General features: G+C 56.9%; 54 protein-coding genes and 3 pseudogenes (2 of these 57 cut by a window edge). 24 read left to right on the top strand and 33 right to left on the bottom strand.

The genetic code is table 11. The features are described from left to right. A protein-coding gene (locus tag D460_RS0127485) for an amidase (RefSeq protein WP_018901826.1) crosses the window boundary here: on the bottom strand, positions 1 to 383 show its start. Its footprint begins 1,027 nt before the window's first position; only the first 383 of its 1,410 coding nucleotides appear in the window; the start codon lies at positions 381 to 383; its stop codon lies beyond the left edge, outside the window. A 108-nt stretch (positions 384 to 491) separates the two neighbouring features. Here D460_RS0127485 and D460_RS0127480 point away from each other — a divergent pair, with 108 nt between their 5' ends. Next, positions 492 to 1,055 (top strand): TetR/AcrR family transcriptional regulator, encoded by a 564-nt coding sequence (locus tag D460_RS0127480; protein ID WP_026283610.1) that lies wholly within the window; start codon positions 492 to 494, stop codon positions 1,053 to 1,055. 206 nt (positions 1,056 to 1,261) lie between these two features. Here the strand turns inward: D460_RS0127480 and D460_RS0127475 are convergent, their stop codons facing one another. From D460_RS0127475 to D460_RS36675, 3 genes are all read right to left on the bottom strand, one after another. After that, positions 1,262 to 2,293, bottom strand: a complete 1,032-nt coding sequence (locus D460_RS0127475) for a hypothetical protein (protein WP_018901824.1) — start codon at positions 2,291 to 2,293, stop codon at positions 1,262 to 1,264. After that, positions 2,283 to 3,947, bottom strand: a complete 1,665-nt coding sequence (locus tag D460_RS0127470) for an N-6 DNA methylase (RefSeq protein WP_018901823.1) — start codon at positions 3,945 to 3,947, stop codon at positions 2,283 to 2,285. The genes D460_RS0127475 and D460_RS0127470 overlap by 11 nt, the downstream gene beginning before the upstream one ends. Before the next feature lie 188 nt (positions 3,948 to 4,135). Then, a complete protein-coding gene (locus D460_RS36675; RefSeq protein WP_018901822.1) occupies positions 4,136 to 4,300 on the bottom strand; it encodes a hypothetical protein in 165 nt (54 codons plus the stop codon). Between the two features lie 385 nt (positions 4,301 to 4,685). On the opposite strand from D460_RS36675, the gene D460_RS0127455 reads away from it, so the two are divergent. Both D460_RS0127455 and D460_RS0127450 read left to right on the top strand, forming a co-directional pair. Then, on the top strand, positions 4,686 to 5,273 hold the full coding sequence (locus tag D460_RS0127455) for a helix-turn-helix transcriptional regulator (RefSeq protein ID WP_026283609.1): 588 nt from the start codon (positions 4,686 to 4,688) through the stop codon (positions 5,271 to 5,273). Further along, positions 5,266 to 6,501, top strand: a complete 1,236-nt coding sequence (locus tag D460_RS0127450; protein ID WP_018901819.1) for a type II toxin-antitoxin system HipA family toxin — start codon at positions 5,266 to 5,268, stop codon at positions 6,499 to 6,501. The genes D460_RS0127455 and D460_RS0127450 overlap by 8 nt, the downstream gene beginning before the upstream one ends. Positions 6,502 to 6,585: 84 nt before the next feature. Here the strand turns inward: D460_RS0127450 and D460_RS0127445 are convergent, their stop codons facing one another. The 5 genes from D460_RS0127445 to D460_RS35515 form a co-directional block, all read right to left on the bottom strand. After that, positions 6,586 to 7,011, bottom strand: coding sequence for a hypothetical protein (locus tag D460_RS0127445; RefSeq protein WP_018901818.1), 426 nt, complete (start codon positions 7,009 to 7,011; stop codon positions 6,586 to 6,588). A 460-nt stretch (positions 7,012 to 7,471) separates the two neighbouring features. Continuing rightward, positions 7,472 to 7,681: a hypothetical protein gene (locus D460_RS36195; protein ID WP_155947870.1), complete on the bottom strand. Its 210-nt coding sequence runs from the start codon at positions 7,679 to 7,681 to the stop codon at positions 7,472 to 7,474. Between the two features lie 43 nt (positions 7,682 to 7,724). Next, positions 7,725 to 10,001, bottom strand: a complete 2,277-nt coding sequence (locus D460_RS0127435) for an FdhF/YdeP family oxidoreductase (protein WP_026283608.1) — start codon at positions 9,999 to 10,001, stop codon at positions 7,725 to 7,727. A 73-nt stretch (positions 10,002 to 10,074) separates the two neighbouring features. Further along, positions 10,075 to 11,151, bottom strand: coding sequence for a catalase family protein (locus D460_RS0127430; RefSeq protein WP_018901816.1), 1,077 nt, complete (start codon positions 11,149 to 11,151; stop codon positions 10,075 to 10,077). A gap of 65 nt (positions 11,152 to 11,216) precedes the next feature. Beyond that, on the bottom strand, positions 11,217 to 11,372 hold the full coding sequence (locus D460_RS35515) for a DUF2256 domain-containing protein (protein ID WP_081619992.1): 156 nt from the start codon (positions 11,370 to 11,372) through the stop codon (positions 11,217 to 11,219). A 154-nt stretch (positions 11,373 to 11,526) separates the two neighbouring features. Here D460_RS35515 and D460_RS0127425 point away from each other — a divergent pair, with 154 nt between their 5' ends. Then, positions 11,527 to 12,975: an HWE histidine kinase domain-containing protein gene (locus tag D460_RS0127425; RefSeq protein WP_018901815.1), complete on the top strand. Its 1,449-nt coding sequence runs from the start codon at positions 11,527 to 11,529 to the stop codon at positions 12,973 to 12,975. Between the two features lie 95 nt (positions 12,976 to 13,070). After that, a complete protein-coding gene (locus tag D460_RS0127420; protein WP_018901814.1) occupies positions 13,071 to 13,889 on the top strand; it encodes an alpha/beta hydrolase in 819 nt (272 codons plus the stop codon). Positions 13,890 to 13,958: 69 nt separating this feature from the next. Here D460_RS0127420 and D460_RS34000 read toward each other — a convergent pair whose 3' ends face one another. Then, a complete protein-coding gene (locus tag D460_RS34000; protein WP_018901813.1) occupies positions 13,959 to 14,279 on the bottom strand; it encodes a hypothetical protein in 321 nt (106 codons plus the stop codon). A 230-nt stretch (positions 14,280 to 14,509) separates the two neighbouring features. Between D460_RS34000 and D460_RS35510 the strand changes: the two are divergent. Beyond that, positions 14,510 to 14,914, top strand: a pseudogene (locus tag D460_RS35510) (IS21 family transposase); the annotation flags it as partial. A gap of 547 nt (positions 14,915 to 15,461) precedes the next feature. Here the strand turns inward: D460_RS35510 and D460_RS33995 are convergent. Next, positions 15,462 to 17,027, bottom strand: coding sequence for a catalase (locus D460_RS33995; RefSeq protein ID WP_018901812.1), 1,566 nt, complete (start codon positions 17,025 to 17,027; stop codon positions 15,462 to 15,464). 370 nt (positions 17,028 to 17,397) lie between these two features. On the opposite strand from D460_RS33995, the gene D460_RS0127405 reads away from it, so the two are divergent. The 5 genes from D460_RS0127405 (at position 17,398) to D460_RS0127385 (ending at position 21,225) form a co-directional block, all read left to right on the top strand. Beyond that, positions 17,398 to 18,078, top strand: coding sequence for a permease (locus tag D460_RS0127405; protein WP_245267821.1), 681 nt, complete (start codon positions 17,398 to 17,400; stop codon positions 18,076 to 18,078). 323 nt (positions 18,079 to 18,401) lie between these two features. Then, complete coding sequence (locus D460_RS0127400) at positions 18,402 to 18,668, top strand: PepSY domain-containing protein (RefSeq protein ID WP_018901810.1); 267 nt, start codon at positions 18,402 to 18,404, stop codon at positions 18,666 to 18,668. A 3-nt stretch (positions 18,669 to 18,671) separates the two neighbouring features. Continuing rightward, positions 18,672 to 19,238: a cytochrome b/b6 domain-containing protein gene (locus D460_RS0127395; protein WP_018901809.1), complete on the top strand. Its 567-nt coding sequence runs from the start codon at positions 18,672 to 18,674 to the stop codon at positions 19,236 to 19,238. Then, positions 19,235 to 19,912, top strand: a complete 678-nt coding sequence (locus tag D460_RS0127390; protein ID WP_018901808.1) for a response regulator transcription factor — start codon at positions 19,235 to 19,237, stop codon at positions 19,910 to 19,912. Before D460_RS0127395 ends, D460_RS0127390 begins: the two co-directional genes overlap by 4 nt. Then, positions 19,909 to 21,225 carry an ATP-binding protein gene (locus tag D460_RS0127385; RefSeq protein WP_018901807.1) on the top strand — a complete coding sequence of 439 codons (1,317 nt, stop codon included), beginning with the start codon at positions 19,909 to 19,911 and terminating at the stop codon, positions 21,223 to 21,225. Before D460_RS0127390 ends, D460_RS0127385 begins: the two co-directional genes overlap by 4 nt. Positions 21,226 to 21,286: 61 nt before the next feature. Here the strand turns inward: D460_RS0127385 and D460_RS35505 are convergent, their stop codons facing one another. The 4 genes and pseudogenes from D460_RS35505 to D460_RS0127370 form a co-directional block, all read right to left on the bottom strand. Further along, positions 21,287 to 21,472, bottom strand: a complete 186-nt coding sequence (locus D460_RS35505; RefSeq protein WP_026283607.1) for a hypothetical protein — start codon at positions 21,470 to 21,472, stop codon at positions 21,287 to 21,289. 209 nt (positions 21,473 to 21,681) lie between these two features. Further along, positions 21,682 to 22,374 (bottom strand): VIT family protein, encoded by a 693-nt coding sequence (locus D460_RS0127375; protein WP_018901806.1) that lies wholly within the window; start codon positions 22,372 to 22,374, stop codon positions 21,682 to 21,684. 83 nt (positions 22,375 to 22,457) lie between these two features. Next, positions 22,458 to 22,673 (bottom strand): annotated as a pseudogene (locus D460_RS37210) (two-component sensor histidine kinase); the annotation flags it as partial. Between the two features lie 385 nt (positions 22,674 to 23,058). Continuing rightward, positions 23,059 to 24,090, bottom strand: a complete 1,032-nt coding sequence (locus D460_RS0127370; protein WP_018901804.1) for a porin — start codon at positions 24,088 to 24,090, stop codon at positions 23,059 to 23,061. 705 nt (positions 24,091 to 24,795) lie between these two features. Between D460_RS0127370 and D460_RS0127365 the strand changes: the two genes are divergently transcribed. The 3 genes from D460_RS0127365 (at position 24,796) to D460_RS0127350 (ending at position 28,371) form a co-directional block, all read left to right on the top strand. Beyond that, entirely contained in the window at positions 24,796 to 25,566 is a 771-nt protein-coding gene (locus tag D460_RS0127365; RefSeq protein WP_018901803.1) for a hypothetical protein, read from the top strand. Positions 25,567 to 26,454: 888 nt separating this feature from the next. Further along, positions 26,455 to 26,817 carry a hypothetical protein gene (locus tag D460_RS35500; protein WP_018901802.1) on the top strand — a complete coding sequence of 121 codons (363 nt, stop codon included), beginning with the start codon at positions 26,455 to 26,457 and terminating at the stop codon, positions 26,815 to 26,817. A 726-nt stretch (positions 26,818 to 27,543) separates the two neighbouring features. After that, the gene (locus D460_RS0127350; protein ID WP_245267818.1) at positions 27,544 to 28,371 is read left to right on the top strand and encodes a MipA/OmpV family protein; all 828 of its coding nucleotides are present in this window, start codon (positions 27,544 to 27,546) and stop codon (positions 28,369 to 28,371) included. On the opposite strand, the gene D460_RS0127345 is transcribed toward D460_RS0127350, so the two are convergent. The 10 genes from D460_RS0127345 to D460_RS0127300 form a co-directional block, all read right to left on the bottom strand. Then, positions 28,368 to 28,733: an EamA family transporter gene (locus tag D460_RS0127345; protein WP_018901800.1), complete on the bottom strand. Its 366-nt coding sequence runs from the start codon at positions 28,731 to 28,733 to the stop codon at positions 28,368 to 28,370. The genes D460_RS0127350 and D460_RS0127345 overlap by 4 nt on opposite strands. Then, positions 28,730 to 29,902, bottom strand: a complete 1,173-nt coding sequence (locus D460_RS0127340) for a peptidogalycan biosysnthesis protein (RefSeq protein WP_155947869.1) — start codon at positions 29,900 to 29,902, stop codon at positions 28,730 to 28,732. Before D460_RS0127340 ends, D460_RS0127345 begins: the two co-directional genes overlap by 4 nt. Continuing rightward, positions 29,883 to 30,698: an alpha/beta fold hydrolase gene (locus D460_RS0127335; protein WP_018901798.1), complete on the bottom strand. Its 816-nt coding sequence runs from the start codon at positions 30,696 to 30,698 to the stop codon at positions 29,883 to 29,885. The genes D460_RS0127340 and D460_RS0127335 overlap by 20 nt, the downstream gene beginning before the upstream one ends. Then, positions 30,688 to 31,563, bottom strand: coding sequence for a fatty acid desaturase (locus tag D460_RS0127330; RefSeq protein ID WP_018901797.1), 876 nt, complete (start codon positions 31,561 to 31,563; stop codon positions 30,688 to 30,690). The genes D460_RS0127335 and D460_RS0127330 overlap by 11 nt, the downstream gene beginning before the upstream one ends. Further along, positions 31,560 to 31,907, bottom strand: a complete 348-nt coding sequence (locus D460_RS0127325) for a permease (RefSeq protein ID WP_018901796.1) — start codon at positions 31,905 to 31,907, stop codon at positions 31,560 to 31,562. The genes D460_RS0127330 and D460_RS0127325 overlap by 4 nt, the downstream gene beginning before the upstream one ends. After that, a complete protein-coding gene (locus D460_RS0127320; protein WP_018901795.1) occupies positions 31,907 to 32,860 on the bottom strand; it encodes an arginase family protein in 954 nt (317 codons plus the stop codon). Before D460_RS0127320 ends, D460_RS0127325 begins: the two co-directional genes overlap by 1 nt. 4 nt (positions 32,861 to 32,864) lie before the next feature. After that, complete coding sequence (locus D460_RS0127315; protein WP_018901794.1) at positions 32,865 to 34,277, bottom strand: aminotransferase class III-fold pyridoxal phosphate-dependent enzyme; 1,413 nt, start codon at positions 34,275 to 34,277, stop codon at positions 32,865 to 32,867. 12 nt (positions 34,278 to 34,289) lie between these two features. Next, on the bottom strand, positions 34,290 to 34,973 hold the full coding sequence (locus tag D460_RS0127310; protein WP_018901793.1) for an MtnX-like HAD-IB family phosphatase: 684 nt from the start codon (positions 34,971 to 34,973) through the stop codon (positions 34,290 to 34,292). 111 nt (positions 34,974 to 35,084) lie between these two features. After that, entirely contained in the window at positions 35,085 to 36,455 is a 1,371-nt protein-coding gene (locus tag D460_RS0127305) for an ATP-binding protein (RefSeq protein WP_018901792.1), read from the bottom strand. A 2-nt stretch (positions 36,456 to 36,457) separates the two neighbouring features. Then, positions 36,458 to 37,114, bottom strand: coding sequence for a response regulator transcription factor (locus D460_RS0127300; protein WP_026283605.1), 657 nt, complete (start codon positions 37,112 to 37,114; stop codon positions 36,458 to 36,460). Positions 37,115 to 38,132: 1,018 nt separating this feature from the next. Between D460_RS0127300 and proP the strand changes: the two genes are divergently transcribed. Further along, complete coding sequence (proP, locus tag D460_RS0127290) at positions 38,133 to 39,650, top strand: glycine betaine/L-proline transporter ProP (RefSeq protein ID WP_018901789.1); 1,518 nt, start codon at positions 38,133 to 38,135, stop codon at positions 39,648 to 39,650. Positions 39,651 to 40,020: 370 nt separating this feature from the next. Here the strand turns inward: proP and D460_RS37205 are convergent, their stop codons facing one another. Beyond that, entirely contained in the window at positions 40,021 to 40,353 is a 333-nt protein-coding gene (locus D460_RS37205; protein ID WP_348625660.1) for a CrpP-related protein, read from the bottom strand. Positions 40,354 to 40,535: 182 nt separating this feature from the next. Between D460_RS37205 and D460_RS35490 the strand changes: the two genes are divergently transcribed. The 3 genes from D460_RS35490 to D460_RS0127265 all read left to right on the top strand — a co-directional run bounded on the left by D460_RS35490 (position 40,536) and on the right by D460_RS0127265 (position 45,117). Beyond that, positions 40,536 to 41,576 carry a FecR domain-containing protein gene (locus D460_RS35490; RefSeq protein ID WP_037112243.1) on the top strand — a complete coding sequence of 347 codons (1,041 nt, stop codon included), beginning with the start codon at positions 40,536 to 40,538 and terminating at the stop codon, positions 41,574 to 41,576. Beyond that, positions 41,573 to 44,341, top strand: coding sequence for an EAL domain-containing protein (locus tag D460_RS0127275; protein WP_018901787.1), 2,769 nt, complete (start codon positions 41,573 to 41,575; stop codon positions 44,339 to 44,341). Before D460_RS35490 ends, D460_RS0127275 begins: the two co-directional genes overlap by 4 nt. A 458-nt stretch (positions 44,342 to 44,799) precedes the next feature. Beyond that, positions 44,800 to 45,117 carry a hypothetical protein gene (locus D460_RS0127265; protein WP_018901785.1) on the top strand — a complete coding sequence of 106 codons (318 nt, stop codon included), beginning with the start codon at positions 44,800 to 44,802 and terminating at the stop codon, positions 45,115 to 45,117. Between the two features lie 813 nt (positions 45,118 to 45,930). On the opposite strand, the gene D460_RS33975 is transcribed toward D460_RS0127265, so the two are convergent. Further along, on the bottom strand, positions 45,931 to 47,829 hold the full coding sequence (locus D460_RS33975) for a diguanylate cyclase (RefSeq protein ID WP_018901784.1): 1,899 nt from the start codon (positions 47,827 to 47,829) through the stop codon (positions 45,931 to 45,933). Between the two features lie 209 nt (positions 47,830 to 48,038). On the opposite strand from D460_RS33975, the gene D460_RS0127245 reads away from it, so the two are divergent. From D460_RS0127245 to D460_RS35485, 3 genes are all read left to right on the top strand, one after another. Further along, positions 48,039 to 49,835 carry a glycoside hydrolase family 15 protein gene (locus D460_RS0127245; RefSeq protein ID WP_018901783.1) on the top strand — a complete coding sequence of 599 codons (1,797 nt, stop codon included), beginning with the start codon at positions 48,039 to 48,041 and terminating at the stop codon, positions 49,833 to 49,835. Positions 49,836 to 49,990: 155 nt separating this feature from the next. Continuing rightward, entirely contained in the window at positions 49,991 to 50,683 is a 693-nt protein-coding gene (locus D460_RS0127240) for an ROK family protein (protein WP_018901782.1), read from the top strand. Between the two features lie 52 nt (positions 50,684 to 50,735). Continuing rightward, a complete protein-coding gene (locus D460_RS35485; protein WP_081619991.1) occupies positions 50,736 to 51,194 on the top strand; it encodes a GNAT family N-acetyltransferase in 459 nt (152 codons plus the stop codon). Between the two features lie 194 nt (positions 51,195 to 51,388). Here D460_RS35485 and D460_RS36935 read toward each other — a convergent pair whose 3' ends face one another. Next, positions 51,389 to 52,138: a nuclear transport factor 2 family protein gene (locus tag D460_RS36935; RefSeq protein ID WP_245267814.1), complete on the bottom strand. Its 750-nt coding sequence runs from the start codon at positions 52,136 to 52,138 to the stop codon at positions 51,389 to 51,391. A gap of 12 nt (positions 52,139 to 52,150) precedes the next feature. Next, positions 52,151 to 52,894 (bottom strand): SDR family oxidoreductase, encoded by a 744-nt coding sequence (locus D460_RS0127220; protein WP_018901780.1) that lies wholly within the window; start codon positions 52,892 to 52,894, stop codon positions 52,151 to 52,153. Between the two features lie 138 nt (positions 52,895 to 53,032). On the opposite strand from D460_RS0127220, the gene D460_RS0127215 reads away from it, so the two are divergent. Continuing rightward, a complete protein-coding gene (locus tag D460_RS0127215) occupies positions 53,033 to 53,914 on the top strand; it encodes an AraC family transcriptional regulator (protein WP_018901779.1) in 882 nt (293 codons plus the stop codon). 235 nt (positions 53,915 to 54,149) lie between these two features. Here the strand turns inward: D460_RS0127215 and D460_RS0127210 are convergent, their stop codons facing one another. The 3 genes and pseudogenes from D460_RS0127210 to D460_RS33960 form a co-directional block, all read right to left on the bottom strand. Continuing rightward, on the bottom strand, positions 54,150 to 54,359 hold the full coding sequence (locus D460_RS0127210; RefSeq protein ID WP_018901778.1) for a hypothetical protein: 210 nt from the start codon (positions 54,357 to 54,359) through the stop codon (positions 54,150 to 54,152). 111 nt (positions 54,360 to 54,470) lie between these two features. Continuing rightward, on the bottom strand, positions 54,471 to 54,719 hold the full coding sequence (locus tag D460_RS33965) for a hypothetical protein (protein WP_245267820.1): 249 nt from the start codon (positions 54,717 to 54,719) through the stop codon (positions 54,471 to 54,473). A 229-nt stretch (positions 54,720 to 54,948) separates the two neighbouring features. Next, positions 54,949 to 55,556, bottom strand: a pseudogene (locus D460_RS33960) (NAD(P)H-dependent oxidoreductase); the annotation flags it as partial. Positions 55,557 to 55,814: 258 nt separating this feature from the next. On the opposite strand from D460_RS33960, the gene D460_RS37200 reads away from it, so the two are divergent. Beyond that, a complete protein-coding gene (locus D460_RS37200; protein ID WP_018901774.1) occupies positions 55,815 to 56,015 on the top strand; it encodes a winged helix-turn-helix transcriptional regulator in 201 nt (66 codons plus the stop codon). A gap of 160 nt (positions 56,016 to 56,175) precedes the next feature. Here the strand turns inward: D460_RS37200 and D460_RS0127185 are convergent, their stop codons facing one another. Next, positions 56,176 to 57,063, bottom strand: coding sequence for an AraC family transcriptional regulator (locus D460_RS0127185; RefSeq protein WP_018901773.1), 888 nt, complete (start codon positions 57,061 to 57,063; stop codon positions 56,176 to 56,178). Between the two features lie 95 nt (positions 57,064 to 57,158). Between D460_RS0127185 and D460_RS0127180 the strand changes: the two genes are divergently transcribed. Then, a protein-coding gene (locus tag D460_RS0127180) for an SDR family oxidoreductase (protein WP_018901772.1) crosses the window boundary here: on the top strand, positions 57,159 to 57,671 show its 5' portion. It continues 225 nt past the right edge of the window; only the first 513 of its 738 coding nucleotides appear in the window; it begins with the start codon at positions 57,159 to 57,161; the stop codon falls past the right edge of the window.

The following is a 57,671-nucleotide window of genomic DNA, read 5'->3' as shown; positions in this document are numbered from 1 at the left end:
AACTCCGGCAGGTTCGTCTTGGCCAGCAGAATGCCGCCCGCCTTCTTCAGGCGCGCGACGCTGGTCGCGTCGCGGTCGGGCAAACGGCCTTTGAAGATCGGTGAGCCGCGCTGCGTCATCACGCCTTCTGTGTCGATGGAATCCTTGACAGTGAACGGCACGCCATGAAGCGGTCCGAGTTCTTCACCGGCCAAAACTGCCGCTTCTGCTCTCCGGGCGGCTTTCAGCGCGCCCTCCGCCACGGTGACGATCGCATTGACCTTGGGATCGACCGCTTCGATCCGATCGAGATGGGCCTGTACGACCTCGACGGGCGATATCGCCTTGCGGCGGATGAGTTCAGCGAGCCTGGTGGCATCGGCATAGATCAGTTCGTTGCTCATGGCGCTCTCTCTAACTAACAGTTGGTAGGTAGATAAGAGCTAGGCCTTTACAATCTCGTCGTCAACCCCTATCTAACATTTGTTAGGTAAAGCGGAAGGGGCATCGACATGAGCGGAAGTGCAAGGGAAGCCATTCTCGCGGCGGGACGTCTGAGCGCCCAGTCGCACGGATATGGTGGCCTAAACATGCGCGAGCTCGCAACAGAGGTCGGCATCAAGGCCGCCAGCATCTACCACCACTTTCCGAGCAAGGCGGATCTCGCTGCAGCCATCGCCGAGCGCTACTGGCAGGACACGAAGGCGTGGCTGGAAGAAGTTGCGAGGGACGAGGGCGATCCTAAAACCAGTCTGCGAAAGTATCCGCAGACGTTCCGGACGTCGCTGGAGAATGGCAACCGCCTTTGTCTCGGCAGCTTCCTCGGGGCGGAGTACGACGACCTGCCCGAACAAGTCCGTCAGCAGGTGCAGACCTTCGCCGACGTCAATATCGCCTGGCTCGCGGAGCAGCTGCTCGATGCCGGCCTGACGGATAAGAAGGGAAGCGAAGCGCGAGCGAGATCAATCTTTGCCGCGATCGCGGGAGCGCAGCTCCTGGCCCGCAGCAGGTCCGACATCTCGCTCTTCGACGTTATGATCGATAGCTACCAGACGGCAGGATTGCTGCCAGGTTGAGAGTATTCCACTTGAACGAATGAAGCCGATCTACGTTGAACGGCCGCTCGGCACGCCGCCCATCGGGGACATTGCGCTGGGATCTTGCTTCGCTACCGGCAAAGCCTACGACGCAAAAGAGAGGAACTTAGCCTTAGAGTCAGGCGGGTCGATGTTTCGTGCCCCTTCCCCTTGCCTACCGCTGCCAGGCGGGATGGGCCGAACTTCTACTTCTTCGGTAAGACGTAAGAGCGGCGCTGTCTAGCTTCCTCATGCATGTTGACGGGAGTAGCTGCGAGAACACGCGTAACTAAGGACGTCAGGAAACGGGCCGGAGAGAGCTCATCTGGTGTTCGCTCAACTAGGATCGAGACTTTCGGCAGGGCCTTGACGATGCGCTCGACCGTGCTTTCAGCAAGGTGCGCGATCTCACTCTCGGCCGGATCCGTTACCGGCTGCGGGCCTGGCTCTAAAATGCCGTCGACGGGTTCTTCCTCGTCGGCCGCCGGCAGGACTGGATCAGTCGAGTATTCCATCAATACAAGACATGTCGAGTGATATGCATCGTCCTCACGGCCGAGTTTGGCGAGAAGATCGAACAACCACTCTGCCGTCTTGGGTTCCTTCTCCAAGATGTCCGATCGAAGACCGAATAGGAAACCCAGTGCTGCAAGGGGATGGCGCAAGCGTAGGTTCTTGGCATCGCCGTAGGATTCCTCAATGCGGTTGGGCGCATTTTTTCCGTAGGAGGAGTCCATTCGCTTTGTCGAGATCAGCAGCTCTGGACCAGTGACCCAGTCCGTGATGATAACATCTACCTGCTTAAGATAGTTTTTACCCAGAATTGATGCGGACGAGGAGGTCACCCCCGGAATGGACGAGTTTGACGTCAAAAGGGATTGGGCCTTGGCTCTTAGCGCCGTCGGAAGCGATTTGACGAACGCGGAAACGGGCGCAGGAAGTACCCGCGGATTGGCGGGCCGCGGCCAAACCTGGTCCGTCCCAAACCCAGCCCGTCTAAGCTCATAGCTGAGCCAGACATCGAGTGCGAGAGCGGGCACGCCCGTCTGCGTCCCGACTTTGAGGTGCAGCGGAACGCCAAGCAATAGCGCAAGGGTATCGTAATCTGGATGAAAGAAAGGCTGGCCGTCCGGACCAAGCGCCCACGGATTGCTATGTTGCCCGCCAGGTGCAGCAGCTTCGACGATATGATCGAATATTTCCCAGGCTTCTGCTTTCGAACTTGGTTTAGCGACCACTTGCTGCCCTCAGATTGCGACGCTTCGCCAGCTCGGCGCGCGCATACCGGACCGCTTCGATTTGTGACGCCGAAACCTCGCAGTCAACTAGCAGTGTCTCATCGACAAGCTTGACGGCATCGAGCAGCCGCCCTTTGTCCAAGAGCTTTCCAATGTCTCGCTTGATCGCGCGAAGCGCATCGGCGCGCGACGTAACCAGGGTCGGCGAGGGCATAGCCCACACGTCCGCCTCTTTCGGCTCGATCTTCAGGATGCCGCCTCCATAGGCACGGCCAACCATTTCGGCATGCAACAGCGTGATTGAGTTCAAGCTCGCGACCGGCAGGAGTTCGCGGCCCAAAGCAGCATATGTCTCGTTCAGATAGACTCCATGCACCGAGTTTAGATGACGGGCCCTGGCGGCGTTTTCCGTAATGCGGGGGGTGTCCGCATTCATGCATGTCAGCAGGAGGTCTGCGGGTGAAACGAGCGGCACGCGGTACCAGGTCTTGCGGACGCGGCACTTATAGGCGGTGTCGACGCCCGTCCTGTGGCCGTCGGCAATATAGGCCGCAGCAGCTTTCGATGGCGGGTCTTTTGGATAGAATAGGTGGATCGCGTTCCCATCGTCACCGAGCTTCTTCAGCTGGGGTTTCGAGAGCAAAAGCCCGCGCAAGTGGGAGCTTCCGGGTGGCGAAAGGCTGAGCAACTCATCCGGACGTAGTCCGAGCTCGGCGACGCGCTGAGGGGAAAGCGTGAAGTATTTATTGTTTCCGGTCACCATTCCGAGCGTCGTATCGCCCCAGGTTTCCAGGTTCGTGTAGAGGCCAGCCGCCGAAACGGAGTGCAAGAGATGCACCGCGTCGACATCGACGAGACTGCCGGTCCACTTGCCCGCCGGATCGGCCGGTGTCCAGCTCAATCCTGGGCCCAGAGTGTCGAGTGTCGCAGCATTCTTCGTCTGGCGGATCGTTGCGAACTCCGCTGGCCCCTCAAGGTAGCCTTCAGCGAGGAGAAGCACGACATCCGCCTCCGCTTCCGGAAAGACTTGCTCATCGAACAGAACGAGCTGCACGTCGCGGAATCGACTGAATAAGAACTTGCGGACAGGAGCGGCATAGTTCACCGAGAGCAGTTCTGCTGGCAAGACAAAGGCCAGGCGGCCACCCTTCTTCAAAAACAATGCCGAGTGCACGGTGAATGCAGCCCAACTCGACGCAAGGCCTGTCAGCGAAATGCCGCCCCTGATGGCCGCTTCCCGGGCGCGGGCACGCGCTTCTCCGGAAAAGTCCTGATACCGGATAAAAGGAGGATTTCCGATGACAGTCTCGAACGTTGGATCCGGCGTGACAGTAAAGAAGTCGGAAAGTTCGATGTTTGCTTCGCCGCCAGCATCAGCGACCCGCTTTCGGGCAATCTCAGCACTGTGGGGGTGGATCTCGACGCCATGGACCTTCGGCCGCAATTTCCCGGGCGGAGCGAGTTCACGGAGGCGGTCGACCGCAGAAATCAGAAATGCAGCGTCTCCGGCGGCAGGCTCAAGCACGCGATCATCAGGCGCGCGAATGGCCCATTTGGAAATAAACCGGGTGATCGCCGCAGGTGTGAAAAACGCCCCTCTTTCCTTGCGAAGAATGGGAGTGTCGATAGGTTCGCGATGGGTAACGGAGGTCACGGCTATCTCCCGAATCGTGCACGGATGGGTTCGCTGTCTTGCTGCTTACCTATCCTACAGAGATGAATTTCTGTCTACTCTTTGTTCTCATTTCCAGTTTGCTAAGCCGGCGGAGAGTTTGTAGGAAGTTGGAGCTTTCCAAGCCTCTATGTCGCCCGATATCACGGAGCGACTTTCGGTTATCGATATCAGCGCTCGACGGAGTGACCGTAGCGGTCGATTACGACGAGGCGCTGCGTGACCTCGATCGCGGCGTCGAAGGGCTGGCGCCGTTGAGCGGTACAAATGACGAGGGCTTGGCCGGCGTCGGAAAGAGTATGGTGGTCATGCGTGGCGACGCCGTTAAGACGCATATCGTTTTGTCGGCGGGTCCGGTTGCCCGATTGTGCTCGAGGAGGCCGATCGCGACGAAGAGGATTTCCGTACGGCCATTGGCATCATCGCCCATGAATGCGCGCATGTCGAAGAAAACGCCTTTCGCGAGGACCAATATATCAATGTCCCTTTCACAGCGGATACGATGCCGGCAGGGTCTGCACAGGCCGATCTGTTGCGCATCCTGGTAATACGGATCTAGCCTCTGTAGCCACCCATATGAGCCTGCATCGTTGCGCCGATATATGATTATATATAAACGATCTGAGCGATGCGGTTCTGTATATCAATGTTGCACTCCTCTGCGGAGTATTCTATATATTATCCTGTATCGACGGTGACATGTGATGCAGGATAATGTTCGTGGCATACAAGACAGAGCATATAGCACAGCAATTACGCGCTGCCAGGGAAGGGCAGAAAGTAAGCCAGCGTGAGCTGAGCGCACGTTCGGGCCTGACGCAAAGCCATATTTCCCAGATCGAACGGGGCACGATGGAGCCCGGACTAGGCAGCCTGGTGGATGTGGCGCGTGCACTCGACCTCGAGATCGTACTTGCGCCAAAGAAGCTGATGCCGGCGATCCGCAATATCCTCGATAGCAGCTCGACGTCAAATGACGTCCTTACATCCGACCAGCGCAAACTTGTGGCTCGTCTCGAGCGATGGTTGGCGCAGTTCGGCGATGGGGCTGGAACAAGGGCCGACGCCGACATATTCAAGGATAGCCTGGCCCTCCTTCGGCATTTGCCTTTGACCCCTGACGAGCTGGACATGCTCAAGCGCGCAGCCGACCGCCTGGAGACTTCGCGGGCAGATAAGATGTCACGGCAAGAAATGGGTGCAATCGCGCGCGAGATAAGACAGCTGCGCAACGCCGCAGTGCATCGCGACCGCGATGACGCGGTCCCGCGCTCGGCCTACGCACTGGATGAGGAAGACGATGCCTAAAGTCACGGTGCTCGATGTCAAGCTAAACGGCGAACCAGTCGCCACCCTGACGAAACTGCAGGATGGCCGCTCGATCTTCGCATTCAACGAGGCCTATATCGAAGACGAGAAGCGGCCCACACTCAGCCTGTCATTCAAGGACCCGTTCGGCGCACTGGTTACGAAGTTCCGTCCGTATAACATGGTGGTCCCGCCGTTCCTTTCGAACCTGTTGCCGGAAGGCCCGTTGCGCAAATACCTCGCCGAGCGCGCCGGCGTAAAACAGACGCGGGAGTTTTTCCTGCTCTGGATGCTCGGCCGCGACCTGCCTGGTGCGGTAACGGTACACCCCTCCGACGGCGATGACCTGCCGCCTGATGATGAGCAGGCTTCTGTCGAAGCGCGGCCGAATGCGTTGCGCTTTTCGCTGGCCGGGGTGCAGCTGAAATTCTCGGCCTTCAAGAACACCACGAGGGGAGGTGGCCTGACTATTCCGGCCGAGGGTACAGGTGGATCATGGATCGTAAAGCTGCCCTCCCAGCAGTATAGCGGCGTGCCAGAAAACGAATTCTCAATGATGACCATCGCCGGCATGATGGGCATGGACGTGCCGGAGATCCAGTTGGTCGAGCTGGATGCAGTGAGCGGCTTGCCACAGGGCGTGGGCGAACTGCATGGGCAAGCGCTCGCTATTAGACGTTTCGACCGTACACCAGAGGGCCCGGTACACATCGAGGATTTTGCGCAAGTGTTCGGCGTGAAGCCGGATGACAAGTACAGCAAGGGCAATTACCGGATGATCGCCCGCGTCCTCGGCATCGAGACGAGCACGGCCGACGTGGCGGAGTTCATCCGCCGGTTGGTCTTCAGCGCGCTGATCGGCAATGGTGACATGCATCTGAAAAATTGGTCTCTGATCTACCCCGATCGCCGCACTCCTGCGCTCTCGCCGGCTTACGATTTGCTATCGACCATCCCCTATATCGAGGGAGAGGATACGGCGGCGCTTAACTTCTCACGCACGAAAAGAATGGCGGAGCTATCCAAGGATGAGCTTGCACATTTGGCAGCCAAGTCGGCGCTGTCCGAAAAGCTGGTCCTCGACACAGCACGCGAGACGGTCGAACGGTTTATGGATGTGTGGAAAAACGAGAAAAACAACTTGCCGATGGCCGCGAAAGTGCGCGAGACTATCGATGCACATCTGCCCACAATCGAGCTGTATCGGGAATTCAACGAAGCCACCTAGAAAAATGGCATCACCGGAAGATGATGCCCCACCGCCAAGGATGAAATAATAGATCTATGAAGGGTGCATTTCCGGAAATTTTCGCTACTGGAACAATGTGAATCCTGGAACGACTTCACCATCGGCAAGGTCATGGACCACCGCTACCGTATGCCTTGCGCGGTTTAGGGCAACATAGAGTTTTGCACGGGTTTCGGCTTTCAACGCCGATTGGGCGCCCTTCAGCCAGTCCATCATTTCTTTCGTCGGATAGATAATGACGCGGTCAAAACCGAGCCCCTTGGAGCGTCCGAACGTAAGCGACGGCAGTGCTGCAGATGCAACCTTAACGGCGGAACTCCATCGCAGCTGTACCGGTCGTAGGGTCTTGAGATAGCGTGGCAGATCGTTACGTCGGACGATGTAGAGACCCGCATCATCAGGGACCGGCTGCCTACAGTCGGCGCATTTACATGCAGTCGCTGCGATCGTCTCTTCGCTAACGGCACCAGTGGGCAGCTTCATCAGCATTACAACTTCAATTTATTGAATGCCACACATCACATAATTGGCCTTATCCCGCTCGCCAGCAGAGCGCACAGCCGGATTTTGTCGATCTGCTTTCAGTTAGCATTGCCGAAATGCCGCCGGTTTGCTTTTGGCGGCCAGAGTTTGCGTCCACCGTTTCGCGGCTTAGCGGATATCATCTGGCAAATAGAGCGTCGGACAGGCGACACCGGATCTCGTCTAATAACTGCCGCGGAGGCGCTGTGGCCCGCGCTCCAGACACCAGATCAACAGGATATCGCGGCTGTTACGGGATAGCACATCACCTAAGAGCACGCGCAACTTCTAGATGGAGGATTTGGGCTTCGGGGGTTTGCTACGTCATCTGGTTGAGGGAAAGCGCGTCGGGAAAGGTGGAAATCTCGTCCGCCGGACTTTGCTAACACAAGGCGAGGATAGGCTTTGTGCTAGTGACCGCGACTTTTTATTCGCTGATGAAATATCCTTCTGCCTCAACTGCCTTCGCGACGCGGTCGCGCTCTTGGCCGAAAATCTGCTTCTCGAGTTTCACTGCTTTCCAGGGAACCCATGATTTGCCAGCTGGATGCCCCGGACGAGGGGAATTCTGGTCGGGAACAATTAGATAGGGCCTGTGTGACCCTGCGTGGTCTGTTGAGAAGACGTACGCGTCCATCAATAGTCTCCCACTTTCATTCAATTAAGTGCCTGCTAAAACGTCACGCATGTATCCGGACAGGCACCGCTTTCGACGCGGGCGTTTTCGACAACTCATCATGATGGTCGATCGCGACGAGGACATTGGCCTCGGGATAATAGGCTCCAATCGTCCCGCGCGGAAGATTATGCTCTGACACTTTAAGACCATGAAGCTCGCGCGTGATCCCATCTTCGAAATCGCTCACAAGGGTTACGACTTGACCCTCTGACAGCCCCGCCGACCGAATATCGTCGGCGCACATCAGCACCACATCTCGGGTTCCCTCTATTCCGCGAAAGCGGTCCGAGTATCCGTAGATCGTCGTATTGAATTGGTCGTTTGAGCGCATAGTGATGAGGCGGTAGCGCCCCACGGCATCGCTAAACGCCAAGGCGTTCAACTGCTTAGGCGTGGTAAATACCGCTTTCTTTTCTTCGGTCTTCCAGACGCGCTCGTGTGCCGCGTTGCCGCGATAGAATCCTCCCGGCTGAAACATACGATCGTTATACCGCTCGAATTGATCGGGGTAGGTCGTCTCGATGAGGTCGCGGACAAGGCCGTAATCGCCTGTCCACTCATCCCATTTCAGCGTCGGGCTCGGGGAAACTGTTGCTTTTGCAATACCCGTCACGATCGCAAGCTCGCTTCGAAGGTGCTTGGAGGCTGGCGTACGTTTGCCGACAGATCCCGAGATGTGAGAAAAGCTGTCTTCCGTGGTGACGGACTGCGCGCCTGTCCGTTGCTCGTCGCGCTCCAAACGCGAAAGGCACGGAAGAATGTACGACTTCTTGCCGGGAAAAAGGTGGCTGCGATTAAGCTTCGTCGAGACGACAACGGTCAGTTCCTGCTCGGCCCAAGCGCTTTCCATTGCCTTCTGATCAGGAACGGCGCGGACTAGGTTGCCGCCAAGCGATATGGTCGCTTTGATTTTTCCTGCCATCATGCCCTTCACGGCATCGACGATCGTCACACCATCTTCGGTTGGTGGGTCAAAATCGAAGAGGGATTTCAGCTTGTCAATGGGAATGAGCTTTGCCTTTTCGGCAATACCGACAGTTCGTTGGCCTTGAACATTCGAGTGGCCACGCACCGGACAGCATCCAGCACCCTCGCGGCCAATATTGCCACGCAAAAGAAGGAGGTTGACGACCATCGCAACGTTCAGAGCGCCCTGGGAATGCTGCGTCAGCCCCATCCCGTAGACGCCAATCACGCGCTCCGCGTGAGCGTAGATCTCGCCTGCACGTCTAATCGCATTCTCAGTCAGGCCGCTTTCCGCCTCGATTGTGGTCCAGTCTGTCGATCGAATGAGATCGAGGAAGCTGTCGAAACCTACCGTGTGCTCATCGATGAAGGGAACGTCAAGAAGGCGCGATGCTCCGCTCGCCAAGGCCGCATCGTCCGCTTCGACGATGACCTTACAGAGACCGATGATGGCAGCGATGTCACCGCCAGCGCGAACTTGGAGATATTCATCGCTGATCTGGGTCTCGCGCCCCGTCAGCATATCGACAGGGCTCTGCGGGTTGACGAAGGACACCAGGCCCTGCTCCATGACGGGATTGAAGGTGACGATTTTTGCGCCGCGCTTTTTCGCCTCCTGCAGCGGATGCAGGAAGCGCGGGCTGTTAGACCCAGGATTCTGACCGAAGAAGAAAAAAGCGTCAGCCTTTTCAAGGTCATCCCATACGATGGTTCCGACCGGGGAACCGATCACCTTCTGCAGCCCAACCGACGTCGTCTCGTGACACATGTTCGAGCTTTGCGGTAGGTTATTGTTGCCGTAGGTCCGCGCGAGCAACGCGTAGAGGTAGGATGCCTCCAAGCCAGCATGTCCAGACGAATAGAACACAACGCTTTCGCGCGGGAGGGACTGCAAAGTTCTGCCAATATCTTCGAAGGCGTCTTCCCAAGCGACTTCGACATAGCGATCGGTTTCACGATCGTAATGCAGTGGGTGCGTCAGCCGGCCGGTCTGTTCGAGGTCGTAGTCTTTCCAGTCACGAAGCAACGTTACCGTGTGATCGGTAAAGAAGTCAGGCGTGCATCGCGTGCTCGTCAAGTCCGAGATAGTCGCTTTCGCCCCGTTCTCGCAAAACTCAAATGGATGGTAGTTTACCGGTTTGGGCCACGCGCAGGAAACGCACATCACGCCACCCGGCTTGTTCTGTCGAGCCAGTTCTTCAAGAACCATCGGGGACGGCCGCTCATCACCAACAATACGTGCAATTGATTTGACTGATCCCCATCCGCCAGAGGGGCCTTCGGATTCAGGATCGTGCAGGAGCTCGGTCATAGAAGCTTTCCCATTAGAAAGGACAAATGCGCTGCGTTCATCAAAACGCTCTGGGAGAAGAACCCAGGAGGGATCAGTGGGATGGCTCGTGAAACGGGCAACCGTTGAACTGGGCTCGGAATTCGGCCGAATGGCGGTACGGATCTTTCCGCGCCCGATTTATGTTGCCCAGGGGCTGGTGGGCCGCCAAGCCGGTCCAGACGCTGAAACGCATCTCTTCGTCGACCTTCTGGACGTTCGCATCGCTCCAGCTATCCTGTGGCATCGCAGTGACCGTCGCCACAGTAAAGAAAGGAGAATCTTTCTCTTTCCACTCAACCGTCGGATCCTCGATAGGCTGTTCGTTGATATTGCGACAGAGCTGGACCTGGAATTCCCATACCCCAGTCGTCTCGTGCATTTCTGCCTGAACCGTTTCTCGAATGGCATTGTCTCGGACGCTCGCGTCAATGATGGTGTCCGTCCGCTTTGTCAGGTCAGGCGAAACCGGCTTCAACCTGAATTTGGCAACATAATCACCGTAGCGGAAAGGTGTGACGCTGAAATAAGTCTCGCCCAGTGGATCAGAATTTGGCGCGCCGCCGAGCGATTGGATGGTAGGGCTTGCAACGCCGACTGCCTCAAGACCCTTGTTCATCGTCTGGAGCAAGCTCGACATAACGGTTTTGGTCCCCTCCATTCGGTCTGTCGTTTTGGCGAGAAGCTTCAGACCAGATAGGAATTTCTTGGCGTTTGGCGCCTGGAAGATAGGGCCGTTCACCATGATGAAATCTTGCGTCGAGCCTTCGGCGTCAGAAAGGCGCGGTCCTTCGACTTCCAGCACCTTCATGGCAACGCCTCGAGGCAGAGAAATTGCGTCAGGAAGAATGTCGCCGGCATTGGTCGAGAGGCGCATAAAGACCTTATAGGTTCCGGGTGCTGAAAACATACCTTGGGCGAGCTCAGGCGGCAGGCCGCCTGCGACGGTCATCTCCGCTTCGATGATGCCATGTGCCTTGGCATGCACTGAGCGCACGGCATGGCCATAGTCTTCTGCCGTCTTCTGCATGATGACGTCGAACTGTTCTTTGAGACCGGCAACTGTCTCGATCTCGTCGTCTTCGATGCTCTCGAGCTCAGGCAAATAGCGGATTGGCTGTGATATCGACATAAGATGCTCCACGAAAGACTGGAAACGTTATGAGCGCATCCAAGGTTCCGCATTTTGGCCAGGGGTTAACGATTGCGAGCATTTCTGTCGTTGCGACACCGTTCAGAACAGTATTTGACGTTCTCCCAGCTCTTTTCCCACTTCCTCCGCCATGAAAAGGGTCGTTTGCAAACAGGACAAATCTTCGAAGGCAAGTGGAGTTTTTCCCGACGTTTCGGCACTTTGAGGCTCTCTTGGCACCGGGAAAACGCTCGATGCCCGATCGGTGGGGGCTTTGACGTCCGCGCCGGCTATTTGTTGAAACTTGGCGTTAGCTAGACTCCGGTATCCTTCAGCACTAAAACAATCCAGAAACTGTGGTTGCGAAAGCGTTGTATGGCTCTGAAGGACAATGAACTGCCTGATTACGAGTCGATGAACACGATGCGCAGCGCCGACCCCTTCGTTTGTATGGTTGGCGCCACGCGAACACCGATGGTGATCACCAACCCAAATCTGCCTGATAATCCTATCATTTACGCCAATGCTGCTTTTGTGAAGATGACCGGATATGCAGAAAGCGAGATCTTGGGCAAGAATTGCCGCTTTTTGCAAGGGCTGGCAACCGACGAGTCATCGCTTGTAACCCTAAAAGCAGCGATTAACGCGAGGGCAGAAACCGAAGTCGATCTTTTGAACTATCGGAAGGACGGCACCAAATTTTGGAACAGGCTGCTCGTCACGCCGGTGTTCGATGAGCGAGGGCTCGCCTTTTTTGTAGCGTCTCAGCAGGATGTGACCCTTGAGGTGGAGCAGCTTGCAGCCATCGAGCAACGCAAAGCCGACCTTGAAGCCGAGGTCTTGAAGCGCGCTGAAGAGCTGGAAACCAGCGAGCAACGCCTGCGGCTGGCGCTGGAAGCTGGTAGGCTTGGCATATGGACCATAGACCTTGCCACCAGTGAATTGACAGCCTCAACGGAATGTAAGTCGATCTGCGGTCGAGCGCCAGAAGAACCGCTGACGCTCGCAGACCTGAGATCGTCAATTCATCCTGAGGATCGTCTGCTGCAGGTAGAGGCAATCGATCAAGCGATCGCTGACGGGACGCCGCTTGATGCGGAATACCGACTTGTGACCCCGGCCGGTGAGCTCAGGTGGGTCCAAATTCGTGGACGCGCAAATTACTCGCCGTGCGGCATCCCCTTGTCCATTACCGGTACGACACAGGACATCACATCCAGACGGATTGTACAGGGGCATCGCGCGCTTCTTGCGCGAGAATTGAGTCACCGTGTCAAGAACACGCTGACATCCTTGCAGGCTGTCGTGTCGCAGACAATTCGGCGGGCCGAAACACTCGATGAGGCTGGCTCGACCTTGTCGGCGCGGATCCGCGCGATGGCTGTCGCTAACGATCTTCTTGTCACCGAAGACTTCGGGAGTGCGTCTCTTCGGAACCTTGTGACACGAACTCTTGCTCCATTCGGTGTCGACGATGCAGCACGCTTCACGATTACGGGCGAGGACTTCGATTTGCCTTCTCATGTTGTTCCGGCTTACGCGCTCGTTTTGCATGAGCTTGCGACGAATGCCACCAAATATGGTGCGCTTTGCACTGACACAGGCCACATTGAAATTGAATGGCTCATCGACTCTTCATCGAATGGGCGTGAACTTAACCTTAAATGGCGAGAGAGCGGCGGGCCGCGGGTCACTGCACCCGTCAAGACCAGCTTCGGAACACAACTCATTCAACGTCTTTTGGCAAGCGAAGCCGGGGGCGTAGCGAAAATCTCTTACCTTCCGTCTGGTGTTTCCTTCACCGCGACAGTTCCGATGAGATAAAGAACCAAACGAAAGTGAAAAGAACATTGTGCAGTTGCTTGGAACTCTATCTATCCTGCCAGCATTATCGGTGACATCATCAAGGGAGTCACCATATGGCATTCGTCGAAGCAAAAGATGGCACGAAGCTGCACGTGAAGGACCTGGGCGAAGGCCGCCCGGTCATCCTTATCCACGGCTGGCCATTGACAGGGGATATGTTTGAGTACCAGACATTGGCTCTCCTGGAAGCAGGCTTCAGGGTCATAACTTACGACCGTCGGGGATTTGGGCAGTCAGGACATCCGTCGACCGGATATGACTACGATACATTTGCTGACGATCTAGCTGCCGTAATCGATGGCCTCGAACTGGGAAGTGTCAGTCTTGTCGGCTTCTCAATGGGCGGGGGCGAAATCGCTCGGTATCTCTCACGTCATGGAGCATCGAAAGTATCGAAAGCCGTTCTGGTTGCATCGGTAGCCGGTTACTTGCTTAAAGACGAAAGCAACCCCGACGGTGTCGACGCCAGCGTCTTCGAGGGCATGAAGAAGGACATTCGCAAGGACCGCTTCGACTTCCTGCATAGCTTTGCCAAGACATTCTATGGGGTCGGCTTCGTGAGCAGCCCCGTCAGCCAAGGCGTGCTAGACTGGTCCTTTATTCTTGGCGTCATGGCAAGCCCGAAGGCGACAATCGATTGCGTCGACGCATTTGGCAAGACAGACTTCCGTCCAGATTTCGCAGCCTTTACGATCCCCACTCTCGTCATCCACGGCACAGGCGACAAGACCGTACCGATTGACCCCACAGGCAGAGCGGCTGCAAACGCCATTTCAGGCGCAAAGCTTATCGAATATGAAGGCGAACCGCATGGCTTGTTTGCAACGGTGCCAGAACGCCTTAACGAGGACCTGATCCAGTTTCTGCGCTGAGATGAAAGCGACGGGCGCGTACCGTGTTGCGCCCAACTAAGGCATTCGAGGAGAAATTGCTGCCAGCTCCTAAGCTTTGGAGCTGGTGCGCCGAAACGGTGCATCCTTTGCGGTTCTTGGTCCTCTTCTGCTTGTGCGCTTCAGCTTTGCCTGTAGAGCCGCGCGATCTCGTTGCCCGGCCTTCGCCTCTGCGTCTTTAACGCGCTGTTCTTTTACAGCTGCGCTGTCGGGAAGCTCCTTAACTACCTTGAAATCGAAACCATGGACCGTGATCCGGAGGGCGCGTCCATTTAAATTGGCGAATCTCGTGCCAGCGCTTTTAAAGCGGCCGTCGGTGAGCCAGCGGTGACGTTCGCTAGTCGTCATCGCCAGGATGTCCTCGATTTCCATCGGACGACAGGAGCCGCGCGACTTGAGATACGGTTCTATTAGCAATAGCTGCGGCCGCCGTAACGGCGGTCTTCTCGCTGGCCGGCGTTCGCTGCACATTCCAAGCAATCCGCCCCACGATTCCAATGTCGCCCCCTTTTGAAGCATCTTTCAAGGTTGGTCTGCAGGTGTGAAGTTTCTTGCCTTGAGATCGAGAAGAAAGTAACGCAATGCCTGCGTAGAGAGTGGAGATGCGGCGTGTCCGCGAGATACTGAGATATCGGTTTGAGCAAGGACTTGGGCACAAGTCGATTGCGGTGCGGGTCGCGACTGCGCCGTCGACGGTGCGCGAGACGCTACGGCGTGAAGCGGTTGCTCGCCTGTCGTGGCCTCTTGGTGACGACGTCAGCGGCGCAGTCCTGGAAGCGTCGCTCTACAGGGGGCTAGGACGAAGATAGGCACCGTCTCGCGCCGGAACCAGATTGGGCGCAGGTCCACCGCGAGCCGAAGCGCAAGCATGTGACGCTGCAGATCCTATAGGACGAATACATCGGTCTTCATCCGGATGGTTATCGCTATAGCCGATAAATTGCGATCTTTATCGCGGCTGGGCGTTGAAGCTACCGGTGACGATGCGGCAGAATCATACAGCTGGCGGCTTATTCCAACTTTCCCTCCAAAAAGCAGGTTTCGGCAAGTCAGTGCTTGCCGCATCAATCAGCGCCTTGCCGTGCAAATGACGCCATACTGCGCGTTTTTTGCTGGATGGCGATTGAAATCCTGAGCGCCATCGGTCCATCTGACCGGTCCACGCTCACGCAGTGAACGTTCCCGGCGTCCACCTACTCTATTTTCGCCATTCAGGAGGATTTGCTGATGCGTGCCCGCCCCCCGCGGAGTGCTGACATCAAATCTTTGACGAGTGTCTAGTGTTTGATTTCGTCGATCGCAGGATGACTACACCGACAGCGTGTTCCCTTGATGACGAAGTATCGATCCTCCGGTGTTTTGCGATAGACCTCACTCATTTGAGCCAATGCGTTCCTCAAGCCCGAACTGAACAGACGGCAGGTTGTGCGGAGGCAAATTTGAAGTGTATCGTGCACACACCGCCTCCCCACATTTTAAGCAGGGAGGCGTTAACAGTAGAGATCACGTCACGCTAAACTTAGGGAGATGATCATGCAGTTTGCGGGCCGGCGTCTATTTCTTTTCGCTTTTTCCAAGTGACGACGTCGCGGGGATGCCTTGATATCCAGAAATTGATTGAGCGCTTGCCATTCCCGGACATTGCGAGGCGCCGCCGACGATATCACGGGTTGCCTTTTCGATCCTGTCCCCAATGTCTTTGTCGACATTGCGCCAATACTCGAATGCGCGGACCAAGATTGGCTCGCTGACGCCGTCGGCGAGGTGACCCGAAACATTTTGGACAAAGCGATCGCGTTGTGCGTCGTCCATCACTTCGCGCACCAGCGCGCCAGCCTGGCTCCAATCGTCATCGCCTTCTCGCAAGGTGTAGGCCGCGCGGACCATCTCGCCGTCGGCCAGCCATGTCGCTTCGCCGCCTGTCTGCGGCTGGGCGGCGGGACCTCCATAGGAGTTGGGAGCGTATACCGGATCAAGCGCATTGACCGTGCGGCCTTGTCCTGCTCGCGAATAGGAATGCACCTCGGCTGCTTTGGCCTGGTTAACGGGGATCTGTTTATAGTTCACGCCGAGGCGGGCACGATGTGCGTCAGCATATGAGAAGCCGCGAGCGAGAAGCATTTTGTCGGGGCTAAGGCCGATGCCCGGCACCATATTATTGGGTTCGAATGCCAATTGTTCAATCTGGGTGTCCCAGTCCATGGGATTCGTAGTGAGCGTAAGCTTGCCGACCTCCATGAGGGGGTAGTCACGGTGCGGCCATGTCTTGGTAAGGTCGAATGGATTAATTCTGTACGTCTTGGCTTCATCGAACGGCATCAATTGAAACTTTAGTGTCCAGCTCGGGAATTCGCCGTTGGCAATGTGATTGAACAAATCGCGTCGATGATAGTCGCCGTCCTGCCCTGCCATATTGTCAGCCTGATCCTGGGTTAGGTGAGCGTTGCCATCGCCCAGATCGGTGTGAAAGTGCCATTTTACCCAATACTTTTCGCCCGCTTCGTTGATGAGCATATAGGTATGGCTTCCATAGCCATTCATCTCGCGCCAGTTTTTCGGTACCCCACGGTCGCCCATCAGGTAGGTGACCTGATGGGCACTTTCAGGACTGAGGGTCCAGAAGTCCCACTGCATATCATGATCGCGCAGTCCATTGTCTGCCCGCCGCTTTTGGCTGCGGATGAAATGCTGGAACTTCATCGGGTCACGAATGAAGAAAATAGGCGTGTTGTTGCCTACCATGTCGAAATTACCGTCTTCCGTGTAAAACTTTACCGAGAAACCGCGAGGATCTCGCCAGGTGTCCGGGCTACCGCGCTCTCCGGCGACAGTGGAAAAGCGAACAGCCGTCTCCACCCTCACACCTGGCTGAAGGAATTTCGCTTTCGTAAATTTGGTAACGTCATTCGTCACTTCGAAATGGCCGAACGCCCCGCTGCCTTTGGCATGGGGTTGGCGTTCAGGAATACGCTCGCGATTGAAATTCGCCATTTGCTCGATCAAATAGTGATCGTTTAGTACAATAGGACCATTTGGCCCTATCGTCAGAGAATGCTCGTCACTTTGCACAGGGATGCCTGCATCGGTCGTCGTGCGGGAGGCGGACTTATTGTCGGTCATGATGGCCCTCGAAAGTTCGTGTTGCGCCTAAACTCTATAACGCCATGTCCGTCGTGCGGTTCCATACGACTTGGTCGGTCAGATAAAATACTTGATCCACACCGACTTAACGGTTTTAGGAGAGATAAGGATCCTAATTTACCACGCGAACAAACCCGTTTGTTGTTTCTTGTCGACGTCGGCGGAGACTTGTGAACCAAGAGCTTCGCGGAGATCTCGGTGAGAGACATGCATGGCTTCATGACCCGATATATTAGGCATCATTTTCGAGATGAGCCGGACGCGAGAGGGCTGCGACGTGACGTTGTGACCTCTCGCTGATAAGAAAAGCGCTGTCGGTAGAAATCGAAGGGGCGAAAAATTGGACTTCATGAAATTGCTGAAGTCGCTCGAAGAGCTGCTCTATGAGCTGGTTTCCTGGTTGCTGTTTTATCCGATCACCCTGTGGCGCTCGGTCTCGAGGCCACTCAACATGATGCGTTACGCCGATACCGAGCTCGCCGACAGGCTGGAAGACCAATACGAAGACACACTGAGCCCTCCACTGTTCCTGCTGATTACGCTTTTGCTCTCCCAGGGCCTGTCCGGATTGCTCCCATCAGTCTTTGATCCCACCGAGGCTGCTAGGCAGCTCGGCTCCGGATCGAACCTTCTGATCGCAAGAGGGGTGATCTTTGGCGTCTACCCGCTTTCGATGGCCGTCACGCTGCTTCGATGGAAGAAGGTCCGGATTACCAGAGATACGCTTCGGCCGCCGTTTTTTAGCCAATGCTATGTGGCTGCACCGTTTGCCCTCATCCTCGTACTTGGAATTGACTTGATCAGCATGCCGCGAGCGCAGGGCGTGTTGGCGGGCGCGGTGACTGTCGTTTTGGCTTTGCTTTGGTACGCACAGGCACAGATTCACTGGTTTGTTCAGGATTTGCACATCAGGCCCATCAAAGCGGCGGCTATTTTCACCGGGACGTTCGTGATCGCCACCATCGCCGCACTGGCGGTAGCTCTCATGATCAATGTCGATGCGAGTAGCTTCGGTTCCGCGAAGATTTGATCTAAAGGTTGCCAACTGTGGTGAGGCATTCGAGTTGCGTCAAAAGGCTAGTACTTTGCAAGCCTCAAATCCTGCCGTCACGAATCTAGGTGTTCGCGCTGCCGGAGCCGCGCTCGGAGGCAAAAGCTAGGCGTCTCCTACTTAGACGGGTTCGCGGCCGAACGATCAGCTTAGTCGGATCGCCGATATCCGACACCGCTTTTCTGCGCGCTGTTTTAATCCGCGGGTCCCGAGTTCATGACCCGGTTGACAGCAAATGGACAGGTTGTCGCTCTTATTCATGAGCTCGTCGCCCAAAGCGGGCATCCTAGAGGATTAAAGTCATGACGCTGAAACTTATCGCCGCTCTCGCAATCGCTTCCGCAACGCCGGCTCTGGCGTTCGCCAGCCCCAGCTGCACAACGGAACCAAAGTCCAAGTGGATGTCTGAGGCAGCCATGAAGGCGAAGATTGATACGCTTGGCTACAAGGTCAAGACCTTCGAGATTACCGGCAACTGCTATGAGATCTACGGTAAAGACAAGAACGGTGAGCGCGCCGAGGTCTATTTCAATCCGGTTTCCGGCGACATCGTCCAGAAGGGTGACTGATCCATGACAAAGATTGGCTCCAGTGCGGAGGGCGGATCGCCCTCCAACATAGCGCCGCGAACGATCAAGGTCTGGGACCCGATCGTTCGCATTTCCCATTGGACGATCGTCGCCGCTTGCACGCTCAACCTCTTCATTCTGGAAGAGGGTAAATACTGGCATCGCGTGACGGGATATGTGGTTGCCGGGGCAATCATCGTTCGGCTTATATGGGGATTTGTCGGCACGAAGCATGCGCGATTTAGCGATTTCCTGCCTACGCCTACCAAAGTCAAAAGGCAGCTCTTCGGAATAGTGACGCGCAACGAGAGCCGCTATATCGGCCATAACCCGCTTGCTTCCATCATGATGCTGGTGCTGATCGGGTTACTCGCCGCCACGGCGCTGACCGGTTGGATGACGACGCTCGACGCCTTTTGGGGCGAAAAGTGGCTCGAGCAATTGCATGGAACCATCGCCAACAGTATTATGGTACTGGTGTTCATTCACGCAGGCGCCGCCATCGTCGAGAGCTACAGACATCGGGAAAATCTGGTGTGGTCCATGGTAACAGGTCGAAAGAAGGCATGAGGATCCTGCTGATCGAGGATAGTACCCGACTCCGCGAGCTTATCAGCGAAACCGTAAGGGATATTGGCTGGAAGATCGATGCGTTTGCAACGGCTGAACTTGGCCGGTCGGCTCTAGAAGACCAGGATTATGACCTGGTCCTCCTTGATCTTGGTCTGCCGGATGAGGATGGCATAGATGTCCTGAAATCTTTGCGTGACGCAAAGGTGCAAACACCGGTGCTTGTCCTGACAGCGCGGGGCGCGGTCGACGAGCGTATCGTCGGGCTCGATGCGGGCGCCGACGATTATCTAACTAAGCCGTTTCACAATGGAGAACTGATCGCCCGAATTCGCGCCCTCATGCGTCGGGCGCCGGCAACCTTGATGCCTGTCCTTGAATACGGCTCTCTCCAGATGGATGTTGCATCGCGTCGCGTTATGTGTGCGGACACCGAAATTGGCCTCGCTCCCTCGGAAAAGGGGCTACTCGAGCTTTTGATGCGCAATGGCGGCAAGGTCGTTGCGAAAGCCAAGATCGAGCATGCCTTTTCGGAGTTCGGGGATGAAAGAAGCACCAATGCCGTCGAGCTTGCCGTCTCGCGGCTTCGCAAGAAATTGGATGGTCATCCGTCGGGGACGGCAATTGAAACCATCAGGGGCGTCGGATACATGATTCGCGAGTTGCTCGATTGAGCCGCAACCGTCCGACGCTCGGTGCCATCTTGACCAAACGCATCGCGTTCTTTGCTGTTCTCGCCATGCTCGTGCAGCTTGCGGTCGTCACCTCCGATTACTATTGGAATGTCGGTGAGCTATCTCGGCTCTACGTAGAGCAGGAGACCCAGCGGCTCTCTGAGGGCATTTCCGTTGTTAATGGAGATGTTCGCTACGAACTTCCAGACACGATGAGGGATCGCTATCGTCAGGACGGCGACGGATACCTCGCACGGATTCGTGCGGCCGACGGCACTCTCGTGTTTGAGTCCTGCGATGCGGCCTGCGAGGACCGGTTTCTTCCCAAAGACATCGACAGGCCGGATTTCTGGCTCCGGTCGCTGAAGTCTGGCAAGCCGCTTACATTGGTTGGTGGGCGGGCATTCGTCATCGGCGACGAACGGTTTCTGATTGATGTGGCAACTTTGGGCGACCCGCAGGAGGTTGTGACCCATGTCTTGTGGAACGAAATTATCGAACACCTCATCGTACCGATGAGCATCTTGCTGGTACTCGTGCTTGGCGCCACGTTGCTTTCGGTCCGCCAGGCACTCAGGCCGGTGCGGGCTGCCGCCGACGCAGCTGACCAGATCGACCCTATGGACGCTCGCTCGCATGTAAAATTCGACGAAATGCCGCGCGAGGTCGCTCATCTTGCTGTTGCCGTGAACCGGGCTTTCGATCGGGTTGCGGAGCTTATGAGGTCGCAGAAGACGCTAACATCAGGAATTGCGCATGAAATCCGCACGCCACTCGCTGCCATGAAGCTGGAGCTTGGCCATATCGATCATCCGCGCGCGCGTATGGTGGAAGCAGACCTCGATGATCTCGTGCGTTTCGTGTCCCAGTTGACGACGCTTGCCCGCCTTGAAAGCTTCGATCACGGCGCGTTTGAAACTGTCGATCTCGTTGCTCTTTCAGCATCTGCCGTCGAGCAAGTCGCACCGTGGGTTTACGAGAATCAGCATTCCGTTGAGTTGATCACCGCCGGCGAAACGGCAGTGGTCCAGGGAATTCCCGCGCTGCTGCGCGACGCCATCCGCAATCTGGTCGAAAACGCCGTCCGCCACACGCCGGATCAGTCCCATATCATCGTCCGGGTCGGACCTAATCTTATTGAAGTTCAAGATTGCCGGCCGGCCGCTGTTGGCCGGTCTGAGGCGAAGCCGAAGGCCGACAGTCTGGGGATCGGGTTGAAGATAATCGCGCGCATCGCTGAGATCCACCGCGGTGAACTGCAACGGTCGACGTCGGCAACTGGGTCTATTTTCGCAATGGCCTTCCAGTCTTGAGGGTTCGGGCCTTTTGTCCGTTTGTGCTCCGACGCAGCATTTCAGCGCGGTAGCGACTATCTTAGGTCCGCGAAGATGTCGGCAGCTTGGCGCCGGATCTCAGGACGGCTGTCATCGCCCATTCTCGGCCAGGTCGCAGCACGGGCTCGACCTCGCCGCTGGAGGAGCCAGCCTTATCAAGGTCGTTGATCTTTGTGTGTCGGACTTTGTAGACGGCGCCTCGTAATTCATCGGTAAAATGGCGCATCGCCGAGAAGATGAAGGCGATCTTCTTCTTGTGATGACCAACATAGTGCCTGGGCCATCACCTTACACATAAGAACGGTGTCGCGGCTTTGGCTGCGCCGACCAGCGCCGATGTACCCGGAGACAGCTGGTCTCCAGGGTGACAATCAGCCTCGACAAACTCTTTATTATGAGAATCTCTTGGCAGGCCGCCACGCGACGTGCGTGGGGTCAGATTGCCTTGCCGATCAGCGCGCCGACAAGGCCTGTGGTCACCATAGCCAACGCTCCCCAGAACGCTACCCGGATTGTCGGTTTGACAATGCCGGCGCCCCCCACCTTGGCACTTACGGCACCAAGCCCGGCGAGAAACAGCAGGGAAACGATCGGGATGGCGACCTGCATCGCATCCGGCGGCGCCAAAAGTGCCGTCAGCACAGGCACGATAGCGCCGGCCGAGAATGTGAGAGCAGATGTCAGGGCAGCTTGAACAGGCTGTGCTGTAGACGTGTCGTTGATGCCGAGTTCATCTCGTGCGTGAGCGGCTAGCGCGTCATGGGCCATCAGCTTCTTGGCGACTTCAAGTGCCAATTCTTTCGAGACGCCACGGGCTTCATAAATTTTGGCAAGTTCGATAAGCTCGCGCTCCGACTGTGTTTCGAGCTCCCGTCGTTCGCGGGTGAGGTCTGCAGCCTCGGTGTCAGCTTGCGAGCTTACTGAGACAAATTCTCCTGCTGCCATCGCCATGGCACCTGCGGCGAGCGAGGCAAACCCCGCAACAAGTACCTCAGACGTTGAGGTCGATGCTGATGCGACGCCGACCATGAGGCTGGCTGTCGAGATGATCCCGTCATTCGCGCCAAGGACGGCCGCCCTCAGCCAGCCAATCCTTTCGATCGCATGCCGTTCTATATGCCCGTGCATCGCCCACCGTGCCGCTTACATAGATTAGAAGTATTCTAATAATTTATAGCGCTAGCGGCAACAAGTCCAGGCGCACCGCTGCTTTCTTGCGCTAGGGCATCTCTCTGACCCGTCGCCGACGCATCGAGATTGCAAGCCTGATCGAGGCGCAAGAGCGGCTTGGAAGCCTCCTCACGGTTATGTTGGGGAACGCCGGGGCCGTCGACGTCAAACCCGATCGTCAGCCACTTGGCGCCGTGCTCGGCCTCGATGTTGAGGGTCTTGGCGTAGCGGCGTGCGTTCGCTGCAAGGGATGGAACGGCGAGAGGCAGCTGGCGATGGCTTCTGACTTCAAAAGCTACGCGTGCTATCCCCGGTTAGCTTGGCAGGCGGCCCGAATGAAAACCACAATCTTTCTTGCGCCAATATCTCCCGCGCGGTGCCGATTGCCGGCGCAGAGCCAGGCCAAGCTTAGTGCTATCGCGACGCAACTCAACGAACGGCCAAGGAGAAGCTTGCGCATTCAAACGCCAAGCCCGAGAGGTATGCAGAGTGCGCTGCAGGGGTCCGTTGAACCCACCACGCAATATGGGTATCGCTTGCAGACCACCCATGCGCGAAACCGGCGGCTTTGCAATCGTGAGACAAGTTCTCTCTGAACAGGGAGACCGCACTGAATGCCTCAGCGCGGTCTCGGCCATGCCATCAAAACGCGCGCTGAAGCCGGAAGAATCCCGTCGTCACTTCGCTGCCCTGATCTTGTTCCAGGCGGTTCACTGTTGCCTTAACATATAGATTCTCGACGAGTTCATAATCGATCGTGACGCCGACCTTCCACCCGTCGTTGTCGTCGTTGAAGTCACCACCGATGATGCCGTAGTGACCGTAGTACTGGAACCCTGGGGTGATCTTTATCTTTTCAGTCGCGGTAATGGCGTATTGGACTGCGGCGATCCATTCGGCCGTCTGGTAGTACGAATTCGGAGCGCTGGAATAAATTCCGGCCAAGCCAAGTGTTCCTGGCCCCATGGCTACGTTACCCATAACGCGAATTGCGCCGTCTTGGTTGTCAGTGTCGTAGCCACCCGTGATCTGGTAGCTCAGTGCACCGACCTTGCCGCCAACAGCGAAAGCAATGCCGACGTTATTGGGAGCCTCGCCCGCACTGTAATACCCATCTTCGAGTTCGTCGACGCTTACCCCGGTATAGAAGTTGTTGGACTCATACTGATAGCGCATTGCATTGTGGAGAGTGACCTTGCTCTTGATGTCGTCGGTATCGCCGGAGAGGTCATCGTCCCACCAACTATAGAACAGGCCTGCGCGCAGACCTGCGATGTCGACGTATGCAGAGTCGAGCTTCGTGGCCTGTCCAAAAGCGTTGTCTGCATTGATCTGGAATACGAGCACGCCAGTTAGCGCCCCGTACTCCGTGTCGCTTTTTGCAGTGACCTGGAGCTGACCGCGAGTGAAGACGTCCCAGTCCGAGGTGCCTGAAGTCGAAGCGTTCGCAGTCACCGCGTTTGGTCCGGCATTTGCCTGGAAACGAATATAGCCATGAATTTTCAGGCAGGTCTCAGTCCCAGGAATGTAGAAATACCCGCTCCCGTGCGCATCGCAGATGCGTACGTATTCAACAGTTTCGGGTTCAGCAACGACGATCGCGTCAGCGGCCTGTGCACTCGAAAGAGCGGCCAGTGCTGCGGTCCAACAAATCAGAGCTGTTGTGATTTTCATAGTGGTTCAATCTTCTTCCGAATGGGCACAGAGGATCATGGCAGAAATTGAATCCGCTATTCCCGTGCCGCTAGGTTTGTATCGAAGGCGTGCGCTCAGGCGCGCCGGGTAGATCTTCAGTGAAAAGATCTGGTCAGCTGCTGATTATGACGTGAGACATAAGCGGATCTCCCCTAATCCTTTGAGTTTGTCTATTGCAACATCGGTAATCGAGGCGGGGTCGTGCTCACGTGAGCATCATTACTTGCCGAACGTCACCGCTTCCCCAAGCTGACTAGCTGCATTTGCGCTGAATTCACAAATATGAAATCGCGCGAACTAATAAGCGTCAAATATAGAAACTAAGTCTGCCTCAAGCCGCAGTCAGCGCATGAAGATAGCCGTCTTCGGTAGACAACAACGACGACCCTCACGATGAATGACGCAATGAAGATGTACGCGGGCGCGTTGCGCCGAGCGTTGATCGTCTGACGCAATGGGCTCGCGTATAATCGAAAGTGCCGGCGTGTGGACGACCGCGGCGTGACGCGAAGTGCTGGTTGGAATTAAGACACGGCTGTCGAACGGCTACCATTGGCTTGTCCAAAACGTGCAAGCATTTGGCGCAATTCTATGAGATTTTTACTTTGCGAGGCATTGTCTCTAATAGAAATCCTACGCGATCAGGTCCACATGTCAGCTGTTGAACGACATGTGGAGACGAAGATGTATTTCGAACTCAAGGACGCGACCGCCGATATCCTTGCAAAAAGCCGCCGTCAAGGCGAGCTGTGCGATCTGCCTCTCGACCTAATTTCATCCGAAGCCGAAGCGTATGACATCCAGGCGGCCGCGCAGGACGCTCTCGGGTTTGAACGCAAGGGCTACGCGATTGTTGGGTCGAGCAATGGCTCGCGTAGAACGCTCGGCTTGGAAAAGCCAATCTTCTCCGAGATTCCCGGCTCATCGCTTCTGTCGAACACGAGAGAGTTCCATCTCCCCGAAGGCGTTATTGGCGTCCAGTGCGAATTTGTGTTCACCATGCTGCGTCAGTATCCTGACGCCGGAGAAGACATTGATCTATCAAACGTGGGCGACGCCGTACTGACCTGCCGCCCTGCGATCGGGGTTCTAGGCCGGAGAACGCGCCGGCCGTTCGCAGGCGATAACGTAGCCATCGCGGACTATGGTCTTCATGTTGCGACCCTTTGCGGAGATCATATGAAAGAATTCGCGCCCTCCAGTCTGTCCGAAATCGAGGTCACGACCTTTCTTTTTAAAGAGACTGTCCTGATGGGCAAGGCGTCGTCCGTCATGGGCAATCCGCTGCATGCGGTTGCCTGGCTTGCGGGTGAACTACAGGCGAGAGGACGCTGCCTCGAACCGAACGACATAGTTGCGACCGGCTCCTGCACCACGATCCTTCAAGTGTGGCCGCGACAGCACTTGGCCGCTGATTTTGGCCCGCTCGGCCAGATCGAATGTATCTTCAACTAAGGGAAACACGAACAACGTGATGCGTGCGCAACAAAAACCGTTCGTCATAGAGGTTCGAAGAAGGAGACCCTTGCCAGTCAAAAATCTCGCCTCGCCACCCGGCAAACCCAAACGACCCGTCGGCTTCTCTGCAAGCTACTTCGGCGCCCGTGAGGCGCAGCCGTCCGCATAGTACTTCTTACCAGACGTGAATTCGCGCTCAGGTCCGATTGTAGCTTTAGTCGACGGCAGGCCGGCTCGCGCGTCCGCCGCCGTAAGCTATGGACGTCGGTAGTCGTTCGCAGGCGTCCCACGGCGGTACGGAGCCGGCCGCCTCCCAAAGCGCTTCGCCCTTTTCCAATTGACGGCGTCAAGCCGACCGATCGCCATGTCTATCATGGGTTTTGGAGCAGTCAGTTGAAACCGCCTCTGTTTCCATGCTGGTCGGCCCGATCGCGCTCGTATGCTTTCTGGTCATGGACGTGGGGACTGTGGCACCTCGCTTACGTCAGACGATCTTTGCCGCCCTCAACTCATCCAATACCACGTCATCGACTTAATAACCCATGCCGGCTTCGCCGGTCTATTGATCTCGGCGCCGCATTTCTGACGGTGACATACACTGAAGCGCTTAGAGCCGATCCAAGGCATTTCAGCAGAAAGCCAGTTCAAGTAGCGTGATTGTTTGCAGGAGAGGCAATGTCCGCCAGCGATACATAAGCAACCGGTAGAGAGTACCCGCAACGCCTCTCTGGTCTCGAGTGTCGCCGTGACCCTTGTTGCCATCACGTCAACAATTGGAAGGATGAACGTCATGTTCAACCAGCATTCAGGACAATGCGCTAGTGTGAGTTCATTCCGGAGTGGCCTTGACGCGGTTTTGGTCCGACCCGGACTCGGAGCATGGCAATGTTGAAAAGATCCATCACTTTGGCACTTATTGCCGCTGCAATAGCCGTCCCCGTATCGCTTGCTGCAGGGACAGTTGAAGCACAGGAATACTATGGTCGAGGCTGGCAGGACAATCGTGGGTGGGGCGGCCCCCCGCCCGAATGGGGTCACTATCACCGCCATCACGATTACGGCGGCGTGATTGCCGGCGGCATTGCGGCCGGATTGATCGGTGGCCTTATCGGTAGCGCGATCGAAGACAGCGGCCAACGCAACTATGCACCGCCGCCCCCTGAGCCAGAGTGCTGGTATCAGCGCCAAACTGTGCAGGATCGCTATGACGACGGCTACCACGTAGAAAGGGTGCGAGTGTGCAACTGACGGCTTGACGCGTATTCAGCTCGCCGTGGCAGGGTGCCATAAGCCTTCGTCGGAGCGCCCAAAACGCCCGCCTCCTGTCAAGGGACGGGCTGCCGGCTGGGTAGTGTGCGTAAAACGCGAAGGGGATTGCAACATGCCGCACACGGCAGGCGTCTGGCTGTTGCCAATTCTATGCGTGCGATCTAAACGAGCAACCCTCCTCGTGTGATGTGCGACTCTACGATCTGAACCAGTTATCGCGCGTCCGTCACGATCGAACTATGTTACGCAAGTCACATCCCAGAAATTAGGCCTATCCTAGGCTTTGAGACCGGCTCTTCGATAGAATTGCGAGTCGACAGGGTTCGACTCTGCAAAAAGTGACGCGTTAACCTGGACGATTGTCACGCTGTAGGAGGTAGGAAATAGCACGCCGCCGCGAAGCGCTTTGCCGGGGCCGTACCCGACGGCGCGATTGGGGACCAGAATGTTGCAAGTGGCTTTGTTGCCCGCTTTTCTTCGACAATAGCAGGACCCACCACCTGTCGGTTTGAAAGGTCTGTGCTCTCGGCCGTTTGCGTGTGTGTACCCAAATGCTATGCGTTGACAGACCTCTGGAGAAGCTTCTCGGCGTGCCGCTCTTGGGGAATCTCCATCGGTGTGATGCTCTTGACGGAGCACATGTTGCCCGCCATTCTGCACCAGCTTCGGGATTGGCGGAGGCAGCGTGTGTGACGGAGACCAGTCTTGTCGAGATTCAAAGCCGGACGCACCGCAATGTTTGCCGTTGCTGCGGGAGTATGGTTGGCGGCGCCTGTCGCCGAAGCGGCGGACAGGCCGGCGCCTGATGGTAGTTCCAGGTGGATCGTCACACTCGGCGCCAGTGTCGAATACGGACCGACATTTCCCGGATCCAAACGTGGCGGCTTCAGCGCCATGCCTTCCTTCGATATCAGACGATTCGACGAGCCCGACGAGAAAGGCGCGCCCGACGACAATATCGATTATGGACTTTTCGATCTTGGCGAGGTGGAGATCGGCCCGGTGCTCGGGTTTCGCGACAGTCGTTCCCAATCCGACGACGGGAAACTGAAAGGCATTCACGCAGTCGACTGGGGCGTCGATGCCGGTCTCTTTGCGCAATATTGGGCGATCCCCGATCGCTTGCGCTTGCGCACGGAAATTCGCCAGGCAGTCTCGAATGGCAGTGGCCTTGTCGTCGATGTTGGCGCTGACTGGTTTCAGCCTGTCGCAGACAGGTGGCTTCTATCTGTTGGCCCGCGCGCCTCTTTCGGCAACGATACCTATATGCGCAAATATTTCGGTGTTTCCGAAAGCGAGGCGTCCCGCAACGGCAGCCTGCCTGCCTTCAGCGCCGGTGGTGGCCTGAAATCCGTCGGATTGACCGCTGCGGCTTCCTATGACCTGACCCCCACCTTGACGTTCCAGGTCTATGATCGCTTCGACCGCTTGACCGGCGATGCCGCCGACAGTCCTATCGCCTCGAAGATTGGAAGTAGGAACGAGAACATCGTCGGCATTTCGCTCAGCAAAGCCTTCAGCGTCAGCTTTTAGGTCTGTTTCGAGGCTGTGGCGATACACCAGACGCCGCCAAGGATCAGGCCGCTGCCGACCAGCTGGAGCAAAGGGGTGGGTTCGCCGAAGACGAACCAGGCAACAGCCATGATGCAGAGATAGCTGACGGCCGAGAGCGGAAAGGCCTTGCTGAGGTCGAGTTCCGACAGGACCGTCATCCAGATGGCAAAGCAGGCAATCTCGGCGGCGATGGCAGCCAGAAACCAATGCGAAGACAGGATCTGCAGCAGCCAGTTGCCGCCGCCTAGACTGCCCGCGTCGTCGGCGCTTTGTTTTAACAGGATCTGCTGCACGGCATTCAAGACCGGCACGGCAAGCCATATCGGCCGCATCGCCTTCATGGCATCGCCTCGGCACCGTCATCGGCGGCCAGGAGCGGCGATATCTTCCTTAGGATGAACTGAAGCAGGGGGGTGCGATGGCGGAAATACATGGCGTTGGCCGTCAACCGGCTGCCGAGGCGCACCTTGTTGCGATAGTAGGCTTGGCCGCTCTGATACCGCCTGAAGCCGTGACGCAGGCAATAGTCGAGATTGGTGAACCAACTGAGATAATAGAGATTGTGGGCCCGACCCTTTTCGGCATCCATGCAGAAAAACTTGTCGATCAGCGTGTCGCCGCGGTGGATCATCAGGTTGGCGGCAAGCAATTCGTCACCGGCAAAATACATCGCACAGAAGGAATTTTCCGGCATTCGTTTGAGGATGCCGTCGAAATAGTCCGGTGTCAGTTCTTCGAACTGCCATTCGCTGCGCTGGCGCGTGTCCAGATATAGCTGCATGACGCGCGGCAGAAGGTCGCCAAAGCTATCGCGATACTCGACACGGATTTTTTCCCTACTCCTGAGCTTGCGGCGCATGTCCTTGCGCGTTGCCGAAGAAAGCATCGCGAAATATTCGTCGATCGTTTTGAAATCGATATCGAGCCACGCCGTCGGCATGCCGCCGAGATCGGCATAAAGGCGCGCAGACAATGCGCTTGCGATACCAGGCGGCAGCGGCTGCACCAGATCCTTCAGCGCCATCAGCGAGCAGCGCTCCTTGCGGGCATGCGCTTCGAAAGCATCGAGAAGCAGGGAAAAGAGTGCCGGCCGGCGCGCTTCGTCAATACTCGGATGAAAACCGATAACGCCCGTCTCCGTGCAGGGCGATCCGAGGCAGGCAAGCCGCAGCGTCAGGAACCTTTTGAAGACACCGCGGACCTTCTCGACCGCCCTTCTGATGTAGCCGGCCCCCAGCGTCGTTTCGAGTCCATAGTCGCACAAGAAGGCGGGCATGGCGGCGATGATGTCCTTACCCTCTCGGACGACGACATAACGCCAGTCGAAGCCTGCGATGCCGGCTTCCTCGACGGCGAGCAGATAATCAAAGGTCTCGATTTCATCAGGAAAACAGGCATTCCATGCTTCGCGCCCAAACATGCAAATGCTGGAGAAAACCGTTGCGACCGGGCTTGTCTCCTCGGAGAGGTGAAGCTCAGGGACGGGCATTTTAAGCGCTTGCTGCTGCATGTTCCGCCTCGAAGAATTCTGCCGTCAAGTCGGCGACGTGCCGGTGCTGCCGGTCGACATGGATCATGTGATAGCTGTCGTCGAGCCAGCGTAGCTCCCGCCGTCCGCCGAGATGCGCGGCGATATATTGTGCGTGAGCGGGGCCGCTCAGATCGTCCTCGCGCGAATGCAGGATCAGCGTTGGTGTCTGCATCTCCGGCAACCGGGCTTTCAGCACGCGGCCGAGTTCGTGCATTTCGATCAGCCCACGTCCCGGAAAGGTTTCGAGCATGCCTTCACCGATCATGCCTGCGACCATGCGGCGCATGCGTTCATCCTTGATGCCGAGCGACGGCGTCTCGCGGAAATTCAGCCGGTCTATGAACGGGATCAGCGAGATCCACCGGATGTAAGGCGAAAACAGCGAATAGTAGCGCGGCACGTCCCATCCGTCATAGTGGAAGCAGGGCGAGTAGACGGCGACTGCACGGATCGACAGTGGGTTGCGATCGGCCGCCATCATCGCGAGCTTGCCGCCGACGCAGATGCCAGCAGCAAAGACATCCTTTGCGCGTTCGGAAAGCCAGTCTCTGGCGGCCTCGACGCTATCGAGCCAGTCTTCCCAGCGTGAGCGACGGAGTGTCGCTTCGTTTTCGCCGTGTCCGGCAAGAAGCGGTGCATAGACGCTGAAGCCGCGACGATGAAACTGCCGCGCCACCAGCCGCATTTCGGCTGGCGCGCCCGTCAGTCCGTGCACGAGCACGACGCCCTTGCCATTCGTGCCTTCGAGAAAGAAGGAAAGCCTGTCAGCCGGCATGCGGCAACTCCTCGTGTGGCCGGTTCTCTTTCGCCATGAAGCCGAGCGCGTGGCATGTGCTGATCACGTGCGTGCCGGCGGCTTCCTGCTCGAGCCGGATCTGCTCATGGAAATCCTTGAGCTTCGTCCAATGGGTCTTCGGCCGGTAGTGATGCTCGGCGTGATAGCCGTTGCCGAACCAGAGCCAGTTGTAGAAGCTGTTGTGACTGCTGACGCCCCAGGCGATGGGCTCGTCGGGATCGCCGTTCAGGTGCTCGTAATAGCCGTTGAGCGATGAGAGACAGTTGCCGAGATAGTAGAAGGGCAGGACGAAGAAGGCTGCCTTCCAATCATAAAGCAATGCCAGAGAGACGAAGGCGATAAAGCATATCAGCTCGATACGGCCCCACTTCGCCTCGAAAGGCCGCTTGCTGGCGATCGCCTGATGGATATCGCCGATGTCGTCGCGAAAGAAACTCAGGAATGTGTAGGATAAAACATTCTCCGGCTCGCCGTTCTTGCCATATTTGTAGATCGATAGAAGGTCGATCGTCTCGCCATTTTCATTCGGTCGGTCACTATTGCCCGAATGATGGCGCATGTGAACCCAATGATAATAGACCTGCGAAAAACCGATCGTCACGGATTCGAGCAGGCTGAAGGCATAGTTCATCCATTTCGGCTTGAAATAGGGGGTATGGATGAAGTTGTGCGAGATGCTGTTGATATTCCAGGATATCGAGAGGGCATAGACGGCGCCGAGCAGCGCCGAAACCCAGAGCGGCCTCGTTTCGAAGCCGGCGATCAGATAGATGTTGAAGGCCAGATGCGCGATGGCAGCAAGCACCGGCACGATATCCCATTTCGTATGCGCGAAGATTTTCATAGTCCCGTCGCTCCGACACAGACCACGCCGAGCGTCACCAGAAAGATGCCGAAGGCGTGGCGAAAGTTGATCGTTTCCTTGAAGATGGCCGCGCCGGCAAAGGCGATGACCGCATAGCTGAGCGCCATTAGCGGGAACGCCACCGACAGCGCCGCTTCCTCCAGTACACGCGTCCAGGTGACGAGCTCCACGCCCCAGAAGGCAATGCCGAGCCAGACGACCGGCTTTTGCAGCGTCTCGAAAACGACGCTCGTCGCACCGTGCTTGAAGCAGAGCTCACGGCCGGTTTCCGCCAGGATGCAGAACATGATCGTCGCAAGTGTCCAGCCGGTCAGCCCAACCATCACGGCATCAGCTCCGACAGCACCTCGAGAAGCGCGTGATTGGCGGCGCTGTTGATATTGCGCGTCGATGCGATGTCGCGGCGCCGATAGGGCTGTTCGATGAGAATCTCGGCCTTTTTCATAGCGCGCATGTAAAGATCGCCGCCGTAACTCGGCGCCGAATAGTCGCCGGTCACATCGGCGCCGATGACGCGGTGTCTCTCGCCGATCTCGCTCAGAAGCCAGAGCACGTAGGGTAGCCGCATGGAACCCTGGTCCCAATTGGTGACGGCGTCGGCATCCGAAAGCACATCTTTGTCGATGGTGATGTAGACCGCTTGGGTCTCAATCCTGCTGAGCAAGCGATCGAGGAAATTGCTTTCCCCCAGCACCGAGATCGACTGCCAATGCAAGGCGCCGGCGACCTGGCTGAAGCTCGCGCCCGAACCGTAACTCGACTTCACCCGGCTCGGCGGGTGCTCATAAGGATAGAGCTCTAGCCGTCCATCAGCCAAAGGCAAAAGATTGGCGCCCTTGCGCTCCGGCGACCTGAGGTCGTGGCTGCAGACGCCGAGCGTGATCACCTTCTTGACCAGCGGCTGTTCCAGCGCCTTGTTGACCCATGAGCCGCAATGCATGCCATTGTCGAAATGCACCCAGTCCGGATGATTGTCGATGTGAATGACGGTTACCGGCTGGCTACAGCCTTCGAGCGCAAGCTGAAGCAATAGAGCCGTCACATGGTGAAAATCGCCCGATCCCATGAAGCAAAGCCGCGATCCCTTGGCTGACAGCGGCGCGGTCTTTGCAAGATTGCGCCATAGGCAATCTAGTGCCTGTTTCCGCCCCCAGAGGCGGATTGAGCGCCCGCTTTCCTTGTCGCTGACTTCCTGCGCTCCTGCCATCATGGAGGAGTGCATGAAGTCGGGTTGCAACTCCAACGCATCATCGAGATGAAGAAGAAGGAGTTGCACCGGACTATCTCCGTTCCGCGCGGGTCAGCAACTGGCCGAGAAGCGAAATAGCAAGTTCGATCTCGTCATTGCTGATCATGAGGTTCGGGGCGAAGGTGATGACATTCTTGTGGTAGCCGCCGACATCGAGCACCAGCCCGTATTTTGTGCCGTTGACGACAAGATCACCCTTCATGCCCTCGTCGCACATCCAGTCTAGCGTCGCCTTGTCGGGGGTAAAGCCATCGGGCCTGCAGATTTCCATGCGAAGCGCGAGGCCGAGACCATCGACTTCACCGACGATGGCATGCTGCGCCTGCAGGTCTCTAAGACCTTCCAGGAAATGCGCGCCCTTGGCCATGACGCTGGCGCCGAAGTCGTTTTCGGAAACCATTTTCAGGGTTTCGAGCGCAACCGAAGTTCCCATCGGGTTGCTCGCAAAGGTCGAATGCGTTGAGCCCGGTGGGAAGATCGTCGGGTTGATCACCTCTTCCTTGGCCCAGATGCCGGAAAGCGGGTTGAGGCCGTTGGTGATCGCCTTGCCGAAGACAAGCACGTCGGGCGATACGCCGAAATGTTCGATCGACCAGAGTTTGCCCGTGCGATAGACGCCCATCTGAATCTCGTCAACGACGAGCAGAATGCCGTGATCGTCGAGAACTTTCTTCAGCTCGGTGAAAAAGTTCATCGGCGGAATGACATAGCCGCCGGTGCCTTGGATCGGCTCGACATAGAAGGCCGCAAATTCGGATTTTCCGGCTTTCGGGTCCCAGACGCCGTTATATTCGCTCTCGAACAGCCGGGCGAATTTCTGCACGCAATAATGTCCGTACTCCTCCTTCGACATGCCCTTCGGGCCGCGGAAGTGATAGGGAAACTCGATGAACTGCGCGCGCTCACCGAAATGGCCGTACCGCCGGCGATAGCGATAGCTCGAGGTGATTGAGGTGGCGCCGAGCGTGCGTCCGTGATAGCCGCCCTCGAAGGCGAACATCAGGCTCTTGCCGCCGCTATAATTGCGGACGATCTTCAGCGAATCCTCAACGGCCTGTGAGCCGCCGACATTGAAGTGCACGCGACCCTTCATGCCGAATTTCTGCTCGGCATCCCTGGCGATCAGCGTCGCCAGTTCGACTTTCTCGCGATGCAGATATTGCGATGCGACCTGCGGCAGGCGATCGAGCTGCCGATGGGCGATATTGTTCAGACGCTCGTTGCGGTAGCCGAAATTGACGGCCGAGTACCACATCTGCAGATCCAGAAACGGCGTTTCTGCCGCGTCGTAGACAAATGAACCCTCGCAGGATTCGAAGAATTTCGGCTTCTCCGAATAGTGGACCGTATCGCCATGAGAGCAATAGGTCTCTTCGAGCAGACGCAGTTCATCTTCTGACAGCACTGTCTCGGTGCTGTCGGCCAGTTTCAGATTGGAACGCATGAAGTCCTCTTCTTACGCAGATTTTGCCACGGAAAGCGCAAATGGCTGCCGGGGCGGGCTGGAAAGGATGCCTGCGACAGCGGCCTGGACATCGGCAAAGCTGCCATAGGGGATGAAGGGAATGCGGCGTTGATGGCAGTAGTCGGCCAGCTTCGCCTTGGCGAAGACCGTTACCGCCTCATTGGAGACGCAGAAATCGCTGCGGCCGTCGCCGACATAGATATCGTCACCGGATGGGGCGACGACATTGCATTTGCACACGCCGGAGCCGGCGGCGCAGGCGGCATTGATGAAAGGGAAGTCGAGGTCGAAGCACGCATCGTCCTTTGCAGGATCAATGACGAGTTTGTTTGCGACGACCGGAATGCCTGAAAGCCCAAGCCTGGCAAGCACGCGCTCTATGAAATGATCGACGCCATCGCTGACGACGGTGAGGTTCAGCCCCTTGCTGTCGCAGAAAGCCTTGAAGGCGATGAAGCTGTCGTCGATCTCGACCATGTCGAGAAACGCATCGAGCTCTTCACCTGTGGCCCTGATCAGCCGTACCTGGCGCTGCATGCACTGCGCCGAGGTGATCTTGCCCTTTGTCCACTGATCCTCGATCTCGTGCCATTCTGGAGGAGCAAATCGCTCAAGAACGAGATCGGTCACGTCCCTTTTCGATATTGTCCCATCGAAATCGCAAAACACCTGCATCGCATGCTCCGTCAAGAATATGACGAAGGCTCTAGCGTTGCGAACTGAAAGCAGGATGAGGCGAAGATGAAGCGAAACTGAATTCGCGCGAAAATCGCGGCCGATACGATCTTACGCGGCCGGAATATCCAGATCGACCCGTAGTCCATATCCCCAGGCCGGTATGCCGAGCTTGATCCCGATCTCGAGCCGGCTGCCGATATCGGCGACAATCGGCAGGCCGAGGCCCGATCCTTCGCCACTGTCCGCGCCCAGCCGATTGAAGCGCTGGAAGGCCGCATCGCGCTTTTCGGCGTGAATACCCGGGCCGCTATCCATGATGGAGAGCCGAAAGCCGCGCGCACTCGGCTCGATCCGCACTTCGATGCGGCTGGCATCGGGCGAATATTTGATGGCGTTGTCGAGAAGATTGTCGATCATCACATGCAGCAGGGCGCCATCGGTCAGCACCATGGCGTCCTCGTCGCCTCTTTCAAGGCTGACATCAAAGCTGCGGCTAGTGATGATGGCGCCGAAATCCGAGATTGCCGAGGCTGCGATCTCCTGCAATTCCAGAGGTTCCAGCTGCAGCGGCTGATGGCTCACGCGCGCCAGCCGCAGAAGCTGCTCGATCAGATGCATGGCGCGCTCGTTGCTGATGACGAGATCTTTCAGCAATGCCCGGCGTTCATCGTCGGTATCGGCCCTGTCAAGCAGCTGCAGCAGCAGCTTGATGCCCGCCTGCGGCGTGCGAAGCTGATGGGCGGCAAGATCTGAGAAACGCCGTTCCATGGTCAGCGACCGGCCGAGCTTGCGCAGGAGATTGTTAAGCGAATGCACAAGCGGGGTAAGATCCCGCGGCAAGGTCCTGGTGGCGATCATCGACAGATCGTCCGGCGTCCGCGCCCTGATCTGCGAAACCAGTTCTCTGATATTGGCAAGGCCGTTGTTGATCGCAAGCCAGATTATGAGTGCGATCACCGGCACGAGGACGAGAAGCGGAAAGGCGAGATTGAGGAGGATATTCTCGACGAGACCTTGTCTGAGATTGATCTTTTCGGCGACTTCGACCGTGACCTCGGTATTAGGGATCGACAGCGAATAGATCCGCCAGAGCTCGCCGTGAAAGGTCACGTCGGAGAAGCCCGCCGCAAAGCGCTTGACCTCGGCTGGAAAGGCGTTGCTGCTGGCAAAGGCAAGCGCTGCCCCCTTCCAGGCGCGAAACGAATGTGCATCGGCGTAGTCGTCGGCATCCTCGTTGAGCGCCAGCTGGTTGTCCATGTTGAAGTCTAGATCGGGAACCTGCACCGTGGGCCGCGACATCGGTCGGGTCAGCGGATGTTTCAACAACGACCACAGGACATTGGCGTCGTTGATGAGCTGGGCGTCATAGATATTGTCGATTTCGCGCGTCGCGCTGCGATAGGCGAAAAAACCGATGATCGCGATCGTGACGATCAGGGTCGGCAGGATGCGCAGGAAGAGGCGTTGGCTGAGTGTCACTGTCAGCGCTCGACCATATAGCCGACGCCGCGGATAGATCGGATGAAATCGGTACCGAGTTTTTTGCGTAGGTTATAGACCGTCACCTCAATCGTGTTGCTCTCGACGGAAACATCCGTGTCATATAGCGCGTATTCGATATCGCTTTTCGTCACATAGCGGCCACTGCGCTCCATCAGCAGCCGGAGGAGATGAAATTCCTTGGCGGGGATGTGGAGCTGCACGCCGTTGCGGCGCGCCACCATCGCTGCCGGGTCAATCTCGACATCTGCGCAGCGAATAACGGTTTCGTTGCGGCCCTGGCGGCGGCGCAGCAAGGCGCGCACACGGGCAAGCAATTCGTCGAGATCAAAGGGCTTGCTTAGATAGTCGTCTGCACCCTCGTCAAGACCGGTCACGCGATCCCGGACACTGTCGAGCGCCGTCAGCATCACGATCGGCACCTGATTGCCGCTTTGCCTGAGCTCCCTCACCACGTCGAAACCGCTGGCCTTCGGCAGATTGACGTCGAGAATGACGGTGTCATAGGCGTTGTCGCGCAAGGCCTCGAGCGCGGTTTCTGCATCGCGAAACCAGTCAACGCCATAGGCATGCTTCTCGAGGGCCTTTTTAAGCGAGGAACCAAGGATGAAATTGTCTTCGACCAAAACTATGCGCAATGCCCTATCCTCGCCATCTCAATCCCCGATGTGCTTCATCGGCCGAGATTGAGGCCGAAATCCGGCCATCTTAACGTTACCGCGAAGCCGGGTTATGACGAAGACGGTTACTCGCGAAAGCATTGCGCGCCACGCCCCAAAGCGGCGGGTCGGTTGCATGATTATCAACCTGGAGGGCGTAAGCGAAACTATCCGTGATGGTCGTGGACGAGTGTTGGATGAGGAAGCATTCTTCTTTCTCCTGACTGGTACTAACGATGTGCGTGGATGTCTACGTGTTGGATAAGCTCTTGCTAGGTTGGTCCATTGATGGCGGAGGCTCTTTCGACCTGCCTACAGGCGCCTAATGACCTTCCGCAAGCAATCGACGCACTCGATATGAGCCGGCTGCCGGATCTTTGGCGGTTCGGACTGAGTGCCGACGACCGCTCCGTATGTCCTCAGGAGAATCGGATTGCGGAGATGATGGCCGAAGTTTATCGGAACTGGAGAGGGGCATTGGTCAAAGGGGAGCTTTTCAACTGACACAAGAAGCTGATGGCAGGCAATCGACAATAGACGTGATCGGTGCTTAAAGCCGGCATGAAGACGCAACGCAGATCGTGGCGTCGACGGGACAAACGACGATCACTTCGAGGCGCCTGCATCTTGCCGGGTTGCCCTGGGAATGGAGTGTTTCATCACGTGGTTCAACCGATTGCAGCCAGTGGGCAGCTCTAACTGCCGGCATTGACGCGCGCATCAATCGAACATCTTTACTTCGAGAGAACACATCCTTCGGAGGTCGGCAACGGCAGGATCGGGCGCGCTCTCGCCTAGAAGTCACTCGGTCGACACTTCAATGGCAGCCTGTGAGTGAGACACCCGCGGAGATCGGGAACTCATTGCCTCGCTCACTGAGCTTGTCGTGCAGCTTGGAGCGGCAAAAACCAGCCCTAGATATCGGCTTGGAACGTTAAGGCGTTTCAGGAATCTAATCGAGCCTCCTGGTTGAGGTGAATTTGCATATGGGGGCATCGTGAGCGATACGCAAACCAACACGCTGACACTGAACGACGTCACTGTCATCGAGGATTCCAAGTTAAAGAGGGCGATCACCGCGGCCGCCCTCGGCAACGCGATGGAATGGTTCGATTTTGGCGTCTATGGGTTCGTCGCAGCCACGGTTGGCAAGGTATTCTTTCCCGAAGCTTCACCAGCGGTTCAGACTGTCGCCGCACTCGCAACCTTCTCCGTGCCATTTCTCGTGCGGCCATTGGGTGGCGTATTCTTCGGCTCGATGGGTGACAAGTTCGGCCGACAAAAGGTCCTTTCGCTGACGATCGTCATCATGGCGGTCAGCACGTTCTGTATCGGCCTGATACCAAGCTATGCCATGATCGGCCTGTGGGCGCCTATCCTGCTGCTTGTGTGCAAGCTCGTCCAAGGGTTCTCGGTTGGCGGTGAATACACGGGCGCCGCCATATTTGTCGCGGAATATTCGCCTGATCGCAGGCGCGGCTTTCTCGGAAGCTGGCTGGATTTCGGATCGATCGCCGGATTTGTTCTCGGCGCGGGACTGGTCGTCGTACTGACCGCGGCAATGAGCGAAGCGAATTTCCTCGCCTGGGGTTGGCGGCTGCCCTTCTTTCTCGCAGCTCCATTGGGTCTCATCGGTCTTTACCTTCGGCATGCCGCTGAGGAGACGCCGGCCTTCACCGAACGGCTGAAGCGAACTGAGAGCGAAGATAAGCAGGCGTTGTCCGAACGCCCCATGATCCCGATAGCGGAGATCATCCAGAGGCACCCAAGGTCCTTGGCAATATGCATCGGCATGGTGCTTGTCACCAACGTCACCTACTACATGCTCTTGACCTATATGCCGACCTATCTGGCGAAAACCCTCGGCTACACGGAGGACCATGGCGCTTTGATCATCATCGCGGTCATGGTGGGGATGTTGTTCGTGCAGCCGCTGGTCGGGTTTTTGAGTGACCGCATCGGCCGTCGGCCGTTTCTCGCGGTTGGAAGCTTGATCATCCTCGCCTTGTCGCTGCCGGCATTTCATCTGATAGCGAGCGGCAACACGATCGGCATCTTTTTCGGTCTGTTGATCCTCGCCATCGGTCTCAATTGCCTTGTCGGCATCATGGCCGCAACTCTGCCCGCTTTGTTTCCTGCGCGAATTCGCTACAGCGCGCTCGCCATATCATTCAATATTTCGATTATCGTCGCCGGCCTCACACCCACCGTGGCGGCATGGTTGGTCGAAGCGACCGACAACATCTACATGCCGGCGTACTATCTCATGATTGCTGCAGCCGCGGGTCTTCTGACGACCTTTTTCCTCAAGGAGACGGCCAATCGGCCCCTCTATGGAGATACGCCGAACGCTTCCAGCCGCAAAGAGGCAAGAGCGCTTCTTGCGGAGCATTATCTATACATCGAGGAAAGCGTCGAAAAGATCGATGAAGCGATGGCGGAGTTGGCAGAGCAGATGCAACTTCTTCAGCAAAAGCGTGACAGGCTCGTGGGCCAACACCCGGAACTGGATTGACAAAGTCAGCTTCGAGAGGTCTGCCGCACGATATCAGGCAAGGTGCTTCAGGCAATTCGTCGAGCTCGGACGGCTTACTGATAGTCGTCTGCAGCTTCGCAAAACGGTCACCCGATCGCGAACGCTGTCGGGCCTTCAGCACCAGGATCGACAACTGTTCTCCGCCGTGTTGGAGAGCGCGTGCAACGTCGCTGGCTTTCGAAAGATTGACGCCGCGAGTGCGACGTCATGAACGTTGTCGCTCAAGAGTTCGACGTCTGTGGAGACGCTGGGTCATGTGAGGACAACCATCCGCCACCGCATTGCGCTCCACGGCCTAGAACGCGGCAAAGGACGGTCGCTTCGTTACTAGGGATTACGACGTAGCGACTTACCTCGCTCTAATCGGCTGACAGTTTGCGTCACCATGCTGTGGCGTTTGCACAGGATGAGAGCGTTCGAAGTCTCTGAAACGACGTGAGATCTGTATTCTCAGGCCTTCATCTTCCATTTCCCAACCGAACTTCCAAGCATCGTGCTGAATGGTGCGGTCTCCAATCAAATCGGGACCTGACTTAGCCAACTGCTGTGGAGGAACATAGGGATTACCATGCATCGGTACGCCTAACAAGCGAGCTCTCCCACCCGCCTCCTGTAGGTCAATCAATTCATCAATCGTCAAAATTTGCCCCCAAGATTTGCGAGGCAAATAGCTCGAATACACTCTACTTCAAGGTGGACGACAATCGATTTTTCGCCTGGTAACGCTCGTAGGTCAACGCTGCCGCGATGCTTTGCCAGAGCGACGGGTTCTGTACGCTAGCGGACAAGAGATATCGCTGCTTATCTATATTCATTCTTAACTGAAGCATGCCCTTATACCCGTATCAATTTAGGGGAAAGTGCATGTCGTTTGTTTCTCGTTGGGTTTTTCTAGCGGTTGTTCTCTTTTGCGCTCCAGCCCAGGCTGCCAGCAATGACTGGGTTGTCGTCAAGACGACAAGTCAGGTTAAGGTAACGGTCGACCAATCGACCTGGACCGACGTCCATGTTGGAGATGTCGTTCCAAACAAGGCATGGCTGTCGACTGGGCCTCGCGGGCGACTGCAGCTTACGCGAGGCGTCGAAGAAATCTCATTGCAACCAGGCACACTCGCTTCCATCACAACGTCTGGCTTCTTCTCTCGCAAGACAGAAGTCCTTCAGCAGGTAGGTTCGATTGACCTCGAGATTGAAAAGAGAAGCCAGCCTCATACGACTGTTCAGACGCCGTTTCTCGCTGCCGTCGTAAAGGGAACCATATTTCACGTGACGGTCGGCAAGACCAAGGCATCCGTTTCAGTCGATCGGGGACTTGTTGAGGTTACCTCATTTGCCAGCGGCCAGCGGTCCAACATTGGTCCCCGGCAGAGTGCGGCTGTTGATCGCAAGAAAGGGATGACGGTGTCGGGCCAAGTCGAGCCATCCATTGTTAGTGTGCCTCGTTCGGCTGCGCGCATTTCGGCAATTGGGCAAGTGAAGCCCGGCGAAGGACCGGTAACCGCCGGCCGCGCTTCGGCAGGTGAAGCCGCGTCTGACCCCAAAAGCAGCAAAGCCGGTGGAAATGGCAACAGCGGCCACAATGGTGGTGGAACCGGCAAGGGAAATAACGGGAACGGCAATGGCAACGGTGGTGCAAGCGGCAACGGCAGCGGTGGCGGCGACGGGCACAACGGCGGTGGAAATGGAAACGGCAACAGCGGCAATGGCAACGGTGGCGGGAACGGCAACGGCCACGGCAACGGCCACGGCAACGGTAACGGTAACGGTAACGGCAACGGTGGCGGGAACGGCAACAATAGTGGAGGAAATGGAAACGGCAACAACGGCAACGGACATGGTAACGGGGGCGCTAACGGGAATGGAAACAATGGCAATGGGAACGGCGGCAAGGGCAACAATAAGTGATTGCCAAATCCAAGGCTTTTTGGAGGTCGCTAGGTAGTCGATCTGGGTCCGTCGTCCTTCGACTTGCTCTAATTGCCACCATGTTAGCATTGCCGGTAGTCGCGCCCAGTATGTTTGTGGTGCAGAATTGGAACGACAACATCGTTGCGACACGATTTCAAATGGCTCCCCGTAGTGCCTCCGGGACGATCGCATTCATAGCCATAGATAAAACGAGTTTAGATGCGCTGGGCGTCTGGCCTTGGCCACGTGGCGTGTACGCTGAACTGATCGACCGGATTTCTGCTGCTGGCGCTGGAGACATTTTCATCGACGTTGACTTCAGCACACCTTCACAGAAGTCTGAAGATGATAAGCTTGCTGCAGGTCTGGACCGAGCTGGTGGAAGTGTCCTTCTCCCAGTTTTTCGCCAGCAAGTCACAGCTAAGGGCTCTGAAACCACTATCACCCGACCGATTGGCTTGCTCGCCGAGAAGTCATGGCCAGTGTTTGCAAATGTTGCCTTGGATTCGGATGGCAATGTTCGTCGCTTCGCGCTTGGCGAGCAATCTGATGCCGTTTCTATTCAATCTGCTGCGGCTACTTTGGCGAAAACAGACAATCATGTCGGGTCGTCTTTGATTGATTTTTCGATACGTCCGGATACCGTTCCGACGTTCTCTTTGTCCGATGTGCTCAACGGTCATGTGGGTGCTGAAGCGCTGACAGGGCGGTCGATTGTCGTTGGAGCCTCGGCTACTGAATTAAAGGACATTTTCCCGGTTCCGATTTATGGCGTATTGGCTGGTCCAATGATCCATGTTCTCGCAGCCGAAACTCTGTTGCAAAACAGGCACCTTCGTGCCTTCAACCAAATACCTCTCGAGTTGTTTTTTTCCGCGATGCTGATTGTGGTAGCTCTGACCTGGCGCTCGATCGGCATGGCAAGCGTAGCGATTATGACGGGATCGTTGGGGATACTGATCGAGATCGGCGCGTTTTTTCTCCAGAAAGATTTGGGTTTCATCATTGGAACGGCCGTGCCCTGGCTGATCTTGTCGCTTTCCTTTCTGATGTTCCTGAATGAACGGCTAGATTTCGGGCAAATCCTCCTCGTCGTCGCGAACGTTGAGAGGAGAAATACCCGCCTGTTGATGAAACGGATAATTCAAGACAGTTCCGACGGTGTCATCGCATTTGACAGTCATCTGAAAGTAATCGAAGCCAGCCAGTCTGCCAGGCAGCTATTCGATACAAAACTAGATAGCGATCTTTTCGAGCATGCCGATCCTACCATTGTCGAAGCAGTTCAGGTGCTCATCGATAGACATCGCGCCGACCCTTCAAAAATCCATTCGACAACTGTCGAGTTCTCGATGCAGGTCGGTGCGAAGACCGTTCACCTTGAGGCCGTCGCAACGATTTCTCCGAATGAGCGAACCGACGCTACTCAACATGATGACGGTTTTGCTGGCTGCGTCATTTTAAGAGACGTGACAGCTCGTCGACTATACCATGAGAAGCTTAGATACCTTGCAGAACACGATGAGCTCACTGGCCTTCTCAATCGTCGCGAGTTCGCAGCCCGCCTTGATGTGTCCAAGGAGACCTATCAAATCGCAGTGCTTGACGTCGAGCGATTTTCTGGGGTGTGCGCGACCCTTGGACGGGATACCGGCGACGACGTACTGAGAGCGATAGCCTCGCATTTGCGTTCAGAATTCGGCGACAGCCTCATTGCCCGATTGGCAGGAGATGTTTTCGCAGTCGCTTTAAGTTCCCCGAACCTTCACGAGGCGCAAGGCGTCGCTTTGAGGCTTCTTGATCTGTTTATGGATCCTATTGCCGTCGGGTTCACTTCGGTACCGGTCAGTATTCGGGTCGGCATCGCACAGGACGTCGATAACAATGCTGAAAGCCGCGTCCGCGAAGCTGAGTCCGCTTTGGATTTGGTACGCTCTGTGCCTGGCCGCCAATGGGCGCAATATGATCCCGCTTCGGCCGTTCGCCAAGCGCGAGCGCGGCGTCTCGAAACTGATATGCGAGAGGCTCTCGTGCAGCGTCAGTTCTTCTTGCTGTACCAGCCACAAATCGAGCTCTCAAGTGGTCGGCTGATTGGAGCTGAGGCTCTGATTAGATGGCAGCATCCGGAGTTTGGTTTGATTTCGCCTGTCGAATTCATCCCAATCGCAGAGTCGACAGGACTCATATGCGAAATGGGACGCTGGGCGCTGATTGAAGCATGCACAGCGGCGGCCGATTGGCCGGGAGACGCCACGGTAGCCGTCAACGTGTCTCCTGTTCAGTTTGCACAGTCCGACGTTGAGGAGATTGTTCGAGTAGCTATAGCCGTCTCCGGTTTGGCTGCGTCGCGTCTCTGTCTCGAGTTGACCGAGTCCACGTTTTTGGAGCAAGGCGGGCCAACGATCGAGAAAATGCGCAGATTGCGAGAAACAGGAATTTCCATAGCACTTGACGATTTCGGCACCGGTTACTCGTCAATGAGCTATCTGACCTCCCTTCCCCTTGATAAGCTAAAAATCGACCAGTCTTTCGTTCGGGTCATGAACGCCAATGATGGTGTTCTGGAGATTGTCAAAGCCGTTGTTTCCTTGGCGCATGGGCTGAAGCTCGGTGTCGTGGCGGAGGGAGTTGAAGGCAAGGCTGAGGTCGAAACCCTGCAACGGCTTGGATGCGAAACGGGGCAGGGCTATCTCTTCGGCAGGCCACAGCCGGCGCGGGAACTCTTCGAGAAAACCACCACGCTAGCGGCCGTTGCGACGTAACCTTGTCCGGAGAAGCGATCCGCACCTTCCAATGCAACGCGCTTACTCTTCGCCATCATTACGTTGGGTGGCTTAGCACATGTCGTGTCGGCTGATCCCATTGATCCGGCCCGGACGATATGACGGCGGGCGAACTTACTCTCACAACAAAGAATAAAGACGATGAACGGCTCGCAAGCGCGGCGATCGGAACGGCCAAGGTCGTGAGTACAATCACGCTCGCGGCCTCCGCGGCCCGGATCGGCATGGCCTAAAACATCGAGCTGGCATTGCCGGCCTTCCTACCTTGCCGAAGACAACACCTATCAACCCTGCGGTGGTGCGCGCATGAATTGCACGCCGATAGAACTGGATCAATCGGTCGCGGCAAACGAATAGTCGAGCCATATGCGACCAAAGCCCGTGTCGCCGGCAGGTTCGTCGTGGTTAGCTTCATCGATACGACAGGAGGGCGGGTAATGCCGTCAAGAATCACAGCCGAGATTCGGCACGCACAAAACGGCCTGCAGTGGATGAATTACGAGGAGCGGGTCGAATTGGTGTCGCGCATTTTGACAGAGTTGCGGGATATTAGGAAGGACGTGCTGGGACGAATCCGGGTTGACAAAAGGATTTGGCTCGACACGCTCATCGCACGAGTGTCTTCGGAGCTTATCCAGATCGCTGCCATGGGCGATATGGAATTTAAGCTGGTGCTGATTGAATTCGAGAAGCTGCTCGGAGTTTTTGATATACCAAACCCCGACCCTCACCAATTGTCGCCGACGATCCAGTAGGAATGATCATGCTTGTCCCGACCATAATAGACCAGCCGGCTTTCGCGCTGATGGTGGAGAACAATGCAATAGCCGAAGGCGATTAGATCGCGGGAATTGCCTCCAAGCGCGGCGGGCGGCCGCTGCTGCTTTCAACGTCTCGCCTGCCGCCGTTGTTCGGCTTCAGCAGCGCGCGGATCGATCGAGCTCGGTCGAGCGGTCCCGGTGCGGTCGGCCAGCGACAGCGGCAAATTGGGCCCGAGCCAAGATTCCATTGTCGCCGAGATAAAGCCGCAATTGCCTGGCTGGACGAACCCATTGAGTAGGCGCCAATCCGGTAAGCAAATCGCTGGAGTTTGCCACGTTTTGATATCCCAAACAGCTGGGGCTTACCGCCGGTGTTGCATTGTCTAGGTACGATCCCAGCCGTGCACTCAAATCACGCGCTTTTGCAAAGCCGCCCGCATTATCCACCGCCGCCTGAGCAAGCTTATACCGGGCATGGAAGTCAGCCTGCGAATGACGGCATCATCGCGTGCCAGCTGGACCAGCTGGTGTTCAGGTCGCCGATCTTTGTCTTGAACTCTCTCCATTCTGCTCGCAGCTCGCCAGCCAAATGAAGCCTATGCGGGGACCATACACTTAGGTTCACGAGAGCGCGTGGTCGGGCGAGATGCAGCTTCTGCAATCCCTTTGGAATCCCGGTCAACGTGGTAATTGACCTCGGTATACGGATGACCCTATGCCAGTGAAATCAACCGGACCTCGTTGCCTTGCGCAGCAAGTTGGCGACCCAGACGATGGGCCGCCGCAGCATGCTTCCACGTTCGCTAATCAACCGTGTTTTGAAACCGGAGCAACGACTGTGTCGACATGAACGCGATCTCTACCCTGAGCCTTGGCCTGATACAAAGCACGATCCGCTGCCTCCAGCAGCGCATCCTTACGTGCCTCGCGTTGATTCATAATCGACGCGACACCTACACTAACCGTCACGTGTCCCGTTGGGGTGGATTGATGCACTAGGGACATGCTGCGGACCGCGGCACAGATCAGCTTTCCAACGTTTGCCGCCTCGGCAACTGATGCAAATGGAATGACAACAGCAAACTCTTCACCACCATATCGGGCGACTGTCGCCCCAGGAAGACCCGACACCGCATTGTCAATCGAAGATGCTACCTTTTGCAAGGCCTCGTCTCCGGCGACGTGGCCATAGCAATCGTTATAGAGTTTGAAGTAGTCGACGTCGATCATCAGCAGCACAAGGTCTGTGTCGCTTACACCTGCCTGGAAAAGCGCTGCATCAAGCTGTCGATCGAACGCTCGCCGGTTTGGCAATGAAGTCAATTGGTCGGTATTCGCTCGAGATTCCAGCTTCTGGTTGAGCGCTTCCAGCTTCTGGGCAGTTTCCTTCGCTTCTGTTACATCGGTAAAAATGAGCAGGAAGCCCCCAAGTTTGGTCGATTGCGAACGTGTTTCAATCCAGCGGCCGTCTGCAACCTGGAGGAGGCGCACGAGTCCAGGTGTCTTGAGCTGGCTGATGATTTCGTCGATGTCGGTAGCGCCGCTCCCTGCGTCGGGCCGCACCTCTCCCCGCTCAAGTGAGGCTTGGACGATTGCCCGCAGGGGACTGCCCGGAATTCGGACATCGGCTGTGACAGGAAAAAGCGATTGGTACCTAGAGTTACAGAATACCAGGACGTCCTGCGCATCGAACATGGCGAGTCCATCTGCCATGCTGGAAATCGCGTCGGCAAGGTTGCGCCGGGTTTCGGCAAGCCGTAGTTCAAGGTGCTTCTGTAGGGTAATCTCGCGATTGTGGGTGATTACGCCAACCATGACACCCGACGCATCGCGAAGTGGGGCTTTCAGGGTGGACAGCCAGGCTTCCTTGCCATCCGGCCGTACAAATCTTTGTTCGACGGTCAGTGCGGCGTTGCTAGTCAGCTGTCGTCTTTCGTCCTTTCTAAATGATGTGGCAACAACCTCAGGATAATAGTCAAAGTCGGTTTTTCCGATCAGGTCATCGGCCTGGCGAGCACCCATAAGCGCTGCCGTTGCAGAGTTCGCGGCGATGAAACGGCCGTCAAGGTCCTTCGCATTGAGGCAGTCGGGCAGGGCCTCGAAAACAGCTCGATAAATCTGGTTTTGCTCGGCGAGGCGCTGACGCTTGAGCTCTTGCGAAATTGCAAAGCTTGCGAAAAACGTCGACACGAAGAGGATGGAGGAAAAAGGAGCGACCACCTTGCTTATCATCCCAGGCCACGCCGCGTATGGGACCATGACGAAGAAGCCCACAGTGCCGCTGAAGACCACGGCAAGCGACAAGAACAAGAGCGGGAGTGCGCGACATGTCCCTTTACCGCGATAAAATCCGAGGAGCCGTGACGCGACAGCAAGTGAGATATGAGGGAGGGCAACCCAGACCCCTGTTCCACCGTCATGCAGCCTCTTTGTGACGGCAACAATTGTCGGAAACACAACCGCTAAGGGGCCCCCGAAATATGCCGTGACGGCCAGAAGCGTGTAGCGCAGACCAAGGAAGACACCCGGCGTGAATTGAAATTGCACCGACATCACGATCAACGTCGCGCTGGCCATTAACACGCCAAATGCGATCCGCTGTCGTGTCAGGGAAATGGTGTCCATCCAGCTGTGTGCGGCCGTCCAGATCGACGTCGCCAGCGCCACAATTGCTAGGTTTGCAAGAAGTTCATTCCAGGGAAGCATTTTGAGATCTCGGTTGCGGTCGTCACCCTAGTGGCAATCTCTAAAAAAGCTGTGACTTGCTTAGAGGCTTCGTGAGGATTTATCCACATGTTGGCCTCGCGTGGAGGTTGCCCCACGTGACAATCATGTCGTCCAGGCCCCCTCACAATGGTTGAAGATCTTGTCACCGGCCTATTTAACACCCATTCATCTAGACATGGGAGCGCCGGTTGGAAGCCAAGATCGAGGACTATGCCCTGATTGGAGACTGCGAAACCGCAGCGCTTGTGTCTTGTCACGGATCAATCGATTGGCTTTGCTTTCCTCGGTTCGATTCCCCCGCCTGCTTCGCCGCGCTGCTGGGGAATGAAGAAAACGGCCGATGGTCGATCAGCCCGCGCCAAAAGTATCGGACAACGCGTCAGTATCAAAAGGATACCCTCATTCTTGAAACGACATTCGAAACCGACACCGGTGTCGCTGTTGTGCGCGACTTCATGCCGTTGCGAGATGGTGTCAACGACTTGGTCCGCATCGTGGAAGGCAAACGCGGTCGCGTCACGTTCGATTTTGAACTGGTCATTCGGTTCGACTACGGCCGCACGATACCATGGGTGACGCAGGCCGAGGATGGCATCCTCACGGCAATTGCCGGTCCAGACATGCTGATCCTTACCTCCCCCATCGAGCTGCAAGGTCAAGACATGCGCACGCGGGCATTTTTCGACATTTCGGAAGGCGAGCAGCTTGCTTTTACACTCACCTACTGCTCATCACATCTACCGGTTCCAACGCCACGAAAGATCGAGAAAGCCGCCCGCGAGACCTCAAAATTCTGGATCGACTTCGTCAGGAAGTGCCCAGATGTCGGACCTTGGACCGAACAGGTAAAGCGATCGCTGATCACGCTCAAAGCCCTGACGTACATGCCCACCGGCGGAATTGTCGCAGCCGCGACGACGTCTCTGCCCGAACAGCTGGGAGGTTCCCGCAACTGGGACTATCGCTACTGCTGGCTCCGCGACGCAACGCTGACCCTGCTCGCGTTCATGAAGCTCGGCTACTACGATGAAGCGGCCGCGTGGCGAGATTGGCTGCTGCGTGCTGTCGCGGGCTCACCTGAGCAGATGCAGATCATGTATGGCGTCGCTGGCGAACGAAACCTGCTGGAGTGGGAGGCCACTTGGCTTGTGGGCTACCGCTCATCTCGGCCCATTAGGATCGGGAATGCCGCAGCGGAACAGTTTCAGCTTGATGTCTATGGCGAGGTCGCCGACGCGATGACCCAGGCAGTGAAAGGTGGGCTTCCGTCACATCCACGCGGCAAGACGCTGAACTCCGCCCTCATTCCATTCCTAACAAAAGTATGGCGGGACCCTGACGAGGGTATCTGGGAGGTCAGAGGCGATCGGCAGCATTTTACATACTCTAAAGTGATGGCTTGGGTTGCGTTCGATCGTGGCGTGTGGATGGCGACGGAAGCTGGCGACACCGAGCGTGCAAAAGAACTACGCGCCATCGCAGACGAGATCCATCGTGAGGTTTGTGAGAAGGCCTACGATGAAAAGATGGGAAGCTTTGTGCAGGCCTACGGTTCGACCACTCTCGACGCCAGTCTCTTGCACATAGGCTTGGTCGGCTTCCTGCCGGAGGATGATCATCGCTACATTGGCACTGTCGCCGCGATCGAAAGCAAGCTCATGCGCGATGGGCTTGTCCTGCGCTACGAAACCCAGGACGTTGGAGATGGATTGCCGCCTGGCGAGGGCGCGTTTCTGGCATGCAGCTTCTGGTTGGTCGATGCGCTAAGTCTGATCGGCCGCGAAGAGGACGCCAAAACGCTTTTCAATCGACTGCTCGAACTTTGCAATGACGTCGGTCTGCTTTCCGAGGAATATGACCCCCAGCACGAGGTGATGCTTGGAAACTTCCCGCAAGCGTTTAGCCATGTGGGCCTGATCAATAGCGCTCTAAACCTTTCTCGATTGCATGGAGCTGCAGACGAGCGGTCGCAGGGCGCCGAGTGAGTGATCAGATCGCTGCTCCTTGCAATCAACGACGGCTCGCTCCAATTCTACACTGAGCCAAGATGACGGTGTGGACCCAAAACGCGCGGGCCCTAGGTTAAAAGTCCTTCACGCCGAGTTTCTTTAGACGCATTCTCTTTCCCGATAGGATTTCGATGCCCAACATAAATGCCGACACACAAGCCAGGCGCATCCTCGCGGTCGATATCGGCGGCAATCACATCAAGATATTGGCGGATGGAATCGAAGAACGGAAGGCAAAGTCTGGGCCAAAGACTTCGGCGAAGGACGCCGTCGCTGCCATTCAGGCACTAGCGCACGATGTTGACTATGACGTCCTTTCCATTGGCTATCCCGGCCCAGTGAAGGACAATCGGCCATCACTGGAACCTGTGAACCTAGGTCCGGGATGGAAAGACTTCGACTTTGACCGAGCCTTCGGCAAACCCGTCAAGATTGTCAACGACGCCTTGATGCAGGCTATTGGCAGTTATGATGGTGGCCGGCTGTTGTTCCTGGGGCTGGGCACCGGGTTGGGCGCAGCGATGGTGATCGAGAACGTCGCTCAGCCGCTTGAGCTTGCGCATTTGCCCTATAAAAAGCATGGCTCGTTCGAGGACTATGTGGGCCGCCGTGGTCTCGACGGTAGGGGACACAAGAAATGGAAAGCCTCGGTGTTCGATGTCGTTTCCCGCCTGCAGGCAGCGCTGCTTCCAGATTATCTCGTCATCGGTGGCGGTCAGGTGGACGAACTGGATGAACTGCCGCCAGGCTGCCGTCGTGGGGACAATAGATTGGCCTTTGTCGGAGCCAATCGGCTGTGGACCGATAAGGCGCTGATCATTTAGCCGCCTAACATAGGTTCACCAAGCCATCCACATCGTATCAAAGGAGGTTACCGTGAATATTCGCACCGCCACCGCGCAAGACGCGCCTGCGATCAGCGAGATGCTCCAGAAGCTTGTCGCCGCTGGAAAGCGGACCGCGCGAGCAGACATCGAATTTGTTCGTGAAAACTATACGGACAACCCGGTTGGCATCCGGTGCTGTCTTGCCGAGGACGAAAAAGGCAATCTTCTTGGGATACAGTCTCTTATCCGCGCAGCCGAGGGCAACCGGTACGAAACGCCGGTTGGATGGGGCATCATAGGAACGCACGTGTCCCCCGACGCTGCTCGCAGGGGAGTAGGCAGGCGACTGTTCAAATGCAGCCGCGAGGCAGCAATCGAAGCTGGACTGTCCAAGATCGAGGCGTTTATCGGCAAAGATAACCTTGTTGCACAATCATACTATGCGCGAATGGGGTTCGAAACCTTCCGTCACACAGACACTGCGGTGTGCAAAGTTTGGACAAGATAGAGCTGAACGCGCTGTAAGCGCTTCGTATAGACCCAACCTTGGGCCGGTCTGATGTTCCTCATGATGCATGCGAGATGGCGTTCGGTTGTACGCAGGGATGGCGTCCGTGGGGCAATGTCGAAGCATGGCAAAGGGAGAGACATCCTAAAGCACCGAATGCTGAGCGACCCATCGTTTAGCGCTATGACGGCGGGCTATTCGAGGTCTGCATCGATCCGTTCGATCAGTCCCGTGCTGTCCAATCTGACATCCAGCCGTCCGACCTCGTGACCGAAGTCGCCTGTGAAATCGACTCGAAGGCGCGCGCTGCGTGGGCCGAACGTCTCCACCGTCAGGAGACGTGTCACTGTCTTGTATCCTTTGAAGAACCGCTCGACGTAGTCGCGAATGCCGTCGTTCCCGTCGAAACGTTTTCCGGTGGACGGGTCGTCGATCACCGCGTCCGGAGTGAACAAAGCCGTCACCGCGTCGGTATCGAAAGCGTTCGTCGCATTGATAAGACGTGCGGCCACGGCGTGGAAGTCAGCCTTCTCCTCCATCATCGTCACCTTTCGTGCTGCCAGCTCTTGAAGACAAACTCTAGTGTAGCCATCAAGATCGCGCACCTGCGATGCAAAGTAGCGCGGGTCACAGTGATGCGGCGATCCCGGCGCGTAAATCGACATGGCGCCCGCGGCGATCGCTGCGTCGTAGGCGGCGGCAACCGACGCTTCTGAGCTCGCGACAAAGCCGACATGAACCGCCCCAGGCGAGGGTTCGCCTTGCCGCAGCCAAAAGAACATCCGTCCGCTTGCGCCGAAGCCTTTAAGGTCGGGATGGCCGACGGGGCCGTCCTTTCCATCGTAGTCGTGCCGCTCGGTGATCCCGATCGGCCGAAGGCTTCTGGAATAGAACTTGATGGAGCGTTCCGTATCCAGAACCGTCAGAAAGATATGATCAAGCATCGCTGTTTTCCTTTAGATCACGTAGCCGCCGGAAACTTCGATGTCCTGTGCGTTGATCCAGCAGTTCTCGTCAGACAGGAGACTGGCGACCACACTCCCAACCTCATCGGGCTCGCCAACGCGTCCCAGCGACGCCATAGCCGCAAGCTTTGCTTCGAATTCCTCGTTCAATCCGCCACCAAGGTCTGTTCGGATCGGCCCTGGAGAAACGGAGTTCGACCGGATCTGTCGTCCGCCGAGTTCCTTGGCCAAGTATCGGGTCATCACCGCGAGGCCGCCTTTGAAGGACGCGTATGGAGCCACTCCGGCGAAAGCGACGCGGGTGGTCGCGCTCGTCATGTTCACGATGTGCCCGCCATCGGCCATCAGAGGCAGAAGCGTTTGCGTCAGGAAGAACGGTCCCTTGAGGTGGACATTGAACAGACCATCGAACTGGTCCTCGGTTACGTCGGCGAGGGGCGTGAACAGCCCATATCCGGCATTGTTGACCAGGAAGTCAAAGTCGCCGCGGCCGAACGTTGCTTGGAGCACTTTCTCTAGGTTTTTTCGGAAGACCGCGAACGAATGGATCTGCGAGACATCCAGGTTTAGGGCGACCGCAAGGCCGCCGATCTCATTTACAGAAGCGACAACGTCGTTCGCGGCCTCAGCATTGCTGTTGTAGGTCAGGACGACTCCCATCCCTTTCGCTGCGCACATTCGCGCCGTGGCGGCGCCGATCCCGCGGCTCCCGCCGGTGACAATAACGATCTTCATGACAATTCTCCAATGTCCGATAAGGATGACGATTTGATATCCGCAGCAGCCGCGCAGCGCTCACCCGATCCTCCTCGATCATTGCCTATTTCTGCTTTCCTGTTGCTGAAACTTTCGGCGCGTGCAATCGTCCCTCCGATGGAACAACAGCTTGAAGAACTCCGACATCTGGCTGCGCGAGCGGAGAACCGCCGAACCGAAACCGGGATACCCCGTGTGGCGATGGTGCAAGGAGAGATCCCGGAGCATCAGTTAGCCGCCGTCTACGAACCGATGGTCAATCTGATCCTGACGGGATCGAAGTCCATGACGGTCGGCGACCGGACATTTCACTACGATCCGGCCACCTATTTCGTAATGTCGGTCGACCTGCCGGCCGTGGGCTCGGTCCATCCGGATGAACGTGGCCGACCATACCTCGCGATCAGTCTCACGCTAGATCCGGCCATCGTTGCGAACCTGATCGCTGACCTGCCAACGACTGCCGGCGGAACCCTCTACAGCTCGGGATTTTCGGTGGCTCCAATAACTCCCGAGCTGCTCGATGCCTGGGTGCGCATGCTTCGTTTGATTGACCGTCCTGACGATGTCGCCGCCCTGGCACCTGCCTACGAGCGTGAAATCCTGTTCCGTGTTCTGCGCGGGCCTCTCGGCTGGATGCTTCGCGACATTGCGATGCCGGAGACGCCTCTCGCACGCGTCGGCGGTGCTATTCGGTGGATCCGGGAAAACTTCGCGAAGCCTCTCCGCGTCGAGGAACTGGCGGAGATGACCGCACTTAGCGTGTCCGCGTTCCATCGCCACTTCAAAGCGGTAACAGCGCTCAGTCCTATCCAGTACCAGAAGCATGTTCGTCTCCTGCATGCGCGTTCCCTGCTGCTATCAGGGGAAGGCACCGCGACATCGGTGGCCTTCGGCGTAGGGTATGAAAGCCCCAATCAGTTTAGTCGGGAGTATGCTAGGCAGTTTGGCCTGCCGCCGCTCAAGGACGTCGCAAGACTGCGGGTGCGGGCAGTCTAACGCTGGGCGGCATGGGGCGGGTGGCGAGACCACCGCCCGTGACACGTATTGTCTCGCAGCCTTCGCAAAAGTGTCCGACGGCCGAACGGATTGTGCGGAGGGCGGCTGCGACGTTGATCGCGAGATCGTTCAGCACGTATGGCGGCATTGGATTTCACAGATTGTTTGAAACTCGACCCGCAAATCCGAACCGGCGACACGGACCGCCAAGCTTCTTAAATCCATGGTCCTCGCTCTATGAGCGCCTAACTTGAAGTGCGACGGCGACGGCACTGACCAGCCCGCCGACCGCGGCTACCGCGAGCCATCCGGCGTTGGTCCAGTCAGCAATGGCCACGTCCGATCCGATGGCGCCGCCAAGAAACATGGAGCCCATCAGGACCGTGTTGAGACGGGCACGCGCGTTGGGGTTTAGGGCATAGACCAGCGATTGGTTCGATACCAACGCGCTCTCCATTCCGAAGTCCAAGGCAATGACCCCGATGACGAGGCCAGCGATTGAGCCGCCAACTCGTGCTGGAACCAGGCCCTGTTGGTTTTGCCTGACGGGCCTGATCTAGCTTTGCGAGAATGCTTGCGACGTGAAATCAAAGCTGTCATCGTGATTACGATAGGCGCCGGTCGAGATCTGGATGAGCCGACGAACATTCAGTTCTTCCATAACGGAGATGATTGTGGCGACGCCGCGCATGATCGGCCGCTTCTCGGGGGATTTCAAACTCTTGGGTCCAAACGCACTGATGAAAGCGTCCGCACACGCGACGCATGCCATGATCGTGTAGCGGTTATTGAGGTCGCCACCGATGATCTTACCGTCGAATGTTGAAATTTCTGTGGCGTCACGGGTGTAGGCGGATAGCTCTTATCCGCACTGCAGCGCCTCTTCGATAATGCGCTTTCCGATTGGTCCGGTCCCTCCAAACAGAGTGATCTTCATAGTGTTGACCTGTTTGTCGATGCTTTAAGCGACCACACTGGCCGCTCAAAGCCTGGTAGTCACGGCCGCAGCGGTAAGCCGGTCGACCTTCAGGCCGCCTTTCCAAGACCCCGCGAACCTGAGTTTCGGCGGCTGCGATGGCAGCCTTGACGGCTTCGGGACCGAAAACGGTGCCCTCCACGCGAACAATTTCAACGTCGGTCAGGCCGATGAAGCCCAGCAGGTGGCGCAGATATCCGGTCTGGAAGTCAAAGGCGGACCAGTCGCCTCCGGAGAAGACGCCGCCGCTGGCAGTGACGAGATAGACCTTCTTGTCGGTCAGCAATCCCTGTGGGCCACCGGCTTCACTGTAGCCAAAGGTCTCACCTGGCCAGGTGATGTGATCGAACCAGGCTTTGAGCTGTGACGGCAGTCCGAAATTGATCATTCCCGAGCCGAGGACGAGCACGTCAGCTGCCTTCACCTCATCGACAAGTTCCTGGGCAAGGGCGACGGCCTTAGCCTGCTCGGTGTACGCGCCTCTGGAGCTGCGACGCGGCCCTGAATATAGGCCTGCTCTATTTGCGGCGGTGGGTTGGTCGTGAGATTGCGGGTCACGAGCGGTCCTCCCCTGCGAGCCTTCAGCCCTTCGGCAATCTCAGTTGCAAAGCGGGTGGAGAAACCTTCCGAGCTACGTGGGCTCGATGTAACGAGGAGGATGGTCATGAATGCTCCAATATGAACGGGGTGGTAAATTCTTGTGACTAACAATAATAAAATCACTGGAAATCACCCGCAAGAAGGCACTCGGATGACACTTGGTAACATCGATCTTCCTACCCCCCCAAGGTGGAGACTGTAGGGTGGTTCGCGCAATCCTCGACCTTGTCGGCGACAAGTGCACCTGTACATCATCGCAACCCTCAGGGACGGCCTGTTCGGTTTAACGAATTGAAGCGACAGATCGATGGGATCTCGCAACGGATGCTGACGATCAATTTGCGCGGACTGGAACGCGATGGGTTGGTCAAGCGGACTTTGTTTCCAACCATTCCGCCGCGGGTAGACTATGAGTTGACGGACATGGGGCGAACGCTTCTCGCCCCGGTTATGGCTCTCGTCATGTGGGCGGACAGCAATCGGGAGAACATTCAGCACGCACGCATCAAATATGACGCGAGCTAAGGAGCGTCCGGCGGGCGTGCATTTGGTGATAGGGAGATCAAGCGATACGAGAATGGCTGCGAGCACTTGGACAAAGATATCCGATAAGGTCATGCTCGCTTCTGTCGTCTGCACCTGTTTGGGCATACGCATTTGAAGGAACCCACGTACCCTTCGCAGACTATTGCCCCCTGGGCGTGCGGCCCATGGTCCGTTTAAACGCTTGCGCAAAAGCGCTTTGGGAGGCATAGCCAACAAGTTCGGCGACTTCTGGAACCCCACGTCCCCGAGCCAGTTCCCGCTGTGCCAGGATCATACGCCACCGCGTCAGGTAGTCGAGGGGTGGCCGGCCCACGCGCCGGGAGAAGCGCAACGTGAGTGCCGAGCGCGACATTCCAACTTCCCGCGCCAGGGCTTCAATGGTCCAACGACGCGCCACATCCTCGTGCATGAGCCTGATTACCTTGGCGAGACGTGGATCGGCCAGCGCCGAGATCCAGCCCAGCTTGTCTTCGGGATGGGTCGCGACATAAGCCCTGATGGCCTCCACAACGAGTATGTCGGCGAGCCTGGCAGCGACAAGGCTGCCGCCGAGCCTCTCGGCGTCTGCTTCATCCTTAAGTGCGGCGAGCGTCGAGGCAATGCTCCGGGCGCTCGGCGATCGAGGCTGTATTTTCAGGAACTTGGGGAGTGCGTCGAGAACGAACGATCCACAGCCGGCTGCGAACCCGCTGCCGCCGCCGATCATAACAGTGTCGCACTGTTTTCCGATCCGCACCGTGTTGTGGCCCGGAAACGCGTAAAGCTCCATGCCATCTGACGCATCAAGGCCAGGATCGCTCGTCACCGTGTAGGATGTATCGCTGAGAAGGATCACGTCTCCCTCGTTCAGCGCTTCAGGAGGCCGATCGGAAAGCACGAGCCAGCATTGGCCCTTGACGACCGCGACAAATTTCAGCCGCTCCCTTCCGTCGAAGCTTAGTGCCCACGCGCCGCCTGCTTCCAGGCTGGTTCCGCGGACACTGCTGGTGCCAAGAGCCGTTAGAACGTCTGAGAAGGTGTCATTCATGAGGTTTGGCCGATCTCGACAAAGAATGAGCCATCCAAGCATGGATGGTCCAGCTTTGCCACGGTATATTGTTAGCAACTTTAAAGGAGCATTCCATGACCATCGAAAATAAGGTCATCGTCATCAGCGGCGCTGGCCGGGGAATAGGGCGCGCGACAGCGCTGCACCTGGCGGCGCGTGGCGCTTGTATCGTTCTCGGCGCTCGCAGCGAGGTCGAGCTTGCCGACGTGGCGAACGCAATCGTTAGGGCAGGTGGCAAGGCCATATTTTGCGTGACCGATGTTACGAAGCGGTCTGACCTCGACATGCTGGTTGGCCGCGCCTGCCAAGCATTCGGTCGCTTGGACGTGATCGTCAACAATGCAGGCATTGGTCCGATTTCTCGTTTTGATGCGCTGCGTGTCGATGACTGGGACGCCATGATCGACGTCAATCTTCGCGGCACGCTCTATGGTATTGCAGCAGCACTTTCGGTTTTCGCGCGGCAGGGTGGAGGCCATGTGATCAACGTCCTGTCGACCGCCGGCCTCAAGATCGTCCCGACGATGGGGGTCTATGCCGCCACCAAGAACGCGCTTCGCACCGCTACCGAAGCCCTTCGTCAGGAA

Source organism: Rhizobium sp. 2MFCol3.1 (genome assembly GCF_000377565.1).
Taxonomy (GTDB): Bacteria; Pseudomonadota; Alphaproteobacteria; order Rhizobiales; family Rhizobiaceae; genus Rhizobium.
Note: the sequence above shows the minus strand (reverse complement) of the source record. Positions and strands in the feature narration are given on the sequence as shown.

Coding starts and splice junctions, on each gene's coding strand:
- D460_RS0127480 (WP_026283610.1), top strand. CDS start 492: ATGAGCGGAAGTGCAAGGGAAGCCATTCTCGCGGCGGGACGTCTGAGC.
- D460_RS36675 (WP_018901822.1), bottom strand. CDS start 4,300: ATGCGTCTTAACGGCGTCGCCACGCATGACCACCATACTCTTTCCGAC.
- D460_RS0127450 (WP_018901819.1), top strand. CDS start 5,266: ATGCCTAAAGTCACGGTGCTCGATGTCAAGCTAAACGGCGAACCAGTC.
- D460_RS0127445 (WP_018901818.1), bottom strand. CDS start 7,011: ATGCTGATGAAGCTGCCCACTGGTGCCGTTAGCGAAGAGACGATCGCA.
- D460_RS36195 (WP_155947870.1), bottom strand. CDS start 7,681: ATGGACGCGTACGTCTTCTCAACAGACCACGCAGGGTCACACAGGCCC.
- D460_RS0127435 (WP_026283608.1), bottom strand. CDS start 10,001: ATGACCGAGCTCCTGCACGATCCTGAATCCGAAGGCCCCTCTGGCGGA.
- D460_RS0127430 (WP_018901816.1), bottom strand. CDS start 11,151: ATGTCGATATCACAGCCAATCCGCTATTTGCCTGAGCTCGAGAGCATC.
- D460_RS0127425 (WP_018901815.1), top strand. CDS start 11,527: ATGGCTCTGAAGGACAATGAACTGCCTGATTACGAGTCGATGAACACG.
- D460_RS0127420 (WP_018901814.1), top strand. CDS start 13,071: ATGGCATTCGTCGAAGCAAAAGATGGCACGAAGCTGCACGTGAAGGAC.
- D460_RS34000 (WP_018901813.1), bottom strand. CDS start 14,279: ATGGAAATCGAGGACATCCTGGCGATGACGACTAGCGAACGTCACCGC.
- D460_RS33995 (WP_018901812.1), bottom strand. CDS start 17,027: ATGACCGACAATAAGTCCGCCTCCCGCACGACGACCGATGCAGGCATC.
- D460_RS0127405 (WP_245267821.1), top strand. CDS start 17,398: ATGAAATTGCTGAAGTCGCTCGAAGAGCTGCTCTATGAGCTGGTTTCC.
- D460_RS0127400 (WP_018901810.1), top strand. CDS start 18,402: ATGACGCTGAAACTTATCGCCGCTCTCGCAATCGCTTCCGCAACGCCG.
- D460_RS0127395 (WP_018901809.1), top strand. CDS start 18,672: ATGACAAAGATTGGCTCCAGTGCGGAGGGCGGATCGCCCTCCAACATA.
- D460_RS0127390 (WP_018901808.1), top strand. CDS start 19,235: ATGAGGATCCTGCTGATCGAGGATAGTACCCGACTCCGCGAGCTTATC.
- D460_RS35505 (WP_026283607.1), bottom strand. CDS start 21,472: ATGCGCCATTTTACCGATGAATTACGAGGCGCCGTCTACAAAGTCCGA.
- D460_RS0127375 (WP_018901806.1), bottom strand. CDS start 22,374: ATGCACGGGCATATAGAACGGCATGCGATCGAAAGGATTGGCTGGCTG.
- D460_RS0127370 (WP_018901804.1), bottom strand. CDS start 24,090: ATGAAAATCACAACAGCTCTGATTTGTTGGACCGCAGCACTGGCCGCT.
- D460_RS0127365 (WP_018901803.1), top strand. CDS start 24,796: ATGTATTTCGAACTCAAGGACGCGACCGCCGATATCCTTGCAAAAAGC.
- D460_RS35500 (WP_018901802.1), top strand. CDS start 26,455: ATGTTGAAAAGATCCATCACTTTGGCACTTATTGCCGCTGCAATAGCC.
- D460_RS0127345 (WP_018901800.1), bottom strand. CDS start 28,733: ATGAAGGCGATGCGGCCGATATGGCTTGCCGTGCCGGTCTTGAATGCC.
- D460_RS0127340 (WP_155947869.1), bottom strand. CDS start 29,902: ATGCAGCAGCAAGCGCTTAAAATGCCCGTCCCTGAGCTTCACCTCTCC.
- D460_RS0127335 (WP_018901798.1), bottom strand. CDS start 30,698: ATGCCGGCTGACAGGCTTTCCTTCTTTCTCGAAGGCACGAATGGCAAG.
- D460_RS0127330 (WP_018901797.1), bottom strand. CDS start 31,563: ATGAAAATCTTCGCGCATACGAAATGGGATATCGTGCCGGTGCTTGCT.
- D460_RS0127325 (WP_018901796.1), bottom strand. CDS start 31,907: ATGGTTGGGCTGACCGGCTGGACACTTGCGACGATCATGTTCTGCATC.
- D460_RS0127315 (WP_018901794.1), bottom strand. CDS start 34,277: ATGCGTTCCAATCTGAAACTGGCCGACAGCACCGAGACAGTGCTGTCA.
- D460_RS0127310 (WP_018901793.1), bottom strand. CDS start 34,973: ATGCAGGTGTTTTGCGATTTCGATGGGACAATATCGAAAAGGGACGTG.
- D460_RS35490 (WP_037112243.1), top strand. CDS start 40,536: ATGTCGTTTGTTTCTCGTTGGGTTTTTCTAGCGGTTGTTCTCTTTTGC.
- D460_RS0127265 (WP_018901785.1), top strand. CDS start 44,800: ATGCCGTCAAGAATCACAGCCGAGATTCGGCACGCACAAAACGGCCTG.
- D460_RS33975 (WP_018901784.1), bottom strand. CDS start 47,829: ATGCTTCCCTGGAATGAACTTCTTGCAAACCTAGCAATTGTGGCGCTG.
- D460_RS0127240 (WP_018901782.1), top strand. CDS start 49,991: ATGCCCAACATAAATGCCGACACACAAGCCAGGCGCATCCTCGCGGTC.
- D460_RS36935 (WP_245267814.1), bottom strand. CDS start 52,138: ATGCTTGATCATATCTTTCTGACGGTTCTGGATACGGAACGCTCCATC.
- D460_RS0127220 (WP_018901780.1), bottom strand. CDS start 52,894: ATGAAGATCGTTATTGTCACCGGCGGGAGCCGCGGGATCGGCGCCGCC.
- D460_RS0127215 (WP_018901779.1), top strand. CDS start 53,033: ATGGAACAACAGCTTGAAGAACTCCGACATCTGGCTGCGCGAGCGGAG.
- D460_RS37200 (WP_018901774.1), top strand. CDS start 55,815: ATGCTGACGATCAATTTGCGCGGACTGGAACGCGATGGGTTGGTCAAG.
- D460_RS0127185 (WP_018901773.1), bottom strand. CDS start 57,063: ATGAATGACACCTTCTCAGACGTTCTAACGGCTCTTGGCACCAGCAGT.